59 protein-coding genes and 3 pseudogenes (1 of these 62 running past the window's edge) are annotated in these 55,448 nt (G+C 62.4%); 27 read left to right on the forward strand and 35 right to left on the reverse strand.

From position 1 onward, the window contains the following. Window positions 1–314 precede the first annotated feature (314 nt). From GD628_RS15765 to GD628_RS15805, 9 genes are all read left to right on the forward strand, one after another. Window positions 315–578, forward strand: coding sequence for a glutaredoxin family protein (locus GD628_RS15765; protein WP_152275407.1), 264 nt, complete (start codon window positions 315–317; stop codon window positions 576–578). Between the two features lie 44 nt (window positions 579–622). Beyond that, entirely contained in the window at window positions 623–1,036 is a 414-nt protein-coding gene (locus GD628_RS15770) for a single-stranded DNA-binding protein (protein WP_152275351.1), read from the forward strand. 8 nt (window positions 1,037–1,044) lie between these two features. Continuing rightward, the gene (locus GD628_RS15775) at window positions 1,045–1,224 is read left to right on the forward strand and encodes a hypothetical protein (protein ID WP_152275352.1); all 180 of its coding nucleotides are present in this window, start codon (window positions 1,045–1,047) and stop codon (window positions 1,222–1,224) included. Between the two features lie 22 nt (window positions 1,225–1,246). Next, window positions 1,247–1,498, forward strand: coding sequence for a ParB family protein (locus GD628_RS15780; RefSeq protein ID WP_152275353.1), 252 nt, complete (start codon window positions 1,247–1,249; stop codon window positions 1,496–1,498). A 113-nt stretch (window positions 1,499–1,611) separates the two neighbouring features. Then, entirely contained in the window at window positions 1,612–2,052 is a 441-nt protein-coding gene (locus GD628_RS15785; RefSeq protein ID WP_152275354.1) for a DUF192 domain-containing protein, read from the forward strand. After that, window positions 2,049–2,960, forward strand: a complete 912-nt coding sequence (locus tag GD628_RS15790; RefSeq protein ID WP_152275355.1) for a hypothetical protein — start codon at window positions 2,049–2,051, stop codon at window positions 2,958–2,960. Before GD628_RS15785 ends, GD628_RS15790 begins: the two co-directional genes overlap by 4 nt. Window positions 2,961–2,982: 22 nt before the next feature. Then, the gene (locus GD628_RS15795; protein WP_226802595.1) at window positions 2,983–3,300 is read left to right on the forward strand and encodes an antitoxin VbhA family protein; all 318 of its coding nucleotides are present in this window, start codon (window positions 2,983–2,985) and stop codon (window positions 3,298–3,300) included. 3 nt (window positions 3,301–3,303) lie between these two features. After that, window positions 3,304–3,978: a Fic/DOC family protein gene (locus tag GD628_RS15800; protein WP_152275356.1), complete on the forward strand. Its 675-nt coding sequence runs from the start codon at window positions 3,304–3,306 to the stop codon at window positions 3,976–3,978. Window positions 3,979–4,863: 885 nt separating this feature from the next. Beyond that, the gene (locus GD628_RS15805; RefSeq protein ID WP_152275357.1) at window positions 4,864–5,616 is read left to right on the forward strand and encodes a hypothetical protein; all 753 of its coding nucleotides are present in this window, start codon (window positions 4,864–4,866) and stop codon (window positions 5,614–5,616) included. Between the two features lie 253 nt (window positions 5,617–5,869). Here GD628_RS15805 and GD628_RS15810 read toward each other — a convergent pair whose 3' ends face one another. The 3 genes from GD628_RS15810 to GD628_RS15820 form a co-directional block, all read right to left on the reverse strand. Continuing rightward, window positions 5,870–6,952 carry a helix-turn-helix domain-containing protein gene (locus tag GD628_RS15810; RefSeq protein WP_152275358.1) on the reverse strand — a complete coding sequence of 361 codons (1,083 nt, stop codon included), beginning with the start codon at window positions 6,950–6,952 and terminating at the stop codon, window positions 5,870–5,872. Beyond that, window positions 6,942–7,574 carry a hypothetical protein gene (locus GD628_RS15815; RefSeq protein WP_152275359.1) on the reverse strand — a complete coding sequence of 211 codons (633 nt, stop codon included), beginning with the start codon at window positions 7,572–7,574 and terminating at the stop codon, window positions 6,942–6,944. Before GD628_RS15815 ends, GD628_RS15810 begins: the two co-directional genes overlap by 11 nt. 321 nt (window positions 7,575–7,895) lie before the next feature. Continuing rightward, window positions 7,896–8,336 carry a hypothetical protein gene (locus GD628_RS15820; protein WP_152275360.1) on the reverse strand — a complete coding sequence of 147 codons (441 nt, stop codon included), beginning with the start codon at window positions 8,334–8,336 and terminating at the stop codon, window positions 7,896–7,898. An 871-nt stretch (window positions 8,337–9,207) separates the two neighbouring features. Between GD628_RS15820 and GD628_RS15825 the strand changes: the two genes are divergently transcribed. After that, window positions 9,208–9,612: a hypothetical protein gene (locus GD628_RS15825; RefSeq protein WP_152275361.1), complete on the forward strand. Its 405-nt coding sequence runs from the start codon at window positions 9,208–9,210 to the stop codon at window positions 9,610–9,612. Between the two features lie 441 nt (window positions 9,613–10,053). Here the strand turns inward: GD628_RS15825 and GD628_RS15830 are convergent, their stop codons facing one another. From GD628_RS15830 to GD628_RS15890, 13 genes and pseudogenes are all read right to left on the reverse strand, one after another. Then, window positions 10,054–10,764, reverse strand: coding sequence for an RES domain-containing protein (locus tag GD628_RS15830; RefSeq protein ID WP_152275362.1), 711 nt, complete (start codon window positions 10,762–10,764; stop codon window positions 10,054–10,056). Continuing rightward, window positions 10,761–11,147: a hypothetical protein gene (locus GD628_RS15835; protein WP_152275363.1), complete on the reverse strand. Its 387-nt coding sequence runs from the start codon at window positions 11,145–11,147 to the stop codon at window positions 10,761–10,763. The genes GD628_RS15830 and GD628_RS15835 overlap by 4 nt, the downstream gene beginning before the upstream one ends. A gap of 159 nt (window positions 11,148–11,306) precedes the next feature. Next, window positions 11,307–11,399 (reverse strand): annotated as a pseudogene (locus tag GD628_RS15840) (helix-turn-helix domain-containing protein); the annotation flags it as partial. 183 nt (window positions 11,400–11,582) lie between these two features. Beyond that, entirely contained in the window at window positions 11,583–12,215 is a 633-nt protein-coding gene (locus tag GD628_RS15845; protein WP_226802596.1) for a methyltransferase family protein, read from the reverse strand. Between the two features lie 69 nt (window positions 12,216–12,284). After that, window positions 12,285–12,917 carry a vitamin K epoxide reductase family protein gene (locus tag GD628_RS15850; RefSeq protein WP_193313306.1) on the reverse strand — a complete coding sequence of 211 codons (633 nt, stop codon included), beginning with the start codon at window positions 12,915–12,917 and terminating at the stop codon, window positions 12,285–12,287. Window positions 12,918–12,955: 38 nt separating this feature from the next. Next, window positions 12,956–13,663: a DsbA family protein gene (locus GD628_RS15855; RefSeq protein ID WP_226802597.1), complete on the reverse strand. Its 708-nt coding sequence runs from the start codon at window positions 13,661–13,663 to the stop codon at window positions 12,956–12,958. Window positions 13,664–13,753: 90 nt separating this feature from the next. Continuing rightward, window positions 13,754–14,656: a cation efflux transmembrane domain-containing protein gene (locus GD628_RS15860; protein WP_226802598.1), complete on the reverse strand. Its 903-nt coding sequence runs from the start codon at window positions 14,654–14,656 to the stop codon at window positions 13,754–13,756. After that, window positions 14,656–15,000 (reverse strand): ArsR/SmtB family transcription factor, encoded by a 345-nt coding sequence (locus GD628_RS15865; RefSeq protein ID WP_152275366.1) that lies wholly within the window; start codon window positions 14,998–15,000, stop codon window positions 14,656–14,658. The genes GD628_RS15860 and GD628_RS15865 overlap by 1 nt, the downstream gene beginning before the upstream one ends. Window positions 15,001–15,075: 75 nt before the next feature. Beyond that, window positions 15,076–15,693, reverse strand: coding sequence for a TlpA family protein disulfide reductase (locus GD628_RS15870; protein WP_152275367.1), 618 nt, complete (start codon window positions 15,691–15,693; stop codon window positions 15,076–15,078). Between the two features lie 51 nt (window positions 15,694–15,744). Beyond that, complete coding sequence (locus GD628_RS15875; protein ID WP_152275368.1) at window positions 15,745–16,494, reverse strand: cytochrome c biogenesis CcdA family protein; 750 nt, start codon at window positions 16,492–16,494, stop codon at window positions 15,745–15,747. A 287-nt stretch (window positions 16,495–16,781) separates the two neighbouring features. Next, window positions 16,782–17,657 carry a F510_1955 family glycosylhydrolase gene (locus GD628_RS15880; protein ID WP_152275369.1) on the reverse strand — a complete coding sequence of 292 codons (876 nt, stop codon included), beginning with the start codon at window positions 17,655–17,657 and terminating at the stop codon, window positions 16,782–16,784. Between the two features lie 104 nt (window positions 17,658–17,761). Continuing rightward, complete coding sequence (locus GD628_RS15885; RefSeq protein WP_152275370.1) at window positions 17,762–18,370, reverse strand: DUF305 domain-containing protein; 609 nt, start codon at window positions 18,368–18,370, stop codon at window positions 17,762–17,764. A 106-nt stretch (window positions 18,371–18,476) separates the two neighbouring features. Then, the gene (locus GD628_RS15890) at window positions 18,477–18,842 is read right to left on the reverse strand and encodes a hypothetical protein (protein ID WP_264372054.1); all 366 of its coding nucleotides are present in this window, start codon (window positions 18,840–18,842) and stop codon (window positions 18,477–18,479) included. A 16-nt stretch (window positions 18,843–18,858) separates the two neighbouring features. Between GD628_RS15890 and GD628_RS16800 the strand changes: the two genes are divergently transcribed. Then, window positions 18,859–19,044, forward strand: a complete 186-nt coding sequence (locus GD628_RS16800) for a hypothetical protein (protein ID WP_226802607.1) — start codon at window positions 18,859–18,861, stop codon at window positions 19,042–19,044. Here the strand turns inward: GD628_RS16800 and GD628_RS15895 are convergent. Together GD628_RS15895 and GD628_RS16805 are read right to left on the reverse strand one after the other, a co-directional pair. Then, complete coding sequence (locus GD628_RS15895; protein ID WP_152275372.1) at window positions 19,041–21,185, reverse strand: copper-translocating P-type ATPase; 2,145 nt, start codon at window positions 21,183–21,185, stop codon at window positions 19,041–19,043. The genes GD628_RS16800 and GD628_RS15895 overlap by 4 nt on opposite strands. Window positions 21,186–21,212: 27 nt before the next feature. After that, window positions 21,213–21,407 (reverse strand): heavy-metal-associated domain-containing protein, encoded by a 195-nt coding sequence (locus tag GD628_RS16805; protein WP_264372055.1) that lies wholly within the window; start codon window positions 21,405–21,407, stop codon window positions 21,213–21,215. Between the two features lie 920 nt (window positions 21,408–22,327). On the opposite strand from GD628_RS16805, the gene GD628_RS15905 reads away from it, so the two are divergent. Continuing rightward, entirely contained in the window at window positions 22,328–22,750 is a 423-nt protein-coding gene (locus tag GD628_RS15905; RefSeq protein WP_152275374.1) for a four-helix bundle copper-binding protein, read from the forward strand. 601 nt (window positions 22,751–23,351) lie between these two features. Here GD628_RS15905 and GD628_RS15910 read toward each other — a convergent pair. From GD628_RS15910 to GD628_RS15935, 6 genes are all read right to left on the reverse strand, one after another. Further along, window positions 23,352–23,927 (reverse strand): recombinase family protein, encoded by a 576-nt coding sequence (locus GD628_RS15910; RefSeq protein WP_152275375.1) that lies wholly within the window; start codon window positions 23,925–23,927, stop codon window positions 23,352–23,354. Between the two features lie 134 nt (window positions 23,928–24,061). Further along, the gene (locus GD628_RS15915) at window positions 24,062–24,868 is read right to left on the reverse strand and encodes an AAA family ATPase (protein ID WP_152275409.1); all 807 of its coding nucleotides are present in this window, start codon (window positions 24,866–24,868) and stop codon (window positions 24,062–24,064) included. After that, the gene (locus GD628_RS15920) at window positions 24,868–26,256 is read right to left on the reverse strand and encodes a Mu transposase C-terminal domain-containing protein (RefSeq protein ID WP_476726887.1); all 1,389 of its coding nucleotides are present in this window, start codon (window positions 26,254–26,256) and stop codon (window positions 24,868–24,870) included. The genes GD628_RS15915 and GD628_RS15920 overlap by 1 nt, the downstream gene beginning before the upstream one ends. A gap of 3 nt (window positions 26,257–26,259) precedes the next feature. After that, window positions 26,260–26,856, reverse strand: coding sequence for a recombinase family protein (locus tag GD628_RS15925; protein ID WP_152275377.1), 597 nt, complete (start codon window positions 26,854–26,856; stop codon window positions 26,260–26,262). A gap of 343 nt (window positions 26,857–27,199) precedes the next feature. Next, window positions 27,200–27,739: a DUF2231 domain-containing protein gene (locus GD628_RS15930; protein ID WP_152275378.1), complete on the reverse strand. Its 540-nt coding sequence runs from the start codon at window positions 27,737–27,739 to the stop codon at window positions 27,200–27,202. A 103-nt stretch (window positions 27,740–27,842) separates the two neighbouring features. Further along, window positions 27,843–28,577 (reverse strand): VIT1/CCC1 transporter family protein, encoded by a 735-nt coding sequence (locus GD628_RS15935; RefSeq protein ID WP_152275379.1) that lies wholly within the window; start codon window positions 28,575–28,577, stop codon window positions 27,843–27,845. A 184-nt stretch (window positions 28,578–28,761) separates the two neighbouring features. On the opposite strand from GD628_RS15935, the gene GD628_RS15940 reads away from it, so the two are divergent. The 5 genes from GD628_RS15940 to GD628_RS15960 are packed head-to-tail and all read left to right on the forward strand — an operon-like array spanning window position 28,762 to window position 33,359. After that, on the forward strand, window positions 28,762–30,141 hold the full coding sequence (locus GD628_RS15940; RefSeq protein WP_226802601.1) for a ferredoxin reductase family protein: 1,380 nt from the start codon (window positions 28,762–28,764) through the stop codon (window positions 30,139–30,141). After that, the gene (locus GD628_RS15945) at window positions 30,138–30,644 is read left to right on the forward strand and encodes an FMN-binding protein (RefSeq protein WP_055345761.1); all 507 of its coding nucleotides are present in this window, start codon (window positions 30,138–30,140) and stop codon (window positions 30,642–30,644) included. The genes GD628_RS15940 and GD628_RS15945 overlap by 4 nt, the downstream gene beginning before the upstream one ends. A gap of 2 nt (window positions 30,645–30,646) precedes the next feature. Continuing rightward, window positions 30,647–31,405 carry an FAD:protein FMN transferase gene (locus GD628_RS15950; RefSeq protein WP_019289541.1) on the forward strand — a complete coding sequence of 253 codons (759 nt, stop codon included), beginning with the start codon at window positions 30,647–30,649 and terminating at the stop codon, window positions 31,403–31,405. A 35-nt stretch (window positions 31,406–31,440) separates the two neighbouring features. Continuing rightward, window positions 31,441–32,109, forward strand: coding sequence for a response regulator transcription factor (locus GD628_RS15955; protein ID WP_193313300.1), 669 nt, complete (start codon window positions 31,441–31,443; stop codon window positions 32,107–32,109). Then, window positions 32,106–33,359: a sensor histidine kinase gene (locus tag GD628_RS15960; RefSeq protein ID WP_142121937.1), complete on the forward strand. Its 1,254-nt coding sequence runs from the start codon at window positions 32,106–32,108 to the stop codon at window positions 33,357–33,359. The genes GD628_RS15955 and GD628_RS15960 overlap by 4 nt, the downstream gene beginning before the upstream one ends. A 444-nt stretch (window positions 33,360–33,803) precedes the next feature. Here the strand turns inward: GD628_RS15960 and GD628_RS15965 are convergent. The 3 genes and pseudogenes from GD628_RS15965 to GD628_RS15975 form a co-directional block, all read right to left on the reverse strand. Next, a pseudogene (locus tag GD628_RS15965) lies at window positions 33,804–34,574 on the reverse strand (cation diffusion facilitator family transporter); the annotation flags it as partial. Window positions 34,575–34,687: 113 nt separating this feature from the next. Continuing rightward, complete coding sequence (locus GD628_RS15970; RefSeq protein WP_055345763.1) at window positions 34,688–35,053, reverse strand: ArsR/SmtB family transcription factor; 366 nt, start codon at window positions 35,051–35,053, stop codon at window positions 34,688–34,690. 329 nt (window positions 35,054–35,382) lie between these two features. Continuing rightward, a complete protein-coding gene (locus GD628_RS15975) occupies window positions 35,383–36,612 on the reverse strand; it encodes a DUF3500 domain-containing protein (RefSeq protein ID WP_152275381.1) in 1,230 nt (409 codons plus the stop codon). Window positions 36,613–36,875: 263 nt separating this feature from the next. Between GD628_RS15975 and GD628_RS15980 the strand changes: the two genes are divergently transcribed. From GD628_RS15980 to GD628_RS16000, 6 genes and pseudogenes are all read left to right on the forward strand, one after another. Then, window positions 36,876–37,349 carry a cupin domain-containing protein gene (locus GD628_RS15980; RefSeq protein ID WP_152275382.1) on the forward strand — a complete coding sequence of 158 codons (474 nt, stop codon included), beginning with the start codon at window positions 36,876–36,878 and terminating at the stop codon, window positions 37,347–37,349. A gap of 345 nt (window positions 37,350–37,694) precedes the next feature. Beyond that, window positions 37,695–38,903: a globin domain-containing protein gene (locus GD628_RS15985; RefSeq protein WP_152275383.1), complete on the forward strand. Its 1,209-nt coding sequence runs from the start codon at window positions 37,695–37,697 to the stop codon at window positions 38,901–38,903. A gap of 162 nt (window positions 38,904–39,065) precedes the next feature. Continuing rightward, on the forward strand, window positions 39,066–39,428 hold the full coding sequence (locus GD628_RS15990; RefSeq protein ID WP_152275384.1) for a cupin domain-containing protein: 363 nt from the start codon (window positions 39,066–39,068) through the stop codon (window positions 39,426–39,428). Between the two features lie 212 nt (window positions 39,429–39,640). Beyond that, window positions 39,641–40,186, forward strand: coding sequence for a DUF488 domain-containing protein (locus GD628_RS15995; protein WP_226802602.1), 546 nt, complete (start codon window positions 39,641–39,643; stop codon window positions 40,184–40,186). Between the two features lie 559 nt (window positions 40,187–40,745). Further along, complete coding sequence (locus GD628_RS16815) at window positions 40,746–41,072, forward strand: hypothetical protein (protein WP_226802603.1); 327 nt, start codon at window positions 40,746–40,748, stop codon at window positions 41,070–41,072. Window positions 41,073–41,093: 21 nt separating this feature from the next. Next, window positions 41,094–41,861 (forward strand): annotated as a pseudogene (locus GD628_RS16000) (fatty acid desaturase family protein); the annotation flags it as partial. A 914-nt stretch (window positions 41,862–42,775) separates the two neighbouring features. On the opposite strand, the gene GD628_RS16005 reads toward GD628_RS16000, so the two are convergent. The 3 genes from GD628_RS16005 to GD628_RS16015 all read right to left on the reverse strand — a co-directional run bounded on the left by GD628_RS16005 (window position 42,776) and on the right by GD628_RS16015 (window position 44,865). Then, complete coding sequence (locus GD628_RS16005; protein ID WP_152275385.1) at window positions 42,776–43,351, reverse strand: dihydrofolate reductase family protein; 576 nt, start codon at window positions 43,349–43,351, stop codon at window positions 42,776–42,778. Window positions 43,352–43,527: 176 nt separating this feature from the next. Continuing rightward, on the reverse strand, window positions 43,528–43,794 hold the full coding sequence (locus tag GD628_RS16010; protein WP_152275386.1) for a hypothetical protein: 267 nt from the start codon (window positions 43,792–43,794) through the stop codon (window positions 43,528–43,530). A 90-nt stretch (window positions 43,795–43,884) separates the two neighbouring features. Further along, window positions 43,885–44,865: a helix-turn-helix transcriptional regulator gene (locus tag GD628_RS16015; protein WP_152275387.1), complete on the reverse strand. Its 981-nt coding sequence runs from the start codon at window positions 44,863–44,865 to the stop codon at window positions 43,885–43,887. A 414-nt stretch (window positions 44,866–45,279) separates the two neighbouring features. Here GD628_RS16015 and mobC point away from each other — a divergent pair, with 414 nt between their 5' ends. From mobC to GD628_RS16035, 4 genes are all read left to right on the forward strand, one after another. Next, entirely contained in the window at window positions 45,280–45,678 is a 399-nt protein-coding gene (gene mobC, locus GD628_RS16020) for a plasmid mobilization relaxosome protein MobC (RefSeq protein ID WP_193313301.1), read from the forward strand. Further along, window positions 45,675–47,390, forward strand: coding sequence for a relaxase/mobilization nuclease domain-containing protein (locus tag GD628_RS16025; RefSeq protein ID WP_152275388.1), 1,716 nt, complete (start codon window positions 45,675–45,677; stop codon window positions 47,388–47,390). The genes mobC and GD628_RS16025 overlap by 4 nt, the downstream gene beginning before the upstream one ends. Before the next feature lie 13 nt (window positions 47,391–47,403). After that, window positions 47,404–47,901, forward strand: a complete 498-nt coding sequence (locus GD628_RS16030) for a KOW domain-containing RNA-binding protein (RefSeq protein ID WP_152275389.1) — start codon at window positions 47,404–47,406, stop codon at window positions 47,899–47,901. Window positions 47,902–48,036: 135 nt separating this feature from the next. After that, a complete protein-coding gene (locus GD628_RS16035; protein ID WP_152275390.1) occupies window positions 48,037–48,888 on the forward strand; it encodes a hypothetical protein in 852 nt (283 codons plus the stop codon). A gap of 700 nt (window positions 48,889–49,588) precedes the next feature. Here the strand turns inward: GD628_RS16035 and GD628_RS16040 are convergent. The 5 genes from GD628_RS16040 to GD628_RS16580 form a co-directional block, all read right to left on the reverse strand. Then, on the reverse strand, window positions 49,589–50,032 hold the full coding sequence (locus tag GD628_RS16040) for a DUF4913 domain-containing protein (RefSeq protein WP_226802604.1): 444 nt from the start codon (window positions 50,030–50,032) through the stop codon (window positions 49,589–49,591). Beyond that, a complete protein-coding gene (locus GD628_RS16045; protein ID WP_193313302.1) occupies window positions 50,029–51,816 on the reverse strand; it encodes a type IV secretory system conjugative DNA transfer family protein in 1,788 nt (595 codons plus the stop codon). The genes GD628_RS16040 and GD628_RS16045 overlap by 4 nt, the downstream gene beginning before the upstream one ends. Beyond that, the gene (locus tag GD628_RS16050) at window positions 51,813–53,288 is read right to left on the reverse strand and encodes a type IV secretory system conjugative DNA transfer family protein (protein WP_217994783.1); all 1,476 of its coding nucleotides are present in this window, start codon (window positions 53,286–53,288) and stop codon (window positions 51,813–51,815) included. Before GD628_RS16050 ends, GD628_RS16045 begins: the two co-directional genes overlap by 4 nt. 71 nt (window positions 53,289–53,359) lie before the next feature. Beyond that, window positions 53,360–54,898 carry an SCO6880 family protein gene (locus GD628_RS16055; RefSeq protein ID WP_476726886.1) on the reverse strand — a complete coding sequence of 513 codons (1,539 nt, stop codon included), beginning with the start codon at window positions 54,896–54,898 and terminating at the stop codon, window positions 53,360–53,362. Beyond that, window positions 54,858–55,448 carry the final stretch of a TrbL/VirB6 family protein gene (locus tag GD628_RS16580; protein WP_193313304.1) on the reverse strand. Its footprint extends 1,071 nt past the window's final position, so 591 of the gene's 1,662 nt are visible here — the last part of the coding sequence; its start codon lies beyond the right edge, outside the window; it ends in the stop codon at window positions 54,858–54,860. Before GD628_RS16580 ends, GD628_RS16055 begins: the two co-directional genes overlap by 41 nt.

Below are 55,448 nucleotides of genomic sequence, written 5' to 3' on the forward strand. Positions count from 1 at the left end.
TCCGGCGCTCCTGCGTCGCTTATTTCCTCCCAGGATTCTTAGCCCCTGGCGCCTACGGCGTTGAGCACTGCTCCGTCGGGGACAAGCGAGCAAGCTCGCCAGCAGGCAAAAAACAACGGGGGAGAGGAGAACAACCCAACCCAGCGAAACCGGACCCGAAACCACTCGTACGTTCCATCAAAAAATAGGGACAAAACCCCTAGATATAAGGGCTAAAACCCCTTATTATTCAGATGAATAAATGGGAAAATAGATACATTGCCAACAGCAGGGACTCTGACTAAACCGACTACGAAACCTGAGGAATGAGCGCCATGACTATCACCGTCTACACCAAGCCCGGCTGCTCACCCTGCAAGCTCACCATCGGCAAGTTCAAAACCGCAGGACTTGATCCCCAGGTAGTCGATATCAGCGTCACCCCCGCAGCACTGGAATACATCACCGAGGAACTCGGGTACGCCCAGGCACCCGTTGTCGTCTATGAACGGGACGGGTCCGAAGATCACTGGTCAGGGCTGAACCCGGACAAGATCAACCAGGTCATCGCACTGGAAACCCCAACCCCTAACCCATAAAAAGCAGCACTCCCATCTATCACCGACGAAGGAAGCTGATCACCATGGCAGGCGAGCCCACCACCACCATTGCAGGAAACCTCACCGCGGATCCCGAACTGCGATTCACTCCCAGCGGCGTCCCGGTCGCCAACTTCACCATCGCTTCAACACCGCGGGTCCTGGACCGCCAAAGCAACGAATGGAAGGACGGAGAAACACTCTTCATCCGGTGCACCGTATGGCGAGAAACAGCCGAATACATCGCTGAATCCCTCACCAAGGGGAGCCGGGTCATAGCCGAAGGAACACTGAAATCCCGGCGGTTCGAAACCAAGGAGGGCGAGAACCGGACCACCATCGAACTCGACGTGGAAGAAATCGGAGCGTCCCTCAAATATGGTCCCGTGCAGCCGGCCAAACGCCCCTCACAGCCAGAACAGCAGGGCGGGAACCCCTACCTCGCACCCGTGGAGTAGAGAGCCATATGCCTGACAAGAAACTTGAGCTCGGTGGAGAGCATGACGTGTTCGTGCTCTCCACCGTACTCGAACGCATCCGGGACGAATTCCTGTACCGCAGCGAGGACCCCACAGAACGAACGGGCGCCCCTTTCCTGGAGTGGGCTGCTGCGGCCGAGAACCTTAGGCTCCAGGTGCTGGAGTGATGGCCATGGACCAGGGAACGCGATGAGTTACAGAAAACCTGCGTCATTTACCCCGTATTTCACAGAACAGGACGCAGATCAGGTCAGAGCCGCTTTCCTGGCAGCCGGCAGCGCGGAAGGCTACCAGTCAGTTTCAGAGCTCATTGAAAGCGCAGTGCTGCGTGAAGTCCGCCGGCTGCAGCGCAAACACAACAACGGCAAAAAGTGGGCCCCGGTGAAAGCCGGTTCACTGCGTCCCGGGCGCCGTACCCGCCAAGAAAAGGGTGGGGCGTGAATAAAGATTTCCTTCGTTGGTTGCGGAGGACAGAAAGAGGAGCGGGGACCGTGTGGTGCGGCCCCCGCTCCCGTCATTCCACCCCCAGTACCGGAAAAGACCTGAGACCTCCCTTGGCACTCACCGCCCTGGCCCTGACGATCACCGCCCTCACAGGGTGTTCCGGTGATACTGCACCGCGGGCAGCAACCGTCACCGTGGGGGAGGACCTGGAGTTCCAGGTTGACGTCGCGGACACACCCCAGCAGCAAAGCGAAGGGCTAAGTGGCCGGCAAGACCTTCCAGCCGGCACAGGTCTGCTCATTCCCTTCGAGTCAGGCAAAGAGCGGGAGGTGTGGATGGCCGGAATGGAAATCCCCATCGACATAGCCTGGATAGCCGACGGACGGGTTGTGCAGATCAGTACGCTGGACCCCTGTACGGAAAACCGCCAGAGTCTATGCCCCCGATGGAAATCACCGGGAGCGGTCGACGCACTGCTGGAAGTACCGGCAGGCGCACTGAAAGGCATCACCCCAGGAACACCCGTCAGCATCCGAGAGGAACAGCAATGACACCTACCCTGCTGGAGAAGAATGCCCCTGAACCCGACCCTGTAGACGAAGCCATCACCGCGCTCACCGCAGCTGCCCGCGGCCAGCGCATCGTTGGCGCCGGCACCGCCAACGAACACTCAGTATCGGCAGATTTCGCCGGCACTCTTTCCCGGGTCCTTGCTTCGGTTGCTGCCAACGTTGGCGGGATAGAAGCCCTCCTGAAAGGCCGGCCAGGATCCTGGGAAGCAGATTATGTGCGCCAGCTGCTGCGCAGCACCGTCGGGCCTACCGAAGAAAATCTCCTGCAGTACCGCACTGAACCGCTGCAGCTGAGCCTCAACGTCGAGGAAGTCTTCGAGCGATTCGGCATCACCGAGCTGTACTGGGAAGCGGTAGAAGAACTCAGCGCCCTCGAGGCAGACGCAGACGAGACGATGTTCCTGGACACAGCCACGCAGCAGGAAAAATCCCGGTTGGATGTCCTCCGCACCGAAGCGGCGCAGCTGACCGAAGCAGACACCACAGAGCGAAACCTCATCCAGCAGCAGGCCCAGGAGACCCTCCTGGCCGTGACCACCAGAGCAGTGCGGGCCGGCAACCCGGCCGCAGCGAAACTCAACAACGTCGTTGAAACCCGTGAACTCATCGACGACCTATGGCAGCAGGACCAGGATTCCTACCGCCACGCCTATGCCGAAGCAGCCCGCCACGCACTGAGCACCCGCGGCCTGACAATGTCCCTCGAAGTCACTGAATCCGGCGCTGACACGTCCAATCCAGCCTTGGAAGACCTGCACAGCTACGCGGAGAAGACCACCCCGCTGCCCATGACAGGCCAGGCCCCGGACTGGAACCAGGGCAAACCTGCCAATGCCCTCCGGGCCGCCGGCCTCACCTATCCGGCTAGGGTGAGCATCCAGCCCTAACAGCCTGTGGGAAAGGAATGTGATGGAGAGCTTTGAGGAAGTCATGGCCCGCATGGCCGCCGGCCGTCCCAGCCAGACGGGCCCGAAAGCCCCCGCTCCCGGGATCGACGTCGTTGCCATGTGGCCGGATCTGTTCACCGACATGAGCGACAGCGGCCGGAACGCTATCCGCCAGTCTTTTGCCGCGAGCTGGCACGACGGATGGGAACCAGACCAGGAAGATGTGGCCGACCTAGCCGCGCAGACCCGCGGAACAATCACCGCCGAGGAATACCGGCAACGCATCAGGAACCGCGCCCAGCCACGAGAAACTACGCAGCGGCCGGCAGACGAGGCCTAGCCCATGGAGCGGACTGAGGCCTGGGACTCCTGCTTCTACCCGGAGACCATCAACGAAGCAGGCTACGGGACCCTCAAGAACAAACTGGGGGAACGTGACCCCCTTGCCCTCCGCTCCATCGAATACGGCTACACCTCCATCCGCGAACGCGAACTGCTCTCCGGCTCAGCAAAGGTGGACCACACCTACGGCGCAGATCACCTCCGGGCCATCCACCACCACCTCTTCCAGGACATCTACGACTGGGCCGGCGAATTCCGGACCATCAACATGGGCAAGAACGCCGCCGACTTCGCCAACATCGAGAACGGCGACCTGGACCAGACGCTCAAAGAAGTTCAGCGAGCCGCAGGACAGGTTCACTGGGCCGACCTCAACGCCGAGCAGTTCGCCATGAGCTCCGCCGCCCTCTTCAGTTTCGTGAACCACGCCCATCCCTTCAGGGAAGGCAACGGACGAACCTCCAAAATCTTCATGGAGCACGTCGCAGAGCAAAGCAACTTCACCCTGGACTTCTCACAGGTCGACAGGGACCTGTGGAACGCCACCTCGGAGGCCAGCCGCCCCAAACCGGAACGGCCCTATCTGGACCCACTGCCCCTGGTCAAACGTGTTCGCCCTTGCGACCAAAGAACGCGGAGAAGGGCAGGGGAAAGGATCGGGCGGCGTTCACCTTGATCTGTCCAAAGCCAGCTATCCCGCTCCGGCCACCAAATCACTCACCAAAGCCCCACAGGGACAAGACACCAAAGCCCGGAGAGGAACCCCCTACCTGCCTGGACGAAGCATCGGGAACCATGAACGCTGAGGAAGAAACCGAGAACTGGGCACCGCAGCACTGGTCACGCCAGGAATGGTTCTACATGTGGACCAAAGGGCTGGACCCCCGACGAATAGCCAAGATATGCAGGGTCCCGTACCGGAAGGTCTACGATCATATCCGCACCCGCGTAAACCACAATCCCACCCTCTTCGGACAACGCCTCATGCTCCACGACCACCCTCAGATGCCTCGATGGGGACTGAAAAATCGAAAACCAACATGGCAGGAACGAGTCGACGAGCTGGCCGCATTCCGACGGGTACACGGACGATTCCCCCGCGGATACGTCGAGGATGAAAGCAAGCCCTACAGCTTCCTGCAGCACCAACGGAACGGCTATCGAGCCAACAAACTACCTGCAAGCAGGGAGTCCTATTTGAACGCACATGTCCCTGGATGGCTGACCCCGCGGAAACAAGACCGCGAAAACTCATTGTGGAAACAACGGGCAGTCGAGTTTGAGCTCTTTCTGCGGAGTCACGGGCGGTACCCACGCTATAAAACCGCCGCAGATGCAGCAGAGAGAACCCTCTCCGTTTGGCTGAAGCGTCAGCGACATTGTCTGCGGAACGGGAACCTGAAGGAAAATAGGACGGAATGGTTGAATGAAAGGTTCCCAGGATGGGATGTTATCGGGGAATGACATCGTAGCTGGCGAGGGCGAGATATACGTTTCGTTAGGATGAGCGATAACAACCTAAGCGGCCGCTCTGCAGGCAGCAGAGAGGAGCCGGAACTCGTTGGCGGCTGAAGCGGCTCTGAGGAAGAAGAAGGCGCCCTCTGTTGGGACGATGATCTCGGTGGGATCGGCCATCCTTGCTTTCCTAAAAATTTATTCCTTCGCTCATTGGGATACCTATACCGTTTCGACCATCCTGACCCACCAATCTTTCTCCGGCCTATTCGCTATTACCCTCGTAGTCCTGCTACCTGCTGCGCTGGTGGTGGCCTTCTGGATGCTGGCCACCAGCCTTGGTGAGTCGATACGGGAGGAGGAACCGTGGAGGTCAGCAGCGGTTACCTGTGTGCTTCTCGGTCTTGGATGCGTACTCCTTGCCCCCTGGAAGTGGGCGGCCTTCGTGTTCGTCTTTGGTGGTTTCCAAGTTGCATATGCGATGCTCGTCCGTGCCCTGCGGTCGTATCTACTGCGTGCTGGCAAGAAGGTACCGTGGCTTATTCGAAAGACTCGTCTACCCCACCAATCAAATACGCGGTTTCTCGCTATCGCTTTCATGGTGGTTGGCTTGTTAGTTATCGCTCTGTCTGATTGGGGTTGGTCTCCGAAGGAACGCTTAGAGATCCAGGGTGGTGAACGCGTTGGGTATTTCGTAGCGGAGCAGGCCGATTACATCGTCTGGATCGGTGATGATGACCGCCGGGTGGAGTTCATTCCTGCTTCCCGCCTCTTAGGAAGAACACCGTGTTTTTCCTCTGAACGTTCGCTGCTTGCTGAGTTAGTCGGGCCTGAACTGCGCTCCACCTCGTGCGAATAGCCCCTGTGAGCTCGGCAGCCTCAGATTAGTTGCAGGCCAGCATCCCGGGGTCCTGTCACAAACGACCCGTTACGACACCACTCACCAGAGGTGAAAGGGGAACGGAGGGCGCGCTGGTACCAACGCAAGTTGAAAACCTCGAGCCGCCAGCTCTCCACGGAGAAAGGGTTTGACCCTTGCTGGGTACCGGAATCCTCGGGAGATATGCGCTGTTATCGGCGGTTGTCGAGTTTGCGATCCGAATATGCCTCCGCTATGACTCGTCGCCCATCGCCACTGGGCGTGAATCCAAGCCGCCAGCAATGGAGTTGAGGTCTTGAAGCGAGATGCTGATTTCGTTGGCCAAGTCCGCGACCGATCGGCCTGTCGAAGTAATTAAGGAGATGGCGGAGCGCAGCAGCTTTGGCTGCTCTGTCCTCGGAAGCGGGAACGGCTCATCTTTTCGGCCGTAGTTCTTGTTCATGGTCACAACTGCCCGGCGATACGCGGCATCAGAAATCACACTCAGCGTTTTCGCTCGGTATAGCAGGGCGGCAATTGAAACACCCCACTCATGCTTGAGCCGAGCATAGGCACCCAAATCAAAACGCCGAGGGAGTAAGTCGATCATGTGTTGGTGGGGCATCAGAAGCTCGGCGGCGAAGGCATGTGCCTGTTGCTCTTGGCTACCGCCAGGATCAGCTTCAGGGTGGCAGATCAGGTGCCCGAGTTCATGTGCCGCATCGAACCGGCTGCGGCCGGCATCCTTGTCTTGAGGTCCGAGAACTACGATTGGCCGTCGGCCTTGGAAGTGGCTGAAAGCGTCTACGCCTTCAGCAGCTGTTGGAGCCCGGGTGACGAGAATGCCGTGCGCCTCCATATGTCGCACCAAGCTGCCAACCGGCCCCTCCGGCAACTTCCAGTGGTCTCTCAGCATTCCAGCAGCTTCAACGATGTCTTCTCCAGAGGTAAGAGATTTCTCGGGAAGATCTACTGGTGGGAAACGTACGTAGCGCTCAAGGACGTCGGAAACATCTAGTGCGAGTTCCGACCAAGCCCAGGCGGTTGAGCGGACAGTCTTGGTGGTGGACCGAAGGCTCCGAAAGTGTGTGCCGTCCAAACCGCCCGACGACACTGGCCGCCGATCGAATCGAAAGAAACCAGGCGTCACACCGGTTGCCATGGCCAATTTGGAAAGAGTCACGGACGTCGGGCGTGTGCGGCCTGTTTCATACTGGGAGATGGCCGAGTGCGTCACTCCAACTCTTTCGGCCAAATCTTTGATAGTCAGCCCAGCACGAAACCTAGCCAATCGAAGCCTGTCTCCGGAAAAGGCAGCTGTAGCCTCAGTTTGCATCCGTCTTTTCTTCCCTCACGAGTCCAAGCTGGAAGACGGGTTCCGGCTGTTCGTCGTAGGTAGGCATCGGGATGGCCTCGGTTGCCAGATGTTCCAGAGTGACCTCAGCGCCATTCTTGTCGACTCGTATCAGGTCTTCCCACTCCAAATGTTGCCCCGAAGAAGCGACGAGTTTGCCTACGTACACGGCGGTGAGTCCGGAATCGACGTCTCCGCTCCAGATGACGTGGACGACGGGCGTGGAACCCCCGTCGGACATTCCTTCGAAGGATCCTTGAGTGAATACGTTGGAAAGCGCGGCGCGGTGACGCGCTGGGGAGGCTCCAATATCGAAATTGGCCCGGTTACTCAGGTCGGCGCCACGCGCGGTACCGAAATGGAGCTCGAGGCCCTCCCGCCTTGCGCGTAAGCCTCCGCCCTTACGGCTCACGCGGAAATCATGTTCCTCTAGCGCAGAGGTAACGAGTTCAGTTGCCCGATGGTAGCGGTCACTGCCGAATGTAAATCCGTTGGAACCAGGGTCCAAATGATGGGCTTTGGCAATTTGGTGCGCCTCCTCGCCGCACCGTATGAGTTCGCTGATGAGAGATTCTTCTACTTCCAGACCGTCGCGCATAAACATGGCTAGATCGTAGCAGAAGATCTCAAATGATGCTTGGAATGTAAGTGGGATTTTGTGTCGGTGTTGAGTCGTGGTTAGTGCTGGGACAGTTCGTCGCTGCGGGGACGTGTGTTCTCAGCCCAGTGCGCGTGCGCCCGCTGAGCTGATCGCCCGTGAATCGCACCTCTGCATTTGATACCTGGCTGGGTTAGGGCTTCGGCCCGACGGAGAGTGCAGGTATCGAACTGTAGCCGGGGCCGCGCTGTGCCGCAGTTCATGCCCAACCTAGATACAGGAGGCGTTCATTGTGTCGATCATCGTCGTGAGCGCTGTTGTCGGCTTTTAGGGCTGCTGCTCATTCTGAGAAAGCACAGCGGCTCCGTTGAGTCGATATAGGTAACGGCGTCTCCTCGGATCAAATACATCGCCGTTCGGCTGCGGAAGCGGCACACTCAATGTGGTTAAGAGCGAGAGTGCTTGCAGCTCTTTAGTGCCCTTTGTGCGAGTTCCTGCAGAGATGAAGTACCTAGCAGGGAACTCTCTGGTGCCGAACCAAACGGCTTTCTCGCCGGCCCGCTCGGCGAGAAGGATGAGGAGCATGACGAGTCCGGGACCACTTAGTGCCTGGATGTAGCCCCCTGTCCACAGGGCGCTCGGGACCTTGAAGTAGAGGTGAGGATTCTTTGCCGCTGCAGTCTCAGTGCTCGGGAGTTGTGTCTTGGCGAAGCTAGTGGAGGGGAGCTGATACTCCGTATTATTCCCAGATTCATCCAAGATCGTCACAAGGGGCGGGTTTCCTGGAACCTTGTCCAGTCTAATTAGTTGCGCTTCCTCCAGACTCCTCAGAGCAGCCCTGACGCGCCTGCTTCCGCGATTGTCTGGGTCCTCTAAGTCTAGGAGGGTCGCCCAACCTCTTGCGCTTTTGTCTGTTGTGAATGGTGGCCGCGACGATCGCCATAACAAGGCCAGAAATAGCTTGAGGGGAACGACGCCGGATCGCCCCCCTGCGTAGAGCCTTGCCAATGGGGGCTTGTCGCCGTCTTGCGCACGCACAAAAATCTTCCGCACAGGGGTGCTGTCGACGCGACGACCAGAACTCTCTTGAACCAAATCAGCCGCATCCAGTGAGGCAGCTGAAGTGCCAACAGGTTCAGCTGAGCGGTGCAGGAATTTCGATATGGGACTCAACTCACTCACACCTGAAACTTACCGCCTCTTAATGTGCTTGCAGAAATCTTAACGTTCTCTCTAGTTAGCTTCACAAGCAGCGGCATGAGTCGGATGCAAAAGCAGCTCTACGAAACACAAAAGCGTCATCTAATTCATACACAAGCGTAGGGGGTTGAATTGTATTCCTATAGCGTTTGCGTGTCAATTATTTTCGGGTAAAGTCATAGATCGTGGGTACGGTAATCCGCAGCCCTCCATCCCGGTTTCGTTGCCCCGCTTCCGCCCAGCCGAAAGAGATTGTTAAGTGCCAGAATCGAGTATTTTCGAGCTCCACGCATGGGTGGATGAAAGCATGCGCACGGTGGCCGGGGAGGGTAGGTACTTGCTCGGTGCTGTTGTCGCTGATCCCTTAGCTTGTGATCCAGTCCGAGATGAACTTCGGTCCGTCCTGCCGAGAGGAGCTCGCAAACTTCATTGGACAGACATGGAGGACCGAGAAAAAAAGAGGGTCGCTGGTTTGGTTACTGGATTCGATATGGCTCACATGGTGGTCATTGGTACACCACTGGATCACCGCAAGCAGGAACATGCGCGGGCGAAGTGTATGGAGCGCCTGTTGTGGGAGCTCGGCCAGCTACAAGTAACTCGGGTCTATCTGGAGCAACGCACACAGTCTCTCAATGCCCGAGATATGAAACTAGTGCGGCACCTGCGCGGCAAGAAGTCTGTGCCTTCCGCGCTTCGTGTGGACGTCCAGCAGCCGTCTGTGGAACCCATGCTTTGGATTCCGGACCAAGTTCTGGGGGCGCTTGGGGACGCAGCTTCGAACGATGATACGTGGCTTGACCAGTATGCTGGGGCGGTTCAACAGATCGAAATCATGATCTAGACAACGCGAAGGCCAGGTCCCGCTAACCACGGGGGTCCTGGCCCTTACTTCTCTCCCACCCGCAGGAGGGGAGCTGCCACCATTATGTTCCGTTGTCCCCGACTTGTCCAGTTATGCACAGCCCTGGGCATTTGTGCCGCCTCGTAATTTGCTCTTCCCAATTCTCTTGGTCACTTGAAGGTGCCCTCTGCTTTTCTGGTGGGCCCTCGTCAGGCCGCGGTATATCGAGGCGATGCAAGGTCAAGAGCTTGAGACCATAGGTTGTTGTCTCGCAACCTATGGGTTGCAAGCCATCTGTAGGAGACAGTCGTGTAGCCACGGAATTCCGGGTTACGGTGTGTCTTGCCACCATGTGTCGCAGGTATCACGGCCGATGCTGGCATGGCCTTCGGTTGAGGGACATGTTCGGTTGGACTGCCCGACGACGACCTGACCCGCTAGCTAACGAGTGGTGAGGCCTAGCAGGGAGAGGGCTGTGCGGAGTTCGGGTGTCTCGGAACTGAGGTTCACAACTTCGATGTCAGTGACGTGGGCACTGATCTGTCCGTCGGTGTCACGCTCAAAGATGGCCCAGAGCAGAAGGTCATCACCGTGCCTTGAGCGGAACTGGATTCCGTCGCAATAATCCGAGCCGTCGGTATTCTTCCGGGTCCATAGGTACTGGGAAACCTCCTGGGTGAGCAGTCGGTTCTCAGCATTCTTCAGGGCTGCCGCGTCGAAGTCCTTGAGGTTGTACGCCAGCGCCTTGCCTTTAAAGAGTGGGTGAAGGCCCGCGACCGTTTCTGCGGAAGTGATGTCAACGAAGCGGCCGGTGAGGCGAGCCGAGCCAGCAATACGGTTCAACAGCCACTGGTCAATGTCCAGTTCCCCGGGGCGGACGCTGGGGAACTGTTCCGCGTCGGACTCGTCTTCTTCAATCGCGTCGATCTCAGCCACTAGATAGGGATCCGGCCGGTGTGGGGCCAGGAGTTCAACCAGACAAGCTAGGAGGCTCTCCGCGGCGTAGACCGTTCGGTAAAGGCCATGATCGAGCGGATCCCACCTGCCGTTGAAACGTCCGTCCGGTCCAGCCCACCGCCAATCGGACCATTCCCACGGCTGGGGAAGGAACCCAACCCGCCAGGCCCGCTGATCAAGATCTGCGAACTTCATCCGAGGCGGGCGAAGGCTCGGGCTGCGGCCAGAACCTCAGGGCCGCTTTGGTCCGGGTTGGTTTCCCGTATTAATCGCGCGGGGGACCGGTCCTCCAGCTGAGGGTTCATGCCCTGAAACCAGGTCTGAGCAATCCGGTGACTGTTGGACTCCATGATGATTCCTGCCACGTGATAAGACAGCCGCAGGCGGGCTTCGGTCTCGGCGGGCATTTTGCGGGAGCCTTCAGCCCATTGCCGGACCGCACGGGTTTCTCCGACTCCTGCCAGATAGGCGACTAGCTTGGCGCCTAGCATGTCGCGGAGTTCAGCCACTAGGGGAGCGACCTCAAGGTTGATGGACTCACGGTAGGCGCGGATGCCGGGAGAAGCTGTCTGACTCATAGCCTGATCATGTCCCAAATCGAGGGCGACCGCAAGCAAGATGCCGGTTCGATCCCACCCTATTTCCCAACCCGGTTCCCTGTAATCGCTAAACCCGTGAAGGGCCGCCGCCGCGCGGACGTGTTCCCGCACCCGAGCCCAGGGGATGGCACGTGGCCATCAAGGTGTACGTTGCACGATCCGGTACACCGTACTTCTGGCGACCTTGAAGAGTTCGGCGATCTCGGTGGTGGTGTGCTGGCCTCCCATATAGGGCTTCTGCTCTTGCCGGGCCGAAGAAATTGACGGTACCGACTCCCATGGACCTAGCAAAGTGGGGGTTTTGATTCTTGTCAATTACTCCTGGCCCTGCCACTTTCGTGATAATTGCACGTGACTCCGCTGAGGCATGAGCGACGAGTCAAGGGTCTGCGGCATTGGTGCTGTGGCGTGTGGTTAGTGCCGCAGGGTATCGATTGGCTGTGTTCGACCGAGGCCTGGCAAGAATCGGCCGACCTTGGCGGTGTAGCGGGCGTAGGTGTGTGGGTGGGTGCGGTTCAGGTAAGGCTCTTCGACGAGGCGAACCTGTATTTCCACTGCCAGGAACAGGCATGCCAGAGCCGTTGCGCTTACCGGGGTGGGGATCATGAGCGCAATTCCGGTCATGGCGGTGAGCATGGCGGAGAACACCGGGTTGCGGACCACAGCGAACAGGCCGGTGGTGACTAGATCCGTGTGTTCGGTTGCGTCGACGCCGATGCGCCAGGAAGCGCCCATGCCGCTCTGAGCGGCCAGGGTCCCGAGAAATCCAATGATGGTCAGGATGATCCCGAACCAGGCGAGGCCGGGCGATTGGGGCGGGACGATGAGGTCGGCGAGGGCCAGGGCGGGACCAGCAGCACCGAGCACGATGGCTGCGGCGAAGAGGACTCCGCCCCACCACTCGATCGACCTGGGTGTCCCGCTGATGCCGCGGAAACCGGTGGAACCGGTTCTGCGACGGTGCATCCAGGACCTCACCCCGAACGTGGCGATGACGCCGGCGGCATATAAACCCAGAGCAAGGAGCGACGCTGTCTGCACTGACACGAGTGGCCTCGATTCCTCAACCACAAGGGCTGAAAGGTCGTACGGAGTTGCCGGCGGGTTGCGGGGACCTCAAGTGAACACGTGGAGGAAACGGAAGAACACGGATGCGGCGACGGCGATGTAGGCCAGGACGATAATCGGTCCGACCCATGCTGCGAGGCTGCGGGTGAGGGCGGCGGGTGCGGGTATGACGCAGTGAACCATGTTGCGGACGGTGGTAAGGATGAACAAAGGGATCATCGCCGCCCACACGATCATGCAGTAGAGGCAGAGGATATAGATCTCGAAGAGAGCCTGGCTCCATAACCAGGTCACGAACACGGCAGCGAGAGTGACGCCAATCTGCAGGCCCGCCCAGTACCAGTGGCTGAACCGGGCTCCCGCGAGCAACGCCATGCCGGTGGTGATGACGACGGTAAAGCCGACGAGGCCGATGAACGGATTAGGGAAGCCAAACAATTCGGACTGCCACGTTTGCATGACCTGCCCGCAGGACACCCAGGGGTTGATGTCGCAGCTCGTGACGTGGTCCGGGTTCCGATACAACTCGAGCTTCTCAAGGATCAGGATCCCCGAAGCAGCCCACCCGATAACACCCGTGACCACGAGCATGACCCCGAACGCGATCCTACGGGCGAACCCGGGCAGCGACGCCGTGTCATCCTTCCCGCGGTCCTGGACCGGTGTGACATCATTCGTCATTGTGTGCGCCATGGTGAGAGTTCCTTCGCCAGTAAGGGTCAGTCCGCGATGGCGGTTTCGATCAGGGTACGGAATTCCTCAACGGTGGCTGGCTGGATCTTTTCGCCGTCGAGGAAGAACGTCGGGGTTCCCCCGACATTCAGGGCCATGCCGTCCCTCTTGTCTATATTCACGCGGTCCAAGGTTGCCGGGTTAGCGATTGCCGCGTCGTAGGCAGCCATGTCAAGGCCGAGGTCTTCGGCGTACTCGCGGAACACCGGTGACCGGTCCTCGGAGGTGTGGCCCCACTCGGTCTGCTTCTCGTACATCAGGGCATGCATTTGCGTGAACTTGCCCTGCTGCGCGGCGGCCTCAACCGCGGCGGCTGCAGTCTCGGAGTTCGGGTGCCCGGGCAGGGGGAAATACCGGGCGACGACGGTCAGGTTCTCCCCGTATTCCTCGGAAAGGTCTTCCACGAGCGGGTACGCGGCCAGGCATGCCTCGCATTCAAAATCGAGGAATTCCACAAGGACCGCTTTTTCGTCCGGCGCCTCAGACAGGCGGTGGCTGTCCTCACGGACGACCTCGGCCGCGGTAGTTGGCGTACCAGCGGCCTGGCTCTCATCCTCCCCGAGCGTGTTGAAGAGGAAGACCATACCGATAACGAGGGCGACTGCTGCGAGCAGGCCGATCATGATCCGGTTTTGCAGGCTCATGCCTTTCTTCGTGCCGGGGGCCGCGCCGCGAGCAGGGGTGGGTGTAGGCATGGTGGTGTCTCCTCGTCATGGAACTGCGTCGTCGTGTTCGTCCCGGGCAAAGTGCAGGGAAGGACGGTTGATCAGGTTTTACTCGAGCCTCTAGTCGTGCCTGCAGCAGGCGCAGGACGCCTCCACGGGCGTCGAGCCATGGGCGGATGTGGTGCTCGCCGTGGCCTCGGTTTCTGCGGTCCGGGCACTCAGGGTAATCGACGCAGGTCTCACCGAATTGCTCGTCGCTGAGGCGATCGCGCCTGGACTGGAGCCGGTACTGCAGCACGAGTCCGTGCCGCCGTCCGGCGTGCTCCTGCAGGTATCATTACCGCTTCCGTCGATGTCGAGGCTTCCCAAGGGCGGGACGCAGCAGGAGTCGCCCTTCCACGCTTCGCGACCTTCTTTGAGGGCGACGGCGGCGATAACGAGAGCTGCGATCGGGTCGGCCCAGGACCAGCCGAGGGTGCTGTTGAGCAGCAGGCCGACCAGCAGGACTCCGGAAAGGTAGGTGCAGAGCAGGGTCTGCTTGGAGTCCGCGACAGCGGATCGGGAGCCGAGTTCCCGGCCGGCGCGGCGCTGCGCCCAGGACAGGAATGGCATGACGGCCAGGCTCACCGCCGCGAGGATGATCCCGACCGACGAGTGTTGGGGCTCGGACGCGCCGAGCAAGGTGCGGACGGCATCGAAGGTAACGAACGCGGCAAGGCCGAAGAAGGAGAACGCGATCAGTCGCAGCGCGGTCTTTTCGCGGGCTTCAGGGTCTCGGCCGGCGAACTGCCAGGCCACGGCCGTTGCAGACAGGACTTCCACGATGGAGTCCAAGCCGAATCCAATCAAGGCACTCGAGGACGCGATCGTGCCGGCACTGATCGCGACGACCGCTTCGATGACGTTGTAGGTGATGGTTGCTGCAACGAAGAGACGGATCCGGCGTGAGAGGATTGCGCGCCGCTCCGGTGACGGAGCCGCGGACGCTGCATGTGGGGGGCGAACGGAAGCGTGGGTGCTCATCAGCAGCAAGCCTTTCCAATGATGTGGTCTGCTTTGGTAGTGCAGCAGCACTCGGGATCGTTGACGGCGACGACATCCAGTAGTGCGGTCAGCGCGTCGCCCAGCTTCTGGTCCGCCAGCTCGTAGCGGACCCGCCGACCCTCAGGGACTGCGACGACCAGCCCACACCCACGCAGGCACGTCAGATGGTTAGACACCCGCTGCTTGCTCACGCCCGCCAGCTCAGCGAGCTCACCTGGATAGGAAGGAGCTTCCCTCAGTGCCAGGAGGACCCTAGACCGAACCGGGTCCGACAGCGCGTAGCCGAAGCGGGCAAGCACCGAATGATGCGTCTGAGTCTCCATACGGCTAATGGTACACGTGAATCTGTACTATTTGGGATGGGTGGTCAGCTGGTTGGAGTTGGAGCTGGGGTTGGTTCAGGGCAGGACGTCTTCAATAAGTGTTTTTAGGGTGGTCTTTTCCGCCACGCCTAGTATTCGTGCTGATATGCGGCCCTGCCGGTCGAGGATGAGAGTTGTGGGGACAGCCTGCGGCGGTACGTATTGCGTAAGGCTCAGCAGGATCTTGCCATCCTTGTCTTTGAAGCTTGGGTAGGTGACCCCGAAATTTCGTTCGAACGCTTCAGCGGTCGGTTGTTCATCGCGGACATTTATCCCGTAGAACCTCACGCCCTGGTCAGCGAATTCTTTGCTTAGGTCGTTCAGCGTCGGCGCTTCGGTGCGGCAGGGAGCACAGGCCGCGTACCAGAAGTTGAGAACTACGACGTCCCCGGTCCAGTCTTCCTGATCCAACGTTGTCCCGTCGAACAGTGTGCCCGTGAGCTGGACTCTGTCCCCGCGGTTCTCTGGGCCATATTCGGCCACCGACCCATCTCCGGCGATGTAATTCTTATTATCGCCTGCTTGGGCTTGCTCGGAGAGCGAGTCTTCGGGGGAGCAGCCGGTGAGAGTGAGAGCTGCGATGAGGAGGGCGGCGCTCATTCGAGAGGTGACGGGTTGTCTGCGTCGTGGGCGTGCTGCATCGGTGCCGCGCATAGCGTGTACGGGTCTCCTATGGCGTAGGTGAGTATCAGCGTGAATTGGAGCTCATACAGGGGTGATGAAGGTGCCTGCGAGATTTTGAAGCTGGTAGATCCATTGCATCCAGAGGCCGGTAAACATCAGCACTCCGACAAGGACGAGGACAGATCCGCCGATAATGTTGAAAGCCCGGATATGACGGCGCACGAAGTTCAAGGTGGTCGTCACCCAATTAATGCCCATCGCTACCAGGATGAAGGGGATGCCCAGCCCCAGGCAGTACACGAAACCGAGTAGCGCGCCACGCCACGCCCCACCTGTGGTGGTACTTAAGGCAAGTACGGCGCTGAGAGTGGGACCCATGCACGGGGTCCAGCCGAGGCCAAAGACGATGCCGAGTACCGGTGCGCCAGCCAGTCCAGCCTGCGGGCGATAGCTGAGTTTTTTCGTCTGCTGAAAGAAGGAGAACTGTCCGACGAGGACAAGTCCCATGACGATAACGAAGATACCGAGCCCACGTATGAGGAGGTCCTGCCAGCGCAGTAACCAGCCTCCGATAATGCCGAAAGCGGCGCCGTAGAGCGTGAAGACCAAAGCGAATCCGAGGATGAATAACGTTACTCCGGTGACGACGCGCCGCTTGTTATCGGCCCGTGTCGGATCAGCGAGCCCGGAAACATACCCGAGGTAGCCGGGGACCAGTGGCAGAATGCACGGAGACAGGAACGAGACGATGCCGGCGATTAGGGCAAGAGGTATTGCTGCGATCAGGGCGCCGGACTGCACCATCTCCGCGAAGTACCCACCGATCGTCATGACTGTGCCGATCTGCCGTTGAGCCCGAAAGCGCTACTGCTGACTGGGATGAAGATGCTCACACCTGCACCCCACCACCCTCACAACCAGCGACCGGGCAGCCGCGAGCTACGCATGGGGTGTGCCGTCGGCTGACGAACCGTTCACCCCGTCGAGGGAAAAGGTCAGAAGGCAGGAACGAACACTGCCAGGCAGCCACCCGCTCCGATGTGGGCACGGCAATGCCTAGGACGGGGCGAACCGGGCGACGGGGTTCATGCAGGCTGATCATAAAGTCGAGGACCATGTCAGTTCAGCGCCTCAAATGTGGCTCCGCCATCCGGTGAATACTCAACACCGGTGTCGGTGGCAACCCAGATCCGGGTCTGCCGGTCCTCGCCGATCGCTGCCGCCACCGCTGCGGGCTGACCCTTCACTGTCCCTCCGGTTGCTTCCCAGGTCTGCCCGGCATCGTCGCTAACCTGAATCGTGCCGCCGGGCGCGACCCCGACGGCTGTGGAGTTGTCGGCGAAGGCCGTGAGAAGAAGGATGGGCGCATCGGCGGGAAGGTCCCAGGTCCGGCCAGCGTCACCTGATCGGTGGACGCCCTGTTCAGTTGTTGCCAGAACTACCCGACTCACGGGAGTGCCGGAGAGGTTGTACGGCTGGATGTCGGTTTCGACGGTCTCCCAAGTTTCCAGGTCACCGGTGCGCCGGACCTGACCGTCGAAGCCGACGATTCCGTCACGGGTGACGGTCAGCGCGTGAAAGTCGGATTCCCCTTGGAGGGACAGCGGCTTCCAGGTTGTCCCACCGTCAGTCGAGTGGATCAGGCCCACCGGGTTGGGCATATCGCTTCCCGGCCCGGGGTGGCCGGAGGCATAGAAGTGGTCCTCACCCGCCGGCGCGAAACCCATCAGGTCGATGGTCGGGCCGATTTTTTCCGGGGCTCCGGAGGTGATGTCGAAGAGGCCTTCGTGGGCGGCCAGCAGAACCCGCCCGGTTTCCGGGTCAACATTCATGCCATGGACGTGGCCTGTAACGCCGGTAGTGGTCACCTGGGCGGTGTCTGGGGATCGGGTCGGTTGCTGTGCGCAACCGGCGCCGAGCACAGCCACGGACAGAGCGGCGGCGGTAAGCACGACCCGGTTGCGGGCGCGCTTGGTAAAGGCTAGGTGGGACATTTCGGGGTGCTCCAAGCAGAAGGACAGACGGGAGGAAGGAAGGATGGCCGCTGTTGGGCACTCCGGTGATCCGGCAGTGCCCAACAGCAGGCTTGCGGAAACGGTTAGAGGTTGGCGAGAAGAGCGTTCATCTTCTCGATCTCTGCGCCCTGGTCGGCGACGACGGTCTTCGCGAGTTCGACGGCTTCCGGATTGGAGCCGTTGGCGGCTTCGTCTTCTGCCATGGCGATTGCCCCTTCGTGGTGGGCGATCATCTGGGTCAGGAACAGCCGGGCGGCCTCTTTGCCTTCAGCTGCTTTGAGCTGGGCCAGGTCCTCGGCGCCCATCATGCCGTCCATGGAGTGGTCCCCGGACATTTCCGCCGGCTCGCCCCAGGCTTGGAGCCAGGAGTTCATCTTTTCGATTTCGGGGCCTTGGGCGGCTTTGATGTCTTCGGCCAGCTGGATGATTGCAGGGTCGAGGCCGTCTTTGGCGAGCATGATGTCGCTCATTTCCACGGCCTGCTCGTGGTGCGGGATCATCATCTGGGCGAACATGGTGTCCGCATTGTTGTGATCACTGGCTGCGTCCGATGCGGACGGGGTTTGGGACATGGTGCCGTGGTCCATGCCCGGCATCGTGCTTGCGGTCTCCGGGCTGTTGTTGGAGCCGCAGCCGGAGAGGAAGAGCACGGCAGCAACAGCGGTCGCCGAAATAGCGGTATGGCGTTTCATGGGGTTTCCTTCGGAATCGTTCGTGGGGGCTGTCAATCAGTGCCTGATGCACGCCCGTGGGAGGGCAGGCGTGCGGGGGTGGCCTTATCGGGATGGCCAGGCATTTTTAAATGCGGCTGATGGAGAGCTGAACGAGTGAAGGCGTGTGGGGGACGCGCGCGTGGGGAGAGGGAAAAACCGGCGGGGCGCGCAAGCCGTGACGGGATAGGGCACGCAGCTGTTTTGGAATGAAGAACAATGAAACGATGCCGACGATCATCAGCATGCACAGCGCTGCCATGAGACCATGTCCGCTGCCGCAGGGGCCGGCGCAAGCCGCGGAATGCGTATCTCCGTCGGCAACTGTCCCGGGAACTGCAGCATGCTTAAGCGCGGGCACGTAGCCGGCGCCCTGATGCGGGGCCGCCTGGGCCGCAGAGGTGACAGTGGCGGCATCGGGTCCCGGGAAATGCGACAGGTTCAGGGTGTGCATGCCAAGGATTCCCAAAATGATCGCTGCCAGTCCCAGGGACAGCAACAGCGGTCGGCGCAGCAGCACCGGCAGGCCAGGCAAGGAACCGTGGTTCATTCTTCCTGCCTTCCTGCTGAATGTTGGGCTTCCGCCACTTCCAAGGATAGCGGGACGGCTGCGGCTCTTCGAACTGACCATCATTGCCGTTGCGCTCGTGGACTAGCGAATGTCCGCCGGATCCAGCTTGATGCGCCGGAGAAGCTGGGCGTTAAGCGCGACAACGATTGTCGAGACGGACATCAGGATGGCGGCCACGGCGGGGGAGATGGTCACACCGGCAAACGCGAGGACGCCCGCGGCTAGCGGGACGGCGATGACGTTGTAGCCGGTGGCCCAGATGAGGTTTTGAATCATCTTCCGATAGCTGGCCCGTGACAGGTCCACCATCGACAAGACCGCCCGGGGGTCGTTGCCGGCCAGCACCACGCCAGCCGATTCCATCGCCACATCGGTGCCCGCGCCGATGGCGATACCGACTTCTGCCCTGGCCAAGGCCGGGGAGTCGTTCACGCCGTCGCCGACCATGGCAACCTTTTGCCCCCGGGACTGCAGTTCTCCCACCTTCTTGTCCTTATCCTGCGGCAGGACCTGGGCGAAGACCTCGTCGATGCCCAGTTCCTGCGCCACGGCATCGGCGACCTGCTGAGCGTCGCCGGTGATCATGGCGACGCTGATGCCGCGGTTCTGCAATGCCGACACGGCCTGGCGTGATTCTTCGCGGACCTCGTCCTCCAGGCTCAGGGCCCCGATGACCTGTCCGGCTCTGATGACATGCAGCACCGACGCGCCGCGTCCCACCCAAACGCGGGTTTCCTCCTGCAGCTCTTGCGGCATTTGAAGGCCTTCGGCTTCGATCAGGTTGGGGCCGCCGACGGCCGCTTCGGTGCCGTCAACCAGCGCGGTGACTCCCCGGCCGGTCAGCGACCGGAAGCCGGTGGCGGCTGGAACGGTGAGCCGGCGGTCGCGGGCGGCGGCCACGATGGCGCGGGCGGAGGGGTGTTCACTGTCGGCCTCCACCGCCGCTGCGAGGGCGAGGACATCGCCGTCGCTCTCATTCGAAATGGCCGCCACGGCGGTCAGTGCCGGCTGGCCCTTGGTCAGGGTGCCGGTTTTGTCGAACAGCACCACGTCGACGGTGCGCATGCGTTCCAGCGCCATGCGGTTCTTGATCAGCACACCGGCACGGGCGGCCTGCTCGGTGGAGATCGCGATGACCAACGGGATGGCCAGGCCCAGCGCGTGCGGGCAGGCAATGACCAGGACGGTCACCATGCGGATCACCGCGTCGTTGGGACTGCCCAGCAGCAGCCAGGCAATGAACGTGATGATGCCGGCGCCGAGGGCGAAGTAAAACAGGAAGGCGGCGGCCTTGTCGGCCAGGGCCTGGGCTTTGGAGGAGGATGCTTGCGCCTCCGCGACCAGGCGCTGGATGCCGGCGAGTGCGGTGTTGGCGCCGACGGCGGTAACCCTGACCCGCAGCGAACTGTCCGTGGCCACCGTTCCGGCCACCACATTGTCTCCGGGCCCGCGCGGCACGGTCTTTGACTCACCGGTAATCATTGATTCATCCAGTTCGGCCTGGCCCTCGGCGATTTCACCGTCGGCCGGCAGCCGGGCGCCGGAGCGGACCAGGACGACGTCGCCGACGGCCAGGTCGGAGATCAGGATGGTTTCGGTGCCGCTGTCGGTGACGCGTTCGGCCTCGTCCGGCAGCAGTTCGGCCAGCGCATCCAGGGCGCCGCGGGCAGAGCCTAGGGCGCGCATCTCTATCCAGTGGCCCAGCAGCATGATGACCACCAGCAGGGCCAGCTCCCACCAGAAATCCAGGTTGAAGTTGCCGATGCCCAGCGTGGTGATCCACGACGCGACGAAGGCTACCGAAATGGCCATCGCGATCAGCAGCATCATGCCCGGTTGCCGGCTGCGCAGTTCGGTCCAGCCACCCTTCAGGAACGGTGTTCCGCCGTAGAAGTAGATCACGGTCCCGAGAACGGGCGGGATCCAGGCGGATCCGGGGAATTCCGGGATGGTGTAACCGAGCAGGTGGGAGAACATCGGACTGAAGAACACCACCGGGACGGACAGCGCAAGGCTCAGCCAGAACTTGTTCTTAAACATGGCGGTGCTGTGGCCGGCGTGCTCGCCGTGCTGGTGGACTGCGTGTTCGTCATCGAGCCCCGAATGCGCCTGCCCAGTGGGCATCGCCTGACCGTGGGTGCTGTGGTCTGTCGGGTTGGCCTCGGTGACCGGAGCTTGCCCGGGATGAGGACTATGGTGCCGGTGTTCTTCCGCATCGTGATTCATGCTGGATTATCCCTTCAGACTGCTGGCTCAGGTCGTGAGCTCGTATCCTGCTTCCGATACCGCTGCGCGAACAGCCTCCCGGTTGACTTCGCCTGCGCTGTAGACGGTGACGGTGGAAAGCCCATCCGGCACCAAAGCGACCTGCACGTCGCTGACACCGTCGAGCCTGGCCAGCTCCTCGGAGACACTGGAGACACAGTGCCCGCACGTCATGCCGGCCACCCGAAAATCCATGGCCTGGCCGCCGGTGGCCGTGCGCGGGGTGGACTCCGTCGTCGGTGTTTCCTGGGGCGAGCAGCAAGAGCAACCCGCGGAGTCGTTGAGCAACGGCAGCCTTCGGTCGAATGTGCCACACATAATGATCTCCTCGGGAACGTTGAATTTGCGCCCAGGCTGTGGACCCTTAGATTTTCAGGGCCGGACAGTCGGGCCTCGGTAGTCTAGTAACGTAAATATATACCCCATAGGGGTATACGGCAAAGGGTGTCCCGGGTTGCGTTCCTTGATCTGGCCCGACAAGTACTTAGCGCTCTAATGGTCAGGCCTCCTGGCCCGTCGAAAAGGGAGTCCATGGGATGACCTCTTCCGCAGCTAGTCGAACGGGCCGGCCTTACGGCGAGTCAATCCCAGGCGTGCTACCGAAGGCTGAACGTCTAGGAGGGGCTCATCCCAGCTGAACCCAGTTCGGCGCCTTTGCAACCGGCAGGCTGTGCGCCGCCGCGACGAGACAGCGGAGCAGCCGCAGTGGACGGTATCGCGAAGTATCTTGCCCATACGACGTTCCGAAGAGGGATACGTCGCCGCTTGAGAGAACGGCACCTGATAGGGAGCGCCGACCTGGAGTCATGACCTAGTCGCTTGCGTCGTGCTGGCGCAGGATGAACTTGGCCATTCCGGGAACGGTGAAGGCCGCCAATCCATGCTCCGGGGCATAGATGAGACCTTTTGCAATGAGCCCGGCCAGCGCCGGTCTGAGGCTCTGGTGACTCGATTCAAGGCGTTCGGCAACAGTTTTGGTACTTCAGGCCGGAAGCGGGGTGGTGGTTCTGCTGTACCAGTAGCCAGCATCCAACAGTAAGGCTACTGTCTTTGGTGGCGGCCGGCACCCCGTCGGCCTGCACCCAGTGAACAGGAACCGGACCATGACGCACATTAGCTCGATGCTCAACACCTACCCGAAGGATCTAGGCGGAGTGGACAGCCAAAAACTTGCGGAGTGTATAGCCGCCTGTTTCGAATGCGCCCAGACCTGCACCGCCTGCGCAGACGCCTGTCTCTCGGAAGACAAGGTTGCGGACCTGACCAAGTGCATCCGCACCAATCTGGACTGCGCCGACATCTGCGCCACAACCGGCAATATCCTTTCCCGCCACACCGGCTACGACGCGAACATCACCAAGACCGTCCTCGAAGCCTGCCGGACAGTCTGCAAAGCCTGCGCCGACGAATGCGAACAGCACTCCCAGATGCACGAACACTGCAAAGTCTGTGCAGAAGCCTGCCGCCGCTGCGAAAAAGCCTGCGACGAACTGCTCTCCTCCCTGGGACGCGGCGCCTCCGAATAGGAACAGACCGGGAGCCTGCCGTCCCCTCCCTGTACCAGGTCCTGGGTTGATTCGGAAACGATGGCAGCGGGAAGTGCTGCCAGGATGAGGTCGAAGAACTTCTGGATCCTGCCGCGAGGGTTGCCCTCTCCCGCCGCCTCTTTTTATTAGCTCCAGTTGCGGCTCGGCGGCCTCCCCGATACTTGGGTGTTCCGCAGAAGTTCTCGGAATGCGTTGATCGCGGTTCCGAATGCCAAGCGCATTCATCCCGATATTCTGCGTTTTGGGGCCGCATTTCCTTGGCTCTGCTGGGCGGCACCTACGTTGCCGCCCGCTGAAGTTCATCGTGTTGGTGTCACCGATATTCGTCACTGAAGGCCTTCCTCCGTTCTGCAGGGCTACCCAATCCTCAGGCGCATACCCGAGTCCAATGCTTGATATATCCCCGCGAGGTTAGTTCTGGACGTATGAGCTCAGCGCCCGGCGCCGGGATTCCTTTGATTAGATCCCAGGACCGAGGATGCTCGAGGGCCCACGCAAACTCACGCTGTGTAACAGGTTCCCCGTTGATCGGTGGGAAGTATTCGTCCGTACCGTTTTGGTCGCTGGAATTTGTAAGGGGCTAGGCCGCAGTGCGTTGCACGATGCGGTACACCGTACTTCTGGCGACCTTGAAGAGTTCGGCGATCTCGGCGGTGGTGTGCTGGCCTCCCTTATATAGGGAGACCAGGTGGGCTTCCTGTGACTTGGAGAGTTTAGGTTGCTTGCCGCGCAGGCGGCCTTTGGCTTTGGCGACCTGCATGCCTTCGCGGGTGCGGGCGCGAATGAGATCGGATTCGAACTCGGCGACCATGGCCAGGACGTTGAAGAGGAGCCGGCCGACGGGGTCGGCCGGGTCGTGGATGGATCCGCCGATACTGAGCTTCACGTTCTTCTTGGTGAGTTCTTCGATGATGTCGCGCGCGTCCGGCAGGGATCGTGCGAGCCGGTCGAGTTTGGTGATGACTAGAGTGTCGCCGTCGCGGACAGCGGCCAGGGCCTGGCGAAGACCGGGCCGGTCGCGGTTGGTGCCAGTGAGCCCGTGGTCGGTGTAGATCCGGTCCTCCGGAACATTCAGGGCTGCGAGCTGATTCTGCTGCGCGGTGAGGTCTTGCTCGTTGGTCGAGACACGGGCATAACCGACAATATGGGCACTCATGTGCCCACCTGTAGCGTTAGAGCAACTTTCACCGGGCATTAATGCGGGCAGGGTATACGCGAATGTGTGCAACGAGCATCTATATGTGTGGACTTGTCCGTTAGGTGGCGGCGTTCTGTTTTCGCTCTGTGTCGCTAGTTGCCGATGACGAGGATGCTTGCTGCTGCTTCGACGACGTCGTCGGTGATGGTTTCGAGCTGGTTGATCTTGAGGACGCGGGTGATCTGGGGGAATAGCCGTTCGAGGAGACGGAAGTTGCCTCGGGTGATGCGTTCTACTGCGGCGATTGCCTGGGCGTCGGTGAAGTCGTCCGGGTCGAGGGTCCGTCCGAGGCGTTTCCAGTGTCGGTCCAGAACGAAGAGGAGTTCGTCTCTGCCGAGGGAGCGGTATCGGTGGGAGAAGCCGAGGCGGCTGTATAGCTGGGGGTAGTGCCGGAATCGTTGGTCGATGCCGGGCATGCCGATGAGGATCATCGGCAGGTGGGTTCGGTCGTGTTTGTCACGGAGGAGTTCGAGGGCTGTCGCGTTGAGGCGTTCGGCTTCATCGATGATGAGCAGCTCCACGAGCGTGGTGACTCTGTTCATTGAGCGTGGTGCGGTATCGAGTTTGTGCAGGTGTTCGGCAATGCACGAGCCGATTCTCACCTGGTACCGGTGTATGTCCTCCATAAGTGTTTTGGGACGGCAGAGAACGTCCGGGGTGTAGAACACGGTCCGGGAGCGGTTGGCGAGGGTGTAGTGCTTTTCGTCCTGGTCGCCGCGTGGTCCCCATTCGGTGATGTAGGGCTCAAGGTCATCCCAGTTTGCGTAGCGGCGCGCGGAGAGTGTTTTGCCCACCCCGGCGTCACCGTGGCAGATCCCTATTGTTCGTTCTTTGCGGACTGCGTTGGCGAACTCGGTGAAGCGTCGGTGCTCCTTGGTGACGATGAAGGTGGGGTTCATCATTCGTCCTCTTCGTAGGTGCGCAGTCGGCGCCGGCGCCGTACTGGTTCAGTAATGTGCGGTTCGTCACGGCTGGTGACTGTTGGGATGCGGTCGTTGATGGTGCGGCGCAGTTCTTTCCGGCGTGCTCTGCGTGCGGCCTCGATGTCCCGCAGGCTCAGGCGAAGGTTGGGGTGGTCTTCATCGATGGCGACGCAGACGAAGGTGTCGTGGTCGTAGACGCGGATTTCGGAGATGTCCCGGGGGTCGTAGCGGATGGTGATGGTTTGCCCCACGAAGGGCGCCAGCGTGGGTGAGAGGTAGCGCTGGCCTTGAAAGTGGATGCCGTCGCGTTGCACGGTCCGGTTCTTTGGAACTGTCAGGAGTAGCCCGTCGAGGTCCTCCAGACTTTCGGGCATCCGGGGAAGCCAACCGTCGGCGACCCAAGCATCCCGTGGTGAGATACCAAGTTCGCTGTGGGGCCGGTCGTTGTAGGCGGCGACGAAGCCTCTGATGGCGCGATCCAGTCCGGGGAGGTCGAGCGTGGGGCGTGGTTTCCTGTTCCCGGGCCCAAGGTGTCCGGGGAGGGTGGAGAGAACTTCGGTGTTGATGGTCCCGAAGAACCGTTCGATCTTTCCTCTGCCCTGGGGGCGGCCAATGGTCGAGTGGATGATGCGGATGTGCAGCTCGATGGCGGTGCGTTCGAGGTGGTGGCTGGTGAAGTCGGAGCCGTGATCCACGTGCAGGATGTCGGGCAGCCCGCACATTGCCCAGCTGGGATCACTCTTGCGCCAGATGGCCTGCCGGAGGGCGAGGGCCGTGTTCAGCGCTGAGGGCGCGCCGGTGAAGACGGTGTAACCGCAGAGCGCTCGGGAGTAATCGTCCATCACTGTCGTCAGCCAGGGTCGGTCGGGTTTGCCGTTGGCGCCGTTGATGAGGATGTCGAGTTGGGTGTGGTCCGCTTGCCAGATTTGGTTTGGTCGGTCGGCGCGGCGTCGAAGGACAAGTTCATGCCGGTCCCGGTAGGATGCGGGACCTTCGAGAGCCAGGGTCACCAGGGCTGGGTCCAGTGCCTGGACGATCTTGCGGACGACGGAGTAGCTCGGCGCCTGGGCGCCTTGTCTGCCCGCTTCGGCCGCGGCGAGTCTGTGCAGCGTTGCCATGCTCGGGCGGGGCTTCGCCAGTGCAAGTCCCTCGATAAACCTAACCAATCCGGGGTCTATGCGCCGCGTGCCGGCATCGGCCCGCGGTCCCAAGTCGAGAGCACTCGCACCACCCGCCCGGTAGAGCCGGAGCCAGCGTTGAAGAGTGCGGGTGCTGATTCCGGTTTCGCGGGCGAGGGCGGCAAGCGGGATCTGGTCCTCGACGTGAAGTCGAAGGACTTTCCAGCGCTCATCGCCGTTCAGGATTACCTACGTTCTGGTGCTCTCGCGGGCGGCGAGGGCTTGCTGGTGGCGGTAGAGAGTGGCGCGGCTCCATCCAACGAGACGGGCGGCGTCTTCGGCGGTGCGTCCCTTCGCCCGGGCGTCCTGCGCGATCGCCAGCTTGTCCGCGATGACAACCGGATCCGTCAGCGGGCGGCCAAAGCGCGTTCCGTTCTGCCTGGCGGCGGCAATGCCGGCATTGACACGCTCGACGATCAGCTCGCGCTCATATTCGGCCAAGGTGGCGAGCATGTTCAGCATCAACCGACCTGTCGAGGTCGCCGGGTCGATACCGTCGGAGATGGATCGGACCTGGACGCCGCGTTCGCGCAGCAGGTTCACGGTGTTCAGCACGTCGATCAATGACCGGCCCAACCGATCGACCCGCCACACAACAACGGTGTCGCCCTCCTCGGCGTACTCGAGGAGCCTCTTCATCCCGGGCCGTTCGATCGCCGTCTTACTTCCCGAGGTCACGTCGGCGAAGACGTCGCGCTTTTGCACACCGACGGAGAGCAGAGCGTCGAGCTGCAGCTGGGCATCCTGGTTCGAAGTACTCACCCGTGTGTAGCCCAATTGCCTCATCAGGCCATTCTGACTCAAAAAGCCCATCACGGGCGTGCACTGAGACGATTTACGGTGAGACGTGTTTCCGGGACATCAGCCAGCCCGGTTTTCCCAGTCCGCCGCCGTCCCCTCCCGACACCCCGGACAGTGTCTCGAAAAGCTTTTGGTTTTCGAGACACCTTTAGACAGAGCTCTTCCCTCGCGGAGGAGGGTGCTTTTTCGAGTCGCTACGCCTTGGGCGTGGAGACACCGCTGGTACTTACGTCAGCATCACCGACGAGTATCGCTGATCTTTATTGCGCGCGGGCAATCTAGACTCGCGCCTGCCAGATTGTAGCGGTATGGGCGTTCGCACGGCCCATCAGTCTGTGTCTCCGTCCCCGGACAGTGCTGGCGCGCCCATGTCTTCGGTCCATACTGCCGTGGCGCCGCTGTGACCGATGAGGATGGCTTGCACGGTGGTTCCTGTCGACACCACGAGAGCCAGCAGAATCAGCATGATTGGTACCCACCGCGAACCAGGACGCGCCGCGACCGGCAATTCCGACTCTCTGGACGCTGCGATTCGTGCGCGCTTCTCGCGGATGTTCCACCACAGCAGCGCGCCCGCTACGACGACGAGACCGATGACCCAGGGTAAGAGTCCGTCGGCCAGGGTGGCGTGAGTTTCGATGAGATCGTTCCCACCGACCCGCGCCTCGAGTCGCTCGCCCGATTGTGTTGAGAGGGGAACGAGAACGAGCGCGACCAGTGAGGCGCCGAGCGGCAGATATCCCGCCCACCGACGGCATCGGGGCCAGACTGCCGTCAAGACGACGAGGACCGCCGCCAGCGGAACGATCACCTCTGTCGCGTGCACGATGAACGGATGCAGGGGAAGCCCAAAGAATGTGTCGAACATGGTTCAAGGTTAGGCAGGAATTCTTCCAGGATTCTTTGAAGCGGCCATGAGCCGCGGAAGGGGCTTATTTGTCACGCCCCGTTCGCACCACATGGCCGAAAGGTCAGACGACGCCGGATGCTCCTAGGAGCACCCCCACCCCGTAGGTCGCCGCGAGTGCCAGCGCTCCGCCGATGACGACTCGCAGCGTGGCCCGCAGCCGTGAGCTGCCGCCGATCGTTGCCGACAGCGTGCCGGTGACCGCGAGAGCCATGAGAACGGCGACGAAGGTAACGGGGATGCGCCAGTCCGCTGGGGGAAGCAGGATGGCGAGCATTGGCAGGATTGCCCCGATGGTGAAAGCCGCCGCCGACGACGCCGCCGCATGCCAGGGGCTCACGACATCGTCTTGATCGATGTTGAGTTCGATCGAGAGGTGCGCCGCTAGGGCGTCGTGCTCGGTGAGCTCAATGGCCACCTGGGTAGCGGTGCTCTCGCTCAGGCCCTTGGCCCGGTACAGGGCGGTGAGTTCGTCGAGCTCCTCGGCGGGCATGTCGCGCAGTTCGGCGCGCTCCTTCGCGATGAGGGCCTTCTCGCTGTCGCTCTGGCTGCTGACTGACACATACTCCCCGAGCGCCATCGAGATCGCGCCGCCGACCAGGCCCGCCACGCCCGCGGTGAGGATGGGACCAGTCGAGCTCGTGGCTCCGGCGACGCCCACGACGATCGCCGCCACCGAGACGATGCCGTCGTTGGCCCCCAGTACGCCGGCGCGCAGCCAGTTGAGGCGCTGCGCGATGCCTCCCCGGTGGGGTTCGTCGGCGTGCAGCGCGGGTGCGGTGTATCCATCGGTCGACATGCGCTCATTCAAGCACCGATGTCCCGGCACTTCAACGTTGGTGAGGCTAAGCGACCCGGGGAATTTCGGCTAAGAATTCTGGAAGAATTCGGGACGATTGTAGGGAGGGTAGAAGACACTCACCCGAATCGAGAACACGATGACTCTCAGAACGGCACCCACCGTCCCTGTGCGGACCCGCCGCATGGTCGACCCGGTCGACCGTACCCGGCGCATCCGGGGCCGACGTCGGAGGCGCACGGCCGACGCGATGATCGCCCTCGTCTGGGCATCGGTCGCCGCCGCCATGACCTTGTGGCTCGCCTACGGCGGTCTGAACACCGTCAGCGGCCTCGCTACCGCACTGACCGCCGCGGGCATCGTGACCGGCCTGGTCGGCACTGACCTCATCCTGGTGATGCTCGTGCTCGCCGCTCGCATCCCGGCGGTCGACCGGGTGGTCGGGCAGGACACGGCGATGGCGTTCCATCGGCAGCTCGGTAAGCCCGCGCTGTATCTGATCCTTGCCCACGGTGCGCTGCTCACCGTCGGCTACGCGATGGCCGACGGGTCGAACGTCGTCACCGAGACCATCAGCCTGTTCCAGGGCCCAGATATGGCGCTCGCCTACCTCGGGCTGGGCCTGCTCATCGCCGTCGTGGTCACCTCGGTCGTCGCGGTGCGGCGGCGCTTCGCATACGAGGCCTGGCACCTCATCCACCTGCTGAGCTACGCGGCCGTGCTCGTGGCGCTGCCGCATCAGCTGAGCGCAGGCGGTGTGCTCGCCGACGGCACCGTGCAGCGGGTCTACTGGATTGCGCTGTACGTGCTCGCCTTCGGCGCCATTGCCGTGTTCCGTTTCGCGGTGCCCGCGCTGCGCAGCGCCCGACATGGTATCCGGGTCGCTGGCGTCGAGCAGGTCGCCCCCGGGGTCGTCTCGATCCACCTCGCCGGGCGGGACCTCGACCGCCTGCAGACCGCGGGCGGGCAGTACGCGATCTGGCGGTTCTGGACCGGCGCCACCTGGTGGCATGCCCATCCGATCTCCTTCTCGGCGGTTCCTACGGCGTCGTCGGCGCGCCTGACGGTGCGCGACCTCGGCACCGGCAGTGCGGCGATCTCCCGTGTGCGCCCCGGCACCCGGGTGTCGATCGAGGGCCCCTACGGCGTGTTCACCGAGGCGCACCGGGTGGCCCCGAAGCTGGCCGTGGTCGCGGCGGGTATCGGCATCACGCCGATCCGCTCGATGCTCGAGCACTCGACGCTACGCCCCGGCGAGGCCACCGTGCTGCTGCGCGGCAGCGATCCCTCGCAGAGCTACCTGTGGGACGAGGTCGGCGCCCTCCGCAGCATGCGCGGCAATGCGGTCTTCTCGATGATGGGCCCGCGACCGCAGGGGCTCGCCACCTGGATGTCGGTCGAGGCACTTGCCCACGGTGTCACGATCGGCACGGTTTTCCCCGATCTGCTGAACTCCGATCTCTACGTGTGCGGGCCGCAGTCGTGGATCGATCTGGTGATCCGCGACGCCCGGGCGGCCGGTCTGCCCGAGGACCAGATCCACGTCGAGAGGTTCGACTGGTGAGGGCGCGCGCACTGGCCCTCAGCATCTTGTCGTCGGCGGCCGTGCTGACCGTGGGGTGGCAGCTCGGCACGCAGGGCCAGACCCCGACTGTTCCGGATGCGACAGCCACCACCACGACCACGGCTCCCAACGGCGGGTCGATGTCCTCCGCAGCGGCCGCCCCGGCGCCCACTCCGACCGCCGCCGGCAGCAGCGCGAGTGCCACAGCCCCGGCGTCGGACAGCGCTTCGGGCACATTCACCGGTACCTCCGTGCAGACCCGCTTCGGCCCGGTGCAGGTGCAGATCACCGTCGCGAACGGCAGCATCACCGATGTCACCGCGCTGCAGCTCACCGACAAGGATCAGCGCTCGGTGTCGATCAGCAACCGGGCCGCGCCGGTACTGCGCCAAGAGGTTCTGGCGGCGCAGTCGGCGAACGTGCAGGGCGTCTCGGGTGCCACCTACACCAGCGACGGGTACCTCAGCTCGCTCCAGTCGGCGCTCGACCAGGCCGGGCTCTGACCATGGGCGTGCACGTGTTCGACACCATGGGCACCATGGTGAGTCTGCGCTTCGCCGGCTCCACCGCCCCCGCATCCGTTCTCGACGAGGTCGAAGAGGCGTTCCGAGTCTTCGACGAGCGGTTCAGTTTGTATCGGCCCGACTCCGAGATCAGCAGGATGGCTCGCGGGGAGCTGCCGCTGACCCGGGCTAGTGCGGAGCTTCGCGAGGCCTATGCCGACGCCTTCGACTGGTCACGGAGCACCGGCGGCACCTTCACACCCCACCGCCCCGACGGCGTGATCGACCTCTCGGGCACCGTCAAGGCCAAGGCGATGGAGGCGGCGGCGCGGGTGCTCGAGTCGTCCGGCGAAACCGACTGGATGCTCGTGGCCGGCGGGGACATCCTCACCCGGGGCGATCTCGGCGGCCCGCCGTGGCGCGCCGGCATCGTCGACCCGGACGACCGGGGCGCGCTGCTCTGCGCTGTCGAGCTCGTCGGCCGACACACTGCCCTGGCCACCTCGGGCACCGCCGAGCGGGGCGAGCACATCTGGCGCACCGGTGACCCCCGTTCGCCGCAACGCTACCGCCAGGTGACCGTGCTGGCCGACGACATCGTCACCGCGGATGTACTCGCCACCGCCCTCGTCGCGGGCGGGCCCGACCGCTGCCCGGAGTTGATCGACCGCTTCGACATCGAGGCGATCACCGTCGACTACGCGGGGCACCTCACCGCGACACCAGGGCTGCAGAGCGCCCGGGGGCTCACGCCGATATGAGCCTCGCCGCCCCCTGTTTCCCCTATACTTCGAGTATGTCGCAGCGCGCACGCATTCTGCTCGTCGAAGACGACGCGCGCCTGGCACAGATGCTCGAGCAGCTGCTCGCAGCCGAGGGCTACGACACCGTGCTCGCCCGAGACGGCCAACGTGCCCTGCACGAAGGCCTGACGCACGAGTTCGACGCCCTCGTGCTCGACCGGGGGCTGCCGGTGTTGGAGGGGCTGGACGTGCTGTCCCGTCTCCGGGGCCGCGGCATCCTGACCCCAGCCCTCGTGCTCTCGGCGCTCGGCAACCCGGCCGACCGCGTAGAGGGCCTCGATCGGGGCGCGGAGGACTACCTCGCCAAACCCTTCGACATCGACGAGCTGCTCGCCCGCATCCGCGCCCTACTCCGCCGACACCGCAGCACAGTGCCGGTGCTGGCACTAGTGAGCGGGTCGCTCGATACGGCGAGTCGTACCGTGACGACGGGAGAGGGCGAGAACGTGACCCTCTCCGAGCGCGAGTCGCAGCTGCTCGAACGGCTCGCCCGCCGGCCGAATCAGGTGTTCGAACGGAACGGCCTGCTCGCCAGCGTTTTCCCCGATGCCGACGACCCCGGCGTGGTCGACACCTACGTGCACTACCTGCGAAAGAAGCTCGGCCGCGACAGCGTCAAGACGGTTCGCGGTATCGGGTACCGGCTCGGACCGCTGCCGTGAGAGCGCTGCGCACGGGCGACGACCTGAGAGGCGCGTCGCTGCGGCTCACCGCACAATTCACCGCCCTCCTGTTATTCATCCTGGCGATCGTCGGCACGCTCGTCTATCTGATCGTCAGCACGAGCGTGACCGAATCGAACCAGCGGGCACTTGTCGCGGCCACCCGGCTCGACTCGCCCCAGGATGCGCCGAGCGGCACCTACCTCTCCCTGGTCGACGGGCGCACCGGCGACCAACTCATCTCCTCCGACGACCTACCCGAGGGATTGCTCGACACCACGGCCCTCCAGTCGGTAGCGGCCGGCGGCGCGGACGTGCAGGAGCAGCGCACCGTGGACGGGCGCGACTACCTCCTCCTCACCACCTCCGCCACCGGGGACCGCAGCCACGACCGATTCGTGCAGGTCGCGCTCGACCTGCACGAGAGCTCCGAAGAACTGGGCAGGCTCGCGACCGCGCTGATCGCCGGCGGACTCGTCGCGGCCGTGCTCGCCTTCGCCACCGCCTACCTGATGGCCCGCCGCGCCATCCGCCCCCTGGCCGAGGCGCTCGCCCTACAGCGCCGCTTCGTCGCCGACGCCAGCCACGAACTCCGCACACCACTGACCCTGCTGACCACCCGGGCGCAAATTCTGAAACGCCGAGGCGGCAATGACCTCCCCGCAGACGTCACCACCTCCGTCGATGAAATCGTCACCGATACCCGGACGCTCACCGAGATCCTCGAAGACCTCCTGATCGCCGCCGACCCGCGAACCGTGGTCGAGCCGACCCCGGTTGACCTCAGGGCTGTCGCGGACAATGCGGTCGGGCTTCTCCGTGACGACGCAGGTCGGCGCGGCATCTCCCTCGCCCGCGCGGGCGACCCGGAACCGATCATCATCCCCGGGTCGCGTGCCGCTCTGCTGCGCCTGGTGATCGCCCTGTCGACCAACGCGCTCGACCACGCCCGCACCGCGGTGACGGTCACCGTCTCGGCGTCGAACGGGAACGCAATCGTACGCGTGACGGACGACGGTCCGGGATTCTCACCCGAGGTCGCGTCCACAGCCTTCGACCGCTTCGTCAGCAGCCGGAACGTCGACAGCACCACACGCCACTACGGACTCGGATTGGCAATAGTCGCGGAAATCGTCCAGCGCCACCGCGGTACCGTCACTATCGAACAACCGACCACCGGCGCATCCGTAACGTGCATATTCCCGCTCGCACCGGCAAAGCTGCACTCCGCTATCCGGCAAGGAGAGTAAATCTGTTCAGACCTCCAGGACCGAAATCGGACCCGAGAACGCATACGGCCGGCATGACGGCCGACCATATTTCGCGCGGCTAAAGCGCAAAACCACCGGGGGCGACCGCCAGCCGACGAACCAGCCGCAGTCTGTCTGAGGCCAGGCGAAGCGCTTCAACGAGCGTGATCGACTCGCCCTGCCGACGAGTGAGCCATGCAACAATGCCAATCAATTCAAGCCACAGCAGCGGGATGCCGTCGGCTGCAGTGAGGGCTCTCGACCAAAACGGATCCACAAGGCTTACCTCGTGACCTCTGTTGTTGTCGATATGGTCATGTCATCCAGGTTCGGGAGTGTATGCGAGATCCCGTGCCTGATGTCATGCACGATCGTTTCGGCGGCTGAGATCGGCATATCAGCGACAGCTACCGTTGCGGCGCCCTGGAGTCGGTGGCCGACCTATCGCAGCTGCAGTGAAGGCACGGCGAGAACCCCCGGGGTGTGTTCGATCGCGTGCCGCGCTCGCTCGACGAGCTCGGGTTCGATGCCATCCATGAGGCGGCGCCCGATGCTGCGAACGGTTCCCCAGAGGAGCACGATGATGGCGGCTGAGATGAGCAGTCCGACGATGGGGTCGGCGAGCGGGAATCCGAGCATCACGCCGAATCCGCCGAGGACGACGGCGAGCGAGGTGAAGCCGTCGATGCGCGCGTGCACGCCGTCTGCGACGAGTGCGGCGGAACCGATCCTCTGGCCGACCCGGATTCGATAGATGGCGACGATTTCGTTGCCGATGAAGCCGATGAAGCCCGCGGCGATAACCCACCCTAGGTTGTGGAGAGGTTGCGGGTTGAAAAAGCGTTCGATCGATTGATAGGCGGCGACGACCGCTGACAACGCGACCACGGCGATGATGAACAGGCCTGAAAGGTCCTCCGCCCTTCCAAACCCGTAGGTGTAGTGCTTGGTCGCGGCGCGTCGGCCAAGCACGAACGCGACCCACAACGGGACCGCGGTCAGTGCGTCAGAGAAGTTATGGATGGTATCTGCGAGCAAGGCGACCGACCCACTGATGATGACGACGACGAACTGCAGAATCGTCGTTCCAAGCAGAACGAACAGACTTATCTTGAGCGCCCGCACGCCCTGAGTGCTGGCCTCGAGGGCATCGTCGATGGAGTCGGCGGCATCGTGGCTATGGGGCACGAACAGGCCGTAGAGAAAACCCTTGATGCCGGTCGGATGTGAATGCCCGTGGTCGTGATCGTGGGTGTGCGCGTGGCCGGGAGACTCGTGGTGTTCGTGCTGGGTCGGCTCGTCGTGTCCGTGGTGAGTGTGGGGCGTGCTCACCTCACGGGCTCGGTTCGCGTGTGGTGGTGCCGCGGTGTTCCACCGAGGGAGTGCTCGGCCTGGAATATCGCGTCCGAGACGAGCTGACTCGCGTGTTCGTTCTCCAACCGGTAGAACACACGCGTCCCTTCTTGCCGGGTCGCTACGAATCGTCCCAGCCGCAACTTGGCGAGGTGCTGCGAGACCGCGGCAGGCGACTTGTCGACAAAGACAGCAAGGTCATTCACGGAGCGCTCCCCCTCTCGAAGAGCGAGAATCAGACGCACCCGGGTCGCATCAGCGAGCATCGAAAAGACTTCCACCGCAAGTTCGACGAACTGGCTGCCAGGGTCGCGGCCACAAATCACACTATCTGCATGCATACGCAGATTATTGCACTTACCGGTCTCGAATGCGTAGGCAGGGCAATCGTTTGGGTGAGGCCGCCGCAGCGGATATGCACAACGTCGCGGCGACCTCGAACCCGACTCAACTACGGAAGTTCGGAGTGCTACTTCTGCATGCGGGCGATTAGCCATGGCCGCCTGAGGGTCGAGAAGTGTTCGGAAATCCTTGATAGCGCCAAATAGCGATCACAGAACGCCGCCACAAAGCGACAACAACCACAGGGCATACAGCTCGCAGCTCGCCCGAGCACATGGATGCGCCCAACGGGCGGGGGCTTGCCGGGCACATCTTGTCGATTGAGAAGCTAGTTCGAGGGAGTCGAGCCGGGCGCGGCGCCGTCAGCGGGTGCGCCGGCGGGTGCGCCCATGCCGGAGGCCGCTTGCTGGGTCACGCTGTTGGCATGGTCGTTCGTGGGGTCGCGGTAGATGGTGTGGACGTGTCCCCAGCCGGTTGTCGATACTCCTTCGACATCTGCGCCTGCCGAGCCCTGCTGCGCCTGGAAGGCGACGTAAACATCCGGGCCGGAGATTGAGAACGAGATACCGCCCCCAGTGCTCATGTCGTACGTGGTCTCACCGGACCACGCGATGACGGTGTCATCGAGTGTGGCCTTGATCTTCGCCCGGGAGTCGGCAGTGGTCTGCTCGTCAGCCATACCGGACCAGTTCGCGATGAGATCGAGGAGCAACTGCTTTTGCTCGTCGGTCAGGTCGGCGCCCGTGAGGCCGTCTCCGGTGGTGAAATCACAGGTGTCACCAGGCGCACACATGTTGACGTCGCCCGACGTGAGCGTCGCCTGTTGTTCCACCGTCAGGCTGTCGAAGAATGCGAACGCATCGGTGTAAACGGCAGGCTGCACGCCGAGGTGGGAGGGAGCGAACGTGATCGCGTCAGTAGCTCCGTCGAGGGTAGCGTTTATGCCGAGGTGGTGGCCGCTGAACTGCACCTCGAAGGCGCTGGTGTCAGAGGGGTCACCGAAGAAGGCAATGCAGTACTGACCGAGGGATTGCTCGGTGGTGCTGCTGTTCTCGTGCAGGTACTCGTCGCCGCCCATGATCCCGGACACGGTGTCGTACGCTTCGTCGCTGAGTAGCGCCTGCAGGACCTCCAGTGCTGCGGTCTTCTGCTCGTCGGTCAACTCGGGGAGATTCAGACCGGCGCGCTGGACGAACGTCACGGGAAAGTTTGACCACGACGTAGTCTTCGTCTCGTCGTCGAAGTCATACAGGACTGGCTCGCGTTGCTCATCGCTCAGCGTCGCCAGGAATGCCTCAGCGGCAGCTGCCGTCGAGGAAATCGTGTCTTCGGTCGTTGTCGAGGAAATCGTTTCAGCGTTTGTCGTCGAGTCCGCGGTCGTGCTACTGCTCGAGTCACTCGCAGCAGAGGAGGACGTCGCGGCGGAGGTGGAAGCAACATCGGTGGCGCAGCCGGTCAGGGCGAGGCCGCCAGTCAGGAGGAGCGAGCCGACGCACAGGGCACGCCGTCGAACGAACGACTGCGCGGGCCGGGTATCGGTGGTTTTGGAAGATCTCATAGAAGCCACAGTAAAGACAGCCGATTGCCATCAACTTTGTGATTACTGTGAGCCTCCCGTGCGCTTGCGTCGAGCGTCCGGAGAGGGATCGGCCTACGGGCTACTCCAGGTCCTGACCTGTGAACTGGTATAACCCTCAGAATCTGTCATTCAGCGGTCTTGCGCGCGGCCGCATAGTACCGTGTGTTCAACGGGCCTTTCCCTGCATAAAGCTGGTCTGCTCCGGCGTTGGTAATCTTGCGGAGTTGGTACAGAATGTGGTCATGAAGATCACCGACAATGGACCACTGCCAAATGCGTTCGATATCGAGAGCGCTACAACGGAAAACGCCGCATATCGGCGCGTTGCCTGGACGGGTAAGCACCTGCAGGTGACGCTTATGTCCATCGAACCCGGCGGTGAAATAGGCCTTGAGGTGCATCACGGCACCGACCAGTTCCTGCGTATCGAGGCCGGACAGGGGCGCGCAGTAATGGGGCCGTCCAAGGACGACCTGTCCTTCCAGCAGGACGTCGCGGACGGCTGGAGCATTCAGGTACCTGCCGGAACGTGGCACAACGTCGAAAACACCGGGGACGAACCGCTGCGCCTCTACACAATCTACGCACCCACGCACCATGCCCAGGGCATCGTGCAGGAGACACCGGAGGACGCCGGGAAGGATGAAGAGCAGGGCCGTGACGAGCCGCCGTCGTGGGTTGAGGAAGTTGACGATAAGGGAGAAGAAAGCGCCTAATCCGCTGCATCAAGAAAGCGCCGGATAAGACCGTCCGGAATGAATTAGCGCGGATCACCTACACCGCAGGAGGCCCTGACCGCCGGAGCGACATTTGGTTTCGAGTATTAGTAGAAGGTTCCGCTGACCTGGGCCAACCGCTACAACCTCTGTGCTTTGGTTCATGTGCGGTGCGGGGTCGAGCTTGATCCTTTGGCTTTCACCACTCTCTCGTGCAAAAACCCCCGGGCGCTGAGAAAGTCACGCATCACTACAGAAGGCCAGCGACGCCGGTCGACCCGCTACATCCGCTGGCGGGGCATTGCCGCTGCCGGCCAAGACGCTACCTCTAAAGGAGCCCCCATCATGCTTTCCGATACATCCCGCCCGGTCATCCAGGCCACTTTGCCGGTCGTGGGCGAGAACATCGAAGAGATTGCCCGGCGCTTCTACGCGCACATGTTCGCTGAACGCCCCGAACTCATGGACGGTCTCTTCAACCGCGGCAACCAGGCTGACGGGCGTCAGCAGCAGGCGTTGGCCGGTTCCATAGCTGCCTTCGCGGGATTCCTGGTTAATACCCCGGACGAGATGCCTGACCACCTGCTCGCGCGGATCGCCCACAAGCATGTCTCGCTGGGCTTGCGTCCGGACCAGTACCAGATCGTCCATGACCATCTGATGTGGGCGATCGTGGACGTGCTCGGCGATGCCGTCACCGAAGACGTCGCAGCGGCCTGGGATGAGGTCTACTGGCTGATGGCCAACGTCCTGATCAACCAGGAACGGGCCATGTACGGAGCGCTCAATCTCGCCCCCGACACTATCTGGCGGACCTGGCGTGTTTCCGAAAAGATCCAGGAAACGGATGACGTTGTGACCTTCGTAGTCGAACGCACCGATGAACGCGACATCAAACCATCACTACCGGGACAGTACGTCACCGTGAAGGTGCTAATGCCTGACGGGGTGCACCAGCCGCGCCAGTACAGCCTCACCCGCGCCGACGACGGGCATCACCGCCAGTTCTCCGTCAAGCGCGTCCACGGACTGCCGACCCCCGACGGCGAAGTGTCCAACCTGCTGCACTCGAATGTCCACGTAGGCGACGAGATAGTCCTTTCGGTTCCTTCCGGGGATGTCGTGATGACGTACACCGACCGTCCCATCGTCTTCGCCAGTGCCGGTATCGGTATTACGCCCATGGCCGGTATGCTTTCCCATCTGGTGCAGTCCGGTTCACAGCGCAAGGTAATGCTGCTTCATGCCGACAACTCAGCCGGCACCTTTGCCCTCCGCGGCCAGATCCAGTCGGACCTCGCGAAACTCCCCAATGCGTCCATGCTTACGTGGTTCGTTGAACCCTCGGAACCGACCCAGGTGGTTGAGGACGAGCTGGTGGGTTTTATGGACGTCAGTACCGTTGATCTTCCAGCCGGAGCTCAATACTACCTGTGCGGCCCGCTGGTCTTTATGCAAGCTGTCCGCAGCGCCCTCATCGCCCGCGGCATACCGGCCAAAGACATCCAGTATGAAGTGTTCGGACCTGACCTGTGGCTGGCCGATTTCCAATAACAGGACGAGTCTGATGGCGCCGCCCCCGTTGTAGGCACCCGTAAAGAACAGCAACCTTCCAGCGCCCGGCCGGCTCGGCCGGGCGCTGTTTGCCTGCGGCGGGGCCGGTAGTGTTGTGTCGATCGGCTGAACCCAGGGAAAGATCAATGCATAGGAGGCATTATGCCCATTGTTGAAACGGCTGCCCGGAAGGCTTTGGAAGAAGCCATCGCCAAGGACAAGGGCCGTTCCGCCGAGATCCTTATTCATGATGGTCCACTCCGTCAGACCATCCTCGCGCTCAAGGCAGGCCAGGTTCTTGCCGAGCACAATTCTCCGCCGGCTGCGAGTATGTATCTTCTGCGTGGACGAGTGCGGGTGACCGGACAGGACCAGTCGGAGGTGGTTGCCGGGGAGATTGTGGCGCTGACGCACGTGCGTCACGGCGTCGAGGCATTGGAGGATTCGGTGTTCCTGCTTACTACCGTTACCAGCCAGGCCGGTAATAGTCACGGGGACAGCCCCAATCAAGACCACCACGAGTAACCCGTGATCAGCTCGGCCGGCCGGTTATCCAACCCCTGGTTTTGTGCAGCAAGGAATGCCCGAGGAACACCGCGCATGTGTTGTTCGGATGAGCGGTTCTATTACCGGGCAGGCTACCGTCGCCCTCAGTCCGGGGGAGATGTTATGGCGGTTCGCATGAGGCAGGTAAACCCGAAAAATCCTGTGCCTGGAGAGAGGAATGGGGTGAGGTAGTGTCCGAATCGATGCCCCGGCTGTGGACGATAGGCCATGGTACCGCTGATGAACTCTCATTTACACAGCTGCTGAAAAGCGCCGGCATAGGTGCATTAGTGGACGTGCGGATCGGTCCGGGCAGCCGGAAGTTCCCGCACTTTAATAAGGACCTTATGGCACAGTGGCTGCCTGAGGCAGGTATCTCATACCGGTGGGAAAAACGGTTGGGGGGCTTTCGTAAGCTTCTGCCCGGCTCGCCGGACACCGCCCTGCGCAATGATTCTTTCAGGGCATATGCCGGGTATATGCGCACCGCGGACTTTCAGGACGCTTTCACCGAAGTCATAAAGGATGTCGCCCGTACTCCTACGGCCATCATGTGCAGTGAGAGCGTGTGGTGGAGATGCCACCGCCGTCTTATCTCCGATTACGCCACGCTTCTGGCGGGGGTGAGCGTGGAGCACCTGATGCCGGGAGGCAGGCATACACCCCATCCACCGACTCCGGGGGTGCGCATTGGGAACAATGAACTGGTGTATGACCTGGCGCCCGCTGATCCCTGACGCATTGCCTGACACTGAGAGGAATCACGTCAGCATGTACATCACCGACGGGATTATCCAGGAAATTAACGAACCCTCGACGGGTGGGTTGCCCAGGATCGCGCCGTGGGCACGGTTGAGCTGGCGGATAGTCCCGCAGATCCCGGCTGCACGGCCCCTTGCATGGGTGGCGGCAGGGGTGGCGCCGATATCGATGCACATCCCTACTGCCCGCTGTCCTGCAGTGCTGCCGGCAGCGGACATTGCTTCGTTCTGTGTCCGGCCCCAACCTGGCGTTTACACGGGTTAAGCCAGCTTCCCTATATGCTAAGCACACTTAGCATTGACCGGACGCTAGCCGGAAACGCATACAGCAGCGGATCTCCCCCTCAGAGACAAAGGCAGGGAGGGGGGACCCGGTGCTGTTGCGCATCCCTAAGCGCGGCCTCTGTATCAAGTGTCGGGTTCGGGTGCCGGATTCTTCCCAGGACGCATTCCCGCATACCGGTTCAGGGCCTGCAGGTGCAGGGGTGGGTCGTTAATATGACATGGACTTTGTCCGCCGATATGAAAGGGAATTATGGAGGCCATCCCTATGACGGGTACGGGTGTGGATTCGGGTACGGAAGGTAAACACCGGTCACCGGGCCCGTCCCGGCAGCGGCACGTCAGCGACTTCACGGCTTTGACCCGGCGGGTCCAGGAAGCTGGTTATATGCGTCGGAGCTACGGCTACTACTGGACCAAGCTGATCGGCTTGACCCTGGGAGGTCTGGGGTTGGCCGTGGCTTTTGTGCTGCTGGGGGACACCTGGTGGCAGATGGTGACCGCGGTCGTGCTGGCGCTGCTGATGACGCAGGTCGCGTTTCTGGGGCACGACGCCGCACACCGGCAGATCTTCGTGTAGGCGAAGTGGAATGAGTGGGTCTCGCTGATCGTGGTTAATCTCTTTGCCGGCATGGGCATGGGCTGGTGGCATGCAAAACACAGCAAGCATCACGCGGCACCGAACAAGATCGGTGCGGATCCGGACATTGCTTCCGGCGTGCTGGCCTTCACTCCTGAGGCAGCTAAAGCGCGCCGGAATCGTTTCACGCGTTGGCTTGCCTCCAAGCAGGGTTATTTTTTCTTCCCGCTGCTCCTGCTCGAGGGAGTGAACCTGCACGTGCAGGGCATCAAGAGGGTGCTGGGGCCGGGACGGATCAAGCGCAGGTGGGTGGAACTTGGCTTCATTACTGTGCGCCTGACCGGTTATGCGGTGCTGGTGTTCCTGGTGCTTTCCCCGGGTAAGGGTGCAGCGTTCATTGGTGTCCAGCTCGCCGTTTTCGGGCTGTATATGGGTATTTCCTTCGTCCCGAACCATATCGGCATGCCGATCGCGCCCCGGGAGGCGGGCATCGATTTCCTGCGCCGTCAGGTATTGATGAGCCGTAACATCACCGGCGGTCGGTGGGTGGATACCTTTATGGGAGGGCTGAACTTTCAGGTTGAGCACCACCTGTTTCCCTCCATGTCCCGCCCGAATCTGCGCAAAGTTGCCCCGCTGGTCCGCCGGCACTGTGATCAGCTGGGCGTGCGGTACACCGAAACCGGGTTCGGCCAATCCCTGCGGGACGTCACCGCCTATATCAACAAGGTAGGCCGCGGCGGGGTCGATACGTGGGCGTGCCCGCTGGCCAGCACGCACCGCGTGTAAGCCGGGAACCATTACCGCGCCTGCGGTGCACTATGTGAGGTTCGTGAACATCGTAAAAAACCGGATCACCCCCCAGGGGGGTGATCCGGTTTCGGTTCTAACAGCAACCCGTTTTGTTAGTTGCTGTCCTTGTTCCCGTCAACGGCGTCCTTTGCCTCCTTGTTCTGTTGGGTGCAGTGGCTGGCGCCGCAGCCTACGCCGCAGCAACAATCGCAGCTCTTGCAACCACAGGAGAGACCCTCCCAGTTGAGAGTGGGTGGCAAAACACGGTCACTAAGATAGTTGGCTTCGGGGTTTTGTTGATCGTGATCTTCTTCGGTGCCAAGCAGATCAATTCGTACCTACGTCGCTCGAGAGGCCGACTTTTTTGAGTAAATATGGACGTTGCCTCTCCCTGAGAACAGCATCTGCGCTTTAGGGTTTGCTTCATTTACACTCAACCTTCTGATCCCTCGGCGTCGCCGTCATAAGAGCCGAGAACAACCTCAGTAGTGACTCCTCGGTGGAGGCTCCTCCCCGAAGACAGTAATTAGTGCATTCTGGTCGATGTCCGATCGAGGATCCTTCACCGGGACAGCGGTATCCAGTGGACCCGGTAGCGGGCAAAACGTAATCAGCCGCCCGCACTTACCCCGTGGCGACCCGGTGGTTTCTCGACAGCGAGGGATGCCTCGCCATCCCAGCGAATCCCGGGCTGGGACTGGAGCTGGATCACGAAGCGGTGAAGTTCTACACAGACGGTGAGGACCTCTTCTCTCTCTAATTCAGAACTATGCCGCCGCAGTCTGCTGACAGCGACACCCGTGCGGAGTTGTGTGTGTGGGGGGAGAGAGATTGCGGCGCGGCTCGCCCAACCTGGCGGGTGTATGGGAGAGAAATCGCCCGCAACCGGTTCCGCTCAATGTGCTGCGGCGTCATCGTTCCTGCGTGTATTCGGCCAGTACGACACCCGATTCGTATGGAGTGATGGCGAGCGGTCGCAAGGATGCCGGATCGTAGCGCCGGTCGCCGAACAGGCGAATGCCGTGGCCGAAGAGGACCGGGTTGAGTTTGAGTGCGAGACGGTCGATTTCATCGGCCAGCGCCGCGGCGAGGATCCCGCCCCCGCACAGCCAGATGCCTGCGCCGTCCTCGGCCTTCAATTCACGAACGACCTCGACAGGATCACGATCGGTGAATTCGACGCCGGCTGCGCCTTCTGGTGACTCGTGTCCGCGGGTGAACACGATCTGGCGGAGGTGGCGGTAAGGACTAGGGAGGTCTGGCAGGCCGACTGCGTACGTGTTCCAGCCCATGAGTACCGTATCGAAAGGGCCGCGCTCGACGGAGAGACCCGCCGCCTCGGCGAGGTCGGTCGGCGCGGTACCGCGGTACTTCTGCCATATCCCCGCAGCGTGGTCTCCCTCGGAGACGAACCGGTCGAATTCACCGGAAGGCCCCGCGATGAACCCGTCCATGCTGACGGCGACGTAGTAAGTGAGTTTTCGCATCGTTTCTCCAATCACAACAGTTGCCAGTTCGGCGGCAGTGCGCTTCGATCCCTTATCGCGGCGAGGTGCTCTCGCGAGCTGACCCGTCTCAATCCGAGCTGCCAGCGTTGCAGAGTCCGCACAGCAACGCCGGTGTGCTCCGCAGGCCGCGTCCAGGGCATCGACCCACCTTGCTGCTATGTAGCCGATGAATTGACCGTTCTTCGGGCACCCCGACGCCCACCGGTTTCGTCGAGGCCTAGCTTCTTCAGCTCGTCCTCGCTCCATCCGTCCCGGATGGCGCGGGTGTACGCGCGCTTGTTCTCCCGTTCAGCTTCCTTCATCTGGTCCAGAAGCTCGTCTCGGCGCTGCCGAGCTTTCACGAGTTCAGTCACGGAGGCGATCCGGGAATCCAGGAGTTTACGAGCTTGATTCTGCGTCGTTTCGAGATCAATGGCTGCCATGCCCGACACACTAACTACGCCAGAAGTCCGGCAACAGAGCAGCACGGATTCTGCTTCTCATCGAACATGGGAAATCCCTCTGCGAACGGTCTAGCGGTCATGGCCCGTTCCTTCGGAGACACCCCGATAAGAACGGGTTACCGGAGAGTCACAAGGTGCTGAGTATGGTGCGTTCTGTGGGCTTGGTCCGTCGAGAACGGAAGGAAAACTCGCCTCCACATAAGCTGGGAGCGATCCCCGAGCGGGAGCCATTGCTGACGGCACAACCGGTGGGATTCTTCCGGCGGCAGCGAGTACCAGACTCTCTTGGAACTGTCGGTTTACTGGGTCCATCTGATCCACCCAAGTCTGTTGCTTCAAGCGCTGCAGACCGGCGCGAAATTGTTCGCTCCAGTTGTCGCCGAGGAGAGGAATGTCAGCGGCATTGGCGAACCCGAGGATGTTGCCTCGGATGGGAAGCAGGACGCCGGCATCGGACGCCGCAGCGGCATGCCACGTTCTGTGTCTGCCGTCGGACCATCCGCTGTCCCAGGGGTCCATCGTTACTGCTTCGCCAGGACCGAACCATGACCGCACGATCTTGAGTTCAAGATCTGACAGTCCGGGATCGTGCACACGGATCCGGATACTTCCATCCGGGCCAGGACCGGCCGGTGAGACCCCTGAAGCTAGGACATCACCGACGTCCTGAATGGTCCTTCCGATGGCCTTCCAGTCCTGGTCGTAGGACTCCCAGCGGGGAAACGCGCCGTGGTCGGGATCAGCCACCCGTGCGCCCAGCTGTTCCGGCGTTGCACGCCACCAGGTGAGCGGACGATGCACCTCGACGCTCAACCAGTCAGCGTCGTTCTCTCCGAGGCCTTCGGTGAAAGCCTCTGCCGGGAAGTCATGCCAGCGTGAGTTCGCCGGATCACGGAACCACCGTTCGACGTGTTCGGGCGTGTAGCGGATGACCCGTGTGCCGAGCACGTAGTAGTCCGGGCCGATGTTCCGGCGTCGCCATTCGGCCAGTTCCTGGACAGTGACGCCGTATTCGGCGCCCACCTGCTGGGGTGTCATGAGCTGGTTCACGGGCTTGCTCCTTTTCTCTTTGCCACCGTTCCTTTCGGCAAAGCCGTCAAACCTTGGCCGCGAAGTGAATTGGCCAGCCGGAGCCGGGGGAACGTGGAATACCGGAGGGAGCGAAGCGAGTGAGGATATGCCGCGAAAGCCGCCGGCGCAGGCTTGCCAAGAGAAGGGCGGACAGTACCCTCCAAAGCCGAAACGGAACGGCGCAGCCGGTCAATGTGGCAGGAGCGAAGCTCCCCGAAGGGCAGTAGAGCCGCGGTAACGCTTGCAGCGTTCGTTCGCGGAGCAAGCTATAGACTTAGGTCCCCCAAGTCGCTTGTCACTCTGGACGTGCGTCCGGTCGCGGGTCACACTGGGCGTGTGGTCCCCGCCACAGGGGCGGGGTCGCTGCGCTAAGCCGAAAGGCAGGGGAGTGACATGGGGCATCCGTCCGAAGGCCGGCTGTTTGGCCGCCGCCGGCGTGCCAACGTGCAGGGCGGCCGGCAGCACGATCACCGGGTGAAGGTCACCCCGGAAGAGGAAGCGCAGCTGCTGCGCCTGGCTGAGGCCCAGCACGTCACTGTTCCCCGGCTCCTCGTTGAGTCAGCCCTGGCATCAGGCGCCGGTGAGACACCTACGGAACGCAAGCAGGCCATGGCTGAGCTCTTTGCGCTTCACCGGCTGCTGGCCGCGGTGTCCAATAACGTGAACCAGATCGCGCGGGCCACCAACGCCTCAGAAGAGATCCAGGCCGAAACCGCGGCGACGTTGAAGAAGGTCCGGGAGGTTGCTGTCCGGATTGACCGGGCTATCGACGGACTGGGTTTCGGGCAATGATTCCGAACGTGGTGCGCGGGGAACGCATGTCGGGTCTGATGATGTATTTGGTCGGGCCGGGCAAGACCAACGAACACACCGAACCTCATCTGATCGCCGGGGATCCGGCACTGCTCGCCTGGCATGATGACGCGGAGCTGGACCGGGAGGCTGCGCTGGGTATCGCCCGTCATTTGGAACGGCCGCGCAGCGCGTACGGAGTGAACGTCAACGGCGGGCACGTCTGGCACTGCTCACTGTCGATAGGCGCAGAAGAAGGGCTGCTGACGGACGAGAAGTGGCAGGACATTGCCAACGATTTCGTCCACGCGATGGGCTTTGATGACCACGAGGGGACGAAATCGCCCTGCCGGTGGGTCGCCGTGCGGCACGGAGTGTCGAAGAACGGGAACGACCACATCCACCTGGCAGTGAACCTCGTCCGGGAAGACGGCACCAAGGCGTCCATTCACAACGACTTCCGCCGCTCCCAATCCGCAGCTCGGGCACTGGAAGTGAAGTACGGCCTGGAGCAGCTGGAGTCGGTCAAAGCCGAGCGAGCCACCCGTGGCTATGACCCGGCCGAACGCGAATCCGCGGCCCGCCGGCGTGCAAAGGCAAAGTACGAGCGACAGCGCACAGAGGGCGAGCAGCCCGCCTCCTGGGAGAACCTCACCAAAGCCGAAAAAGCAGCCCACGTAGCTGCCGAGCTGAAAGAAACCCAGCCGCGCCACGAACTGGCCTTGAAGGTACGGGCTGCCGCTGCAGCGAGCGAGAGCGAAGCAGAGTTCGTGCGCCGGCTGAGGCGCAGCGGCTGCATCCTGAGGCCGCGTTTCGCGGAGAACCGAACGGACGTTATTACCGGCTACTCGGTGGCCGAACGCCCCCGTTACGGGGAGCGACCTGTCTGGTACGGAGGGCTGCACCTAGGCCGGGATCTGAGCCTTCCCCGGCTGCGCGGTGACTGGCCTGACACCCCCGGCGGCGCCACGGAAGCCGCTGCTGAATGGAACGCAGCGATGAGAGGGCGCCGGGTCGTCCATGCCGGACGGGAGACGCAGGAGATCACCCCCGAGGCATGGGAGCAACAGACCACGCAGCTCGGGGAACTCATCGACCGCCTGAACGCCGTCGACGTCAACGACCGGGACACCTGGGCCACCGTCGCCCGCCAAGCGGCAGGAGCCTTGGCAGCCTGGTCCAACGCCACAGAAGACACGCCAGGAGATTTGGCGGCAGCCTCGGAAGCGCTGTCCCGTTCCGCACAGACATTCCGCCGGACAGTAACCCCGCAGAAAGCAGGAACAACGGCTTTGTCCGGAACCGCCATGCTGCTGGCCAGCGCCATGCACAGCGGCCAGGGTGCCGTCGCGCAGGCGGCCATGATCAGGCAGCTGCTAAGGGTCACCCAAGCAGTCCATAGCGCGGCCGTCGCAGGACAGCAGGTCCGCCAAGCGAAGCTCTTGGCCGAAGACACCCGTGCCCGACTGGTCCGTGTCCGCGACGCGATGCCGCACCCCGTTCAGACAGCCGCCGGTCAGGCCACTGGCACAGCCACGCTCAGGGACCGGCGGGACCCCGTCCTGGAACCGCAGGCCCAGGCCATGCTCGACCGACTCCGCGCTGGGCAGGGAAAGCCGGCGACTCCCGGGTCCCCGGTCCCGAACGCAATCGAACCGTCCAAAGAACGGCACACCACCAAACCGGACGCAACCCGCGGCCCGGAACGATGAGGGGAGAACCATCATGGATGAGAAAGACCGCATCGAGGCAACATCCGGCAGCGCTCAAGATCGAGCTGCACAGGACCCAAGCCCGGAGAATCAGCAGCTCTGGAAGGGTTTCAAGCAGGGCGACCGCGTCCGATTCGTGCAGGGAGGTGACCACAACGGTGAAACGGGATCTGTTGTGGGACCGGCGATTATGGGACGCAGCCTTGTCTGGGACGTGCTCACGGACGACGGCCTGTCGCGGGTCGGAACCATCGCGATCTACCTGGAGAAGATCGATTTACCTCGCCAGGGCGCCCTCTCACCCGAAAGAGAAACGGAACGTCTCCAAGCTGCTGCCCGCCCACTGCCCGATCGACACCGGAGCTACGCAGCAGACCTGGCGGGTATTAGCCAGGCACGGCCAGCCACGGAGGCCATAAAACCAGCCGGGACCCTCAACAGCCCAACAGTGCGTGAGAACCGCAGCTCCCGGGGAGCACACAACGAGCTGGGAAATCTCGGCAGAAGCTAACCCTTTGGACTCCAGTACCAGCGGCGGCACCCGATGCCGTCCTAGTGCTGCCAGGAACCAGAGAACCATCCACTAAACGGCACACCACCAAACCGGACGCCACCGGCGGTCCGGAACCGATGTGGGAGAGGGACCATGGCCGAAGAAACCGACGGGATAGAGGAAGCCTTCGAAGGTCAGCTGCGCGTGTTGGTGACGGCAGCCGGACAAATCGCCGAGAGGTTCGCAAGAGCCCGGGAAGAAGCCTCCCGGAAGGCTCAGACCGTCAGCGAGCAGGCAGCACGGGAGATGCAGGACCGGTTCGAGGCCGAACGAAAGACCGCCCAGCTGGAGGTTTCACGAGTCCACAGCCCTGAATGGTGGGACCGTGCCACCCCTGAGCAGATGGCTCACACCTACCAGGTCGCACGCGCCTGGACCAAGGACGATCCCGAAGCCGCCCGCGCAGAACAGACCATGCGAAACGAATTCCGAAGCCGCTACAACCTCGACGTCGAAAAGACCGACGCCGACCCGGCCGCCGTCAACGCCGCCGTGCAGAAGGCAGAACGTGACCGCGCCGACGATGCAGATGCCGAGCGGCACCGTGCAGCCGCAGAAGCTACTGAAGCTCAGCTTCTGCTGAATCAGGCGGACCAGGAAGATCGCCGGGCCGATGAAGCGCGCCTGGCCGCCGAGCTTGAATCCGATCCGGAAACTCGAAGGCAGTGGCTGGCCGAGGCTGAAGCCGCTGGAGATCGGTCCACAGCGATTCGGGAGGACGGCCGTTCAGCGTATGACAGTGCCGAACGCCGTAACGGGACCGCCAGGAACCTGGAATCCAGAGGCATCGACGCGCAGACGGTGGCAACACGGATGAGAGCCGATGTGAGTCAGGCGAAGCCGGCTACAGAGGCTGTAAAGTCCGTAAGGGCCAAAACACCAAAGACCCGCAAGGGCCGCGGTGCCCGCGGTACACAGGTCCAACGATCGGGTGTTGATAGGTGAGGAAGTGGACTAAAAGGTTTTGGACTGGTCGAACAGGGCTCGAGTGGACCCTGATGGTCCTCCTGGCCCTGACGGTACTGGGACTTTTGGCAGTCGCAATTGCCTGGTGCCGTCAACTTATTCCTTATTCAACTGTCTACGGCACAGTCGCTGAGTGGGTTGGAGCGATCGCGGGGTGGGTCGGAGCGATCGGTGCCGTCAGTGCCATCTTCTGGGCTGTTTATGTGTTCAAACATCAGCAGGAGCGCGAAGCTCGAAAGGTCGTAACGACCTGGCAAACAGTTTCCAAAGAAGTTCCAAATCCTGCACCAGACGGTTCAGACTCCGAACGACAACGTCCACGAGAAACGGAGTTGATCGCAACAGTCCATAACTTTGGGGTTAGTCCAGTGAAGGAAGTTTCCTTGCTGCTGGACCTACCTAGTGAGAAACGGGGCTGGAGCGAAGTCAGCGGGGAACTCAGTAGGGACATTCCGTTCATCGCGCCCAACGGAACAGATATCGAGCGCTTTGGAGTTAGATCAGAGCACCCGTTTGGCTTGTGGAGCCTCATGTATGGAGAGGATGGTGGTCTACAGAAATACACGGTCGTCCAGTACACCGACGACCATGGGACCAGATGGGAAAGCAGAAATGGAGTAGCCAGAGGCTCCGCTGATCACCAACAGAGCAGGATGAATCTGCGGCTGGCTGGCCGTGATCAGCTTCTAACATCAGGAAACAGCCCGATGGGTGGCGAAACGTAGGGAAGCGGACCTCCCTTCGTTTCTTGGTTCTCCCGGCTGACGGCGTCCGCCGCGTAAAAGGGGCCCTGGGGGTCCATCAGCACAGACATGTGGTGATCGGCGTGATCCCGCCACCAGACGCTCATGCCTGTGCTGGGGTCCTGGCGCAGGTGCTCCCAGGAACGCCACAGTGCCTCAAGCCGGATCACTGCTTCGTCGTATTCCCACCAGCGTGCAGCCCAGACACGGGATTTCCCGTCGATCCTCCGGCGGTAGACGTTGCGCAGATACTCGCGCACGAATTCATCGACACTGCCGAAGTACAGGGTTGGCTCCGCCGGTGTGTCCTGTTCAGCTGGCCCTGAGTCTTCTGACTGCAGTTCGGGAGGAGCATATTCATCTACACCCCAGTCGGTCACTGGGCACCTCCTGTGTTGGCGGAAACAGCAGCCGTTTCCGTCTCGGCTTCTTTGATGGTTCGCTCTGCCTGGGGATCGTGGGCAGCTATGGAAGCCCGGACCTGCTCGGCGTGGGGACCGGCCATCCAGGGCTGCGTGCGGATGAGGGTGGGACGGTTCCCGGAAGCCAGGACTACGGCCCGGCCTTTGGGCAGCGCCGCCAGATCAGCGACGTCGAGGATCCGTTCGCGGTGCAGCTGCTGGGAGACCGTTCGGTGTCCCTTCCCATGAGATGTTGAGGAGGAGAGCCGGTCATAGTCCCCGATGATCCTGGTCAGATCTTCCAGGAACGCAGCTTCGGATACGCCGCCGCCGTAGACCTTTACGTTCGATGCGCTCCAGAGCTTCTTCATGCCCGCCTCACCCCAGACCTCCACCCCCTGTGACCAGCTTTGCAGGATGGTCATGAGGACGATTCCTCGGGAGCCGTAGTGGCTGTAGAGGTTGGGGAGCTCGCGCCACCGGCACACGTTGGCCGCCTCATCGAGCACGCCCAAGAGCGGCGTGGCCAGACGGCCGCCGGCGGAGCGCACGGCCTGTTCCTCAGCGGCTTCAACCACGGCCACCGTTAGCGCGGTGACCAGAGGCCCGGCCGTTCCGCGGCCTTCCTTGGACAGGCTGTAGAGCGTGCCGCCGTTGCGGATGAACGCCGCCGGATCGAACTGGGGACGGGAATCCGCTGAGCTGCGCGGGGTTACCCAGGTTGAGACCTGCCTGTTCGTCAGGCAGGAAGCCATTTGCTGTGCGGTGCCGAAAATTCCGGCCCGCTGTTTGTCTGGGGCGTCCACTACGCCATCAACCTGGTCAGCCAGCAGATCAAAGTCATTGAGCCGGAGAATGTCCGCGGCGGTGTGGTCCATCGGCCGGGTCAGCCAGGTGTAAACGTCGGTGATGGACCGCTGATCCAGCGCAGCTGCAAGCAGCAGCCCGGCGAGCAGGTCCTGGCCGGCAGGGTCGAAGTAGGCGTCTGTTTTGGCCCCGGGGTCACGGGACCCGGCCGCGAAGTGCTCGGCGAGTTTTTGTGCGCGGACTTCATCGGTGACATAGCTGAGCGGGTTCCACCACCAGGTCGGTTCTTCCAAGGCAATGGACTGTGGGTCAAAGACCCACACCGGTCCGGTTTCGGCGCGAACATTGCGGGTTGCGTCCACGACGTCGCGTTTGTTGGAGGTCACGAGCACCGGGCCGGGGGCGGCCAGGATGGCCGGTACAGCACGGCTGGTGGTCTTGCCGGTGCGGGGACCCCAGATATCAATGTGCATGTCTTCCCAGGACCCATATAGCGGCTGGCCTCCGCTGACGGTGCGGCCAATAGGAACGCCGGGGGATTCTTCAACCCCGAGTCGTTTGGCGGTGGCCTGTGCGCTTTTGCGGGTGAGACTCTCGACGTCTTTCCCCCGTCCCATGAAGCTCGCTGCCCGATCGACACGGGTCCGTGCCTTGCGCAGCCTGCCGAGCAGGACCAGGACCAGAATGGCCACGAGAAGCCCGGCGGCTGCTACTGCCCCGAGTACCCACCAGCCGGCCTCCCCGGGCCATGGCAAGTCCCCTCCGACGAGTCCGAAGACCAGCTCGAAAGGATCAGTGGGGAGTGTCTGGCCGGTCTCCGCGAAGCGGTGCCCCAGGTGCATGGCTGCGTAGATTGACCCGGCACCGGTGAGGACGATGAGGACGGCCGTCCAGACCAGGGCGGCTTCTGCACCTATCCCGCCGGGATCGCGGCGGCGGTTGTTTGGAGTGTTCACAGCTCTGCCTCCTCAATCAGCCGGCGGGCACGCCGGCCGACACGGGACTGGTCATGCCAGAGTTTGTTGGTGTCGTTGATTGAGGCCTCGACCGCCGTCAGCTGCACATCGACCGGTATCCCCGGCCGACCACCGACTTTGACCAGGAACTTCCCCCGCCCGGGCGGCTCGGCTTCCCGACCCGTTGAAGGGTCCCAAGCCGGCGGATCCTGCCAGCCGATGAGCAGGGACTGCTCGGCCTGTGAGAACGGAACCGCTGCGGTGAGCAGGGGCATCTCCGCGGAGGGCAGACCGCCGCAGATCACCATGCCGGAACGTTCAACGAATCCGCGGGCTTTCATCCGGTCTTCCTGGCTGGCCAGGGCCTGAAGATCACTCATGGTGTGGGAGATCATCGCCATGCCAACCCCGCGCTGCCGATTGAGCCGCGTCAGGGCGTCCACCCGGTCGACCATGCCGCGTCCGGCACGGAGGGCCCGCCAGAGTTCATCAAGAATCACGAAGTAGTGCCTGCGCGGTTCCAACCCCGCGTCGGCGAGGGCATTGGCAACATTGACGGTGCCAAACCCTGCAGACCAGCAAGCCAGCAGCGCTGCGGCCTGAAGGTCCATCTCCGAATCGTCGATGGCCGACACGTCGTAAACGACCGGGGCATCCCGCCGCATCGGGTTGGTGGTCTGACGTGAGAAGGTCTCACCCAAGCGGCCGCCGCCGACCAAACCGATCAGCGATGCTTCCAGACCTTCGGTAATGGTCTTGTAGCGGGTGTCGTCGCCACGGTCGAGGGCCACGGCGCGGACCTCAGCGGGCCCGAGCTGGATCACTCTGAGGAGGTCTCCGAGGACGGGAATGCCCTCGTGGTGTTCATCCAGCCACTTCAGAGCCCGGTCGATGATGGTTTCTTCACGGTCGTTTGGGGGTGCGGAACGCAGAATCGTGAGCAGGGCCGAGACCATGGTGTGCCGTCTGCCATGGGCATCTGCAATGACCTGGGATGCCTCTTTCTCGTGTCCTGCGGCCCGAAGACGTTCAGCGGCCTGGGTTGCTTCGCCTGGGTCAAGGACATTGAGATAGCCGCGGCCCCGGCCCAGGGTGATGATCTGTCCACCCATGGCTTCGATCAGATCGACGTAGTCCGGCTTCAGGTCCCCCAGTACCAGCGGCATGACTCCGTAACCGGCGAGACCGGTTGCCATGCGCCGGACGAGGGTGGACTTCCCGAGCCCGGGTTTCCCGAGGATGAAAGCGCTCGGATTGCTGATCAGCTTGGCGCGCTGGAACCAGGAGATCGGGTCGCAGCAGAGCGTGGCGCCGGTATGAATGTGCCGGCCGAGCGGGACGCCCACCATGGGTGTTCCTGTGCCGATGGCAAAGGGCCACATGCCGCAGACCTGAACGGTGGTGCCCCGCCATTCATCGGCCTGCTGGACGTAGGTCGATGTTCCGCGCCCTCGGCCCAGCCAGCCCCGCATCGGTGGACGCTGAGGCTTAACTTCCCGGCTTTTGGCCTTTTCCGCACGGGACTTCTTCTCTTTCTTGCCGCTCACAGCTTCTCCCTCAGTTCAGTGGGAACCTTGATGTGTTTGGGCAGGACCAAACCAAGCGGAAGCGCCGCGGCGAAGGCGGAATCCTGAGACCCGTACACCGGCCGCAGTCTGAGCCGCGCAGTCGCGGCGAGGTTATCGACGGCCGCCCGCGCATCGGCTTCCCTAGTGAGGTCAGTGACCGTCGCGGTGACCAGCAAACCGAACTGGACCAGCCCGGCACCAGAGGCTTCTTCGCTGGCAGTAGCAGCGGCTGCACGGACAGCCAGGGTGTCCCGGGCAGCAGGCTTGCTCGTGGACGTCACCCGGAACTCCGCTGAACGCAGGTCTGCTTCTACGATCGCCGCGGCTTTCGCAGCATCCAGCGGCCGGTAGAGCAACGTGACCCGTTTCCGGGCAATGTCCCGGTGAGGAGCAAGAAGGCGTGCCAGCACGCCGCTTTGTACATTTCCCCGAGGGGCGGAAGTCATGGCCCAGGTGCAGGAGTAGGCCGAGTCATGCCGGTAACCGTTCCAATACCCCTGAGCCGCTGACGGTCCCACATCCGGCCAGGAAATATCCGGGGTCTCCCCGGCTGCATGGGCCTCGTCTATGAGAACAGCTGCAGCAGGGTCATACGACACGCGAATCACTTCGCAGAGTTCCTGTGCAGAGAGCGGGTGCGCGGCACCGGCACCGGTGGCTTGAAGGCCGGCGGTGAGGCCGGGAAGCCGGGCAGCGAGTTCACGGCCCACTTCTTCTGCCTGCCGCTTCTTGCCTCCGGAGCGCTGTGAGGCGCTGAAGGTAATGGAGACGAAAGCCTTGATGGTGGAAGACCCAGATGGATACCGTCCGACGACTTCAGCAAGCATTTCGCGTGCGAAGGCCGGAGCATCGTCGTCAAGATTCAAGGCGACTTCCCGGCGCAGCCTGGTTCCTGAATCGGGAGCGGTTTCCAACGTCACCGATGCGGCCTCGACGCCGGGCTCATCACCCAGGTTCGCCAGCCAGTGTCCCCAGTCCGCAACCCATATATCGATCTGCTCCTGATCAACCAGGGCCGCCCCGTCGGGCTCAGTGCCGATCACCACCGAGTACGACGATGTGGCAGGCGTATAGAGAAGGGCGAACGGACGGCCGTAAGAGTCGGTATGTTCACTCAGCCGGATCGGGGCGGCTAGCCCCGGCAGCTGGTAGGTGCCCCACAAAGCCCTACCCAGCGGGCCGGAGCGATAGACGTTTGAACCCCGGGACCTCGCTGTCCACCATGCCAGGCGGGCGCCCCCTCGGCTGAGCACATTCTTGCCGTGCGAGTCCTTGGCCAGGACGGCGAGCATAGCCACACCCAGGATGCCGGCGAGGATGACTGCTTCGAGGAGTCCTCGGATCATCACCATCATGACGACGAGGACGAGACCTCCGAGCAGCATGGCGGTTCCAACAGAGCCCAGGCCGAGGATTCCAGCGGAGGATGGACGCCTCCAATTGCCGTATGTCCGAGGTGGTCTGTTGTTCATGTCAGCGACTGCCATCCGGGCCGCCTCCTTCTCCTGTCGCATCCTCTCCGAGACTCTGTGCTGCCTGCCCGGCCTTTTGTCCTGCCTGAAGTGCTACGCCAGCGGCAATGCCAACAGGCCCGGCTGCCGCACCGGCTGCCGCACCCCCTCCGGCTGCCGCTCCGCCACCGGCTGCCGCACCTCCGCCTGCGGCGGCTCCTGCTCCTGCGCCGCCACCGCCAGACGCTGCGCCGCTACTGCCGCTGGATGCGGTGCTCGTTCCAGCTGTGCTGTTTGTGGACGCCGGACCGCCGCCCGGACTCGATCCGCCTTGAGGGCCGGTGCTCTGCCCACCCTGGGCTGCACTGTTTCCACCGCCGTCACCTCCGGTGGGGCCGCTCGGCCCGATAGGACCGTCACCGCCGTTGTTCGATGTCTGGGCGCTGGATCGCACGGAATTGCCGGCGCCCAAGCGGCCCAGGGCCGCTGCGCCGGAAGGAAGTGCTGCAAGAGCTCCAAGTGCCAGCGCTCCTCCCGCGCCGCCAGCCATGGCGCCAACCATGGGCGTCACAAACCTCATAAGTGCCGGCAGAGCAAAGAGTGCGATGAGCAT

The organism is Arthrobacter koreensis (assembly GCF_009193255.1).
In the GTDB taxonomy this organism is placed as follows: domain Bacteria; phylum Actinomycetota; class Actinomycetes; order Actinomycetales; family Micrococcaceae; genus Arthrobacter_B; species Arthrobacter_B koreensis.

Bases quoted from the DNA above. Each gene is read 5' to 3' on its own strand.
- GD628_RS16055 (WP_476726886.1), bottom strand. From the start codon at position 54,898: ATGCGACAGGAGAAGGAGGCGGCCCGGATGGCAGTCGCTGACATGAAC.
- GD628_RS15970 (WP_055345763.1), bottom strand. From the start codon at position 35,053: ATGCATGCAGATAGTGTGATTTGTGGCCGCGACCCTGGCAGCCAGTTC.
- GD628_RS15935 (WP_152275379.1), bottom strand. From the start codon at position 28,577: ATGTCGACCGATGGATACACCGCACCCGCGCTGCACGCCGACGAACCC.
- GD628_RS16010 (WP_152275386.1), bottom strand. From the start codon at position 43,794: ATGGCAGCCATTGATCTCGAAACGACGCAGAATCAAGCTCGTAAACTC.
- GD628_RS16005 (WP_152275385.1), bottom strand. From the start codon at position 43,351: ATGCGAAAACTCACTTACTACGTCGCCGTCAGCATGGACGGGTTCATC.
- GD628_RS15875 (WP_152275368.1), bottom strand. From the start codon at position 16,494: ATGACGATCGGTGGGTACTTCGCGGAGATGGTGCAGTCCGGCGCCCTG.
- GD628_RS16815 (WP_226802603.1), top strand. From the start codon at position 40,746: ATGGAGGCCATCCCTATGACGGGTACGGGTGTGGATTCGGGTACGGAA.
- GD628_RS15975 (WP_152275381.1), bottom strand. From the start codon at position 36,612: ATGAGATCTTCCAAAACCACCGATACCCGGCCCGCGCAGTCGTTCGTT.
- GD628_RS16800 (WP_226802607.1), top strand. From the start codon at position 18,859: ATGATCGCTGCCAGTCCCAGGGACAGCAACAGCGGTCGGCGCAGCAGC.
- GD628_RS15860 (WP_226802598.1), bottom strand. From the start codon at position 14,656: ATGAGCACCCACGCTTCCGTTCGCCCCCCACATGCAGCGTCCGCGGCT.
- GD628_RS15850 (WP_193313306.1), bottom strand. From the start codon at position 12,917: ATGACGAATGATGTCACACCGGTCCAGGACCGCGGGAAGGATGACACG.
- GD628_RS15775 (WP_152275352.1), top strand. From the start codon at position 1,045: ATGCCTGACAAGAAACTTGAGCTCGGTGGAGAGCATGACGTGTTCGTG.
- GD628_RS15915 (WP_152275409.1), bottom strand. From the start codon at position 24,868: ATGAACCCCACCTTCATCGTCACCAAGGAGCACCGACGCTTCACCGAG.
- GD628_RS15980 (WP_152275382.1), top strand. From the start codon at position 36,876: ATGAAGATCACCGACAATGGACCACTGCCAAATGCGTTCGATATCGAG.
- GD628_RS15770 (WP_152275351.1), top strand. From the start codon at position 623: ATGGCAGGCGAGCCCACCACCACCATTGCAGGAAACCTCACCGCGGAT.
- GD628_RS15815 (WP_152275359.1), bottom strand. From the start codon at position 7,574: ATGTTTATGCGCGACGGTCTGGAAGTAGAAGAATCTCTCATCAGCGAA.
- GD628_RS15890 (WP_264372054.1), bottom strand. From the start codon at position 18,842: ATGCACACCCTGAACCTGTCGCATTTCCCGGGACCCGATGCCGCCACT.
- GD628_RS16050 (WP_217994783.1), bottom strand. From the start codon at position 53,288: ATGCGGGGCTGGCTGGGCCGAGGGCGCGGAACATCGACCTACGTCCAG.
- GD628_RS16025 (WP_152275388.1), top strand. From the start codon at position 45,675: ATGATTCCGAACGTGGTGCGCGGGGAACGCATGTCGGGTCTGATGATG.
- GD628_RS15870 (WP_152275367.1), bottom strand. From the start codon at position 15,693: ATGCGCGGCACCGATGCAGCACGCCCACGACGCAGACAACCCGTCACC.
- GD628_RS15930 (WP_152275378.1), bottom strand. From the start codon at position 27,739: ATGTTCGACACATTCTTTGGGCTTCCCCTGCATCCGTTCATCGTGCAC.
- GD628_RS15895 (WP_152275372.1), bottom strand. From the start codon at position 21,185: ATGAATCACGATGCGGAAGAACACCGGCACCATAGTCCTCATCCCGGG.
- GD628_RS15905 (WP_152275374.1), top strand. From the start codon at position 22,328: ATGACGCACATTAGCTCGATGCTCAACACCTACCCGAAGGATCTAGGC.
- GD628_RS15880 (WP_152275369.1), bottom strand. From the start codon at position 17,657: ATGTCCCACCTAGCCTTTACCAAGCGCGCCCGCAACCGGGTCGTGCTT.
- GD628_RS15855 (WP_226802597.1), bottom strand. From the start codon at position 13,663: ATGCCTACACCCACCCCTGCTCGCGGCGCGGCCCCCGGCACGAAGAAA.
- GD628_RS15765 (WP_152275407.1), top strand. From the start codon at position 315: ATGACTATCACCGTCTACACCAAGCCCGGCTGCTCACCCTGCAAGCTC.
- GD628_RS16030 (WP_152275389.1), top strand. From the start codon at position 47,404: ATGGATGAGAAAGACCGCATCGAGGCAACATCCGGCAGCGCTCAAGAT.
- GD628_RS15990 (WP_152275384.1), top strand. From the start codon at position 39,066: ATGCCCATTGTTGAAACGGCTGCCCGGAAGGCTTTGGAAGAAGCCATC.
- GD628_RS16035 (WP_152275390.1), top strand. From the start codon at position 48,037: ATGGCCGAAGAAACCGACGGGATAGAGGAAGCCTTCGAAGGTCAGCTG.
- GD628_RS15835 (WP_152275363.1), bottom strand. From the start codon at position 11,147: ATGAGTCAGACAGCTTCTCCCGGCATCCGCGCCTACCGTGAGTCCATC.
- GD628_RS15790 (WP_152275355.1), top strand. From the start codon at position 2,049: ATGACACCTACCCTGCTGGAGAAGAATGCCCCTGAACCCGACCCTGTA.
- mobC (WP_193313301.1), top strand. From the start codon at position 45,280: ATGGGGCATCCGTCCGAAGGCCGGCTGTTTGGCCGCCGCCGGCGTGCC.
- GD628_RS15780 (WP_152275353.1), top strand. From the start codon at position 1,247: ATGAGTTACAGAAAACCTGCGTCATTTACCCCGTATTTCACAGAACAG.
- GD628_RS15910 (WP_152275375.1), bottom strand. From the start codon at position 23,927: ATGAGTGCCCATATTGTCGGTTATGCCCGTGTCTCGACCAACGAGCAA.
- GD628_RS15940 (WP_226802601.1), top strand. From the start codon at position 28,762: ATGGTCGACCCGGTCGACCGTACCCGGCGCATCCGGGGCCGACGTCGG.
- GD628_RS15825 (WP_152275361.1), top strand. From the start codon at position 9,208: ATGGAGGACCGAGAAAAAAAGAGGGTCGCTGGTTTGGTTACTGGATTC.
- GD628_RS15865 (WP_152275366.1), bottom strand. From the start codon at position 15,000: ATGGAGACTCAGACGCATCATTCGGTGCTTGCCCGCTTCGGCTACGCG.
- GD628_RS15885 (WP_152275370.1), bottom strand. From the start codon at position 18,370: ATGAAACGCCATACCGCTATTTCGGCGACCGCTGTTGCTGCCGTGCTC.
- GD628_RS15950 (WP_019289541.1), top strand. From the start codon at position 30,647: ATGGGCGTGCACGTGTTCGACACCATGGGCACCATGGTGAGTCTGCGC.
- GD628_RS15800 (WP_152275356.1), top strand. From the start codon at position 3,304: ATGGAGCGGACTGAGGCCTGGGACTCCTGCTTCTACCCGGAGACCATC.
- GD628_RS15985 (WP_152275383.1), top strand. From the start codon at position 37,695: ATGCTTTCCGATACATCCCGCCCGGTCATCCAGGCCACTTTGCCGGTC.
- GD628_RS15830 (WP_152275362.1), bottom strand. From the start codon at position 10,764: ATGAAGTTCGCAGATCTTGATCAGCGGGCCTGGCGGGTTGGGTTCCTT.
- GD628_RS15955 (WP_193313300.1), top strand. From the start codon at position 31,441: ATGTCGCAGCGCGCACGCATTCTGCTCGTCGAAGACGACGCGCGCCTG.
- GD628_RS15810 (WP_152275358.1), bottom strand. From the start codon at position 6,952: ATGCAAACTGAGGCTACAGCTGCCTTTTCCGGAGACAGGCTTCGATTG.
- GD628_RS15795 (WP_226802595.1), top strand. From the start codon at position 2,983: ATGGAGAGCTTTGAGGAAGTCATGGCCCGCATGGCCGCCGGCCGTCCC.
- GD628_RS15925 (WP_152275377.1), bottom strand. From the start codon at position 26,856: ATGAGGCAATTGGGCTACACACGGGTGAGTACTTCGAACCAGGATGCC.